This is a genomic window from Acinetobacter sp. 16 (genome assembly GCF_033439925.1).
In the GTDB taxonomy this organism is placed as follows: Bacteria; Pseudomonadota; Gammaproteobacteria; order Pseudomonadales; family Moraxellaceae; genus Acinetobacter; species Acinetobacter junii.
Genome location: NZ_CP137747.1, coordinates 57,672 through 115,342, shown reverse-complemented (window position 1 = coordinate 115,342; position 57,671 = coordinate 57,672). Strand labels below are relative to the sequence as shown.

The 57,671-nt window shown below is 36.9% G+C and carries 57 protein-coding genes, 2 pseudogenes and 1 other annotated feature (2 of these 60 cut by a window edge); of the genes and pseudogenes, 19 read left to right on the top strand and 40 right to left on the bottom strand.

The genetic code is table 11. The features are described from left to right. From R2H34_RS17225 to R2H34_RS17170, 12 genes are all read right to left on the bottom strand, one after another. A protein-coding gene (locus R2H34_RS17225; protein ID WP_318342576.1) for a DotG/IcmE/VirB10 family protein crosses the window boundary here: on the bottom strand, positions 1–524 show its 5' portion. It extends 769 nt beyond the left edge of the window; the window shows 524 of its 1,293 coding nt (coding positions 1–524); the start codon lies at positions 522–524; the stop codon falls past the left edge of the window. A 39-nt stretch (positions 525–563) separates the two neighbouring features. After that, positions 564–1,493: an IS5-like element ISAba10 family transposase gene (locus tag R2H34_RS17220; RefSeq protein ID WP_004763228.1), complete on the bottom strand. Its 930-nt coding sequence runs from the start codon at positions 1,491–1,493 to the stop codon at positions 564–566. Beyond that, the gene (locus tag R2H34_RS17215) at positions 1,494–1,889 is read right to left on the bottom strand and encodes a hypothetical protein (RefSeq protein ID WP_318342575.1); all 396 of its coding nucleotides are present in this window, start codon (positions 1,887–1,889) and stop codon (positions 1,494–1,496) included. Between the two features lie 8 nt (positions 1,890–1,897). Further along, positions 1,898–3,004 (bottom strand): DotH/IcmK family type IV secretion protein, encoded by a 1,107-nt coding sequence (locus R2H34_RS17210; protein ID WP_236761402.1) that lies wholly within the window; start codon positions 3,002–3,004, stop codon positions 1,898–1,900. A gap of 9 nt (positions 3,005–3,013) precedes the next feature. Next, on the bottom strand, positions 3,014–3,712 hold the full coding sequence (locus tag R2H34_RS17205; RefSeq protein WP_061403623.1) for a DotI/IcmL family type IV secretion protein: 699 nt from the start codon (positions 3,710–3,712) through the stop codon (positions 3,014–3,016). A 572-nt stretch (positions 3,713–4,284) separates the two neighbouring features. Then, positions 4,285–4,542 carry a hypothetical protein gene (locus R2H34_RS17200; RefSeq protein WP_129264286.1) on the bottom strand — a complete coding sequence of 86 codons (258 nt, stop codon included), beginning with the start codon at positions 4,540–4,542 and terminating at the stop codon, positions 4,285–4,287. A gap of 172 nt (positions 4,543–4,714) precedes the next feature. Beyond that, the gene (locus R2H34_RS17195) at positions 4,715–4,996 is read right to left on the bottom strand and encodes a hypothetical protein (protein ID WP_061403621.1); all 282 of its coding nucleotides are present in this window, start codon (positions 4,994–4,996) and stop codon (positions 4,715–4,717) included. A gap of 221 nt (positions 4,997–5,217) precedes the next feature. Then, positions 5,218–5,430, bottom strand: a complete 213-nt coding sequence (locus tag R2H34_RS17190; RefSeq protein ID WP_044424297.1) for a hypothetical protein — start codon at positions 5,428–5,430, stop codon at positions 5,218–5,220. After that, complete coding sequence (locus R2H34_RS17185; protein ID WP_129264281.1) at positions 5,427–5,666, bottom strand: hypothetical protein; 240 nt, start codon at positions 5,664–5,666, stop codon at positions 5,427–5,429. The genes R2H34_RS17190 and R2H34_RS17185 overlap by 4 nt, the downstream gene beginning before the upstream one ends. A gap of 38 nt (positions 5,667–5,704) precedes the next feature. Then, a complete protein-coding gene (locus tag R2H34_RS17180; protein ID WP_129264279.1) occupies positions 5,705–5,911 on the bottom strand; it encodes a hypothetical protein in 207 nt (68 codons plus the stop codon). A gap of 81 nt (positions 5,912–5,992) precedes the next feature. Continuing rightward, positions 5,993–8,071: an integrase gene (locus tag R2H34_RS17175; protein WP_240016373.1), complete on the bottom strand. Its 2,079-nt coding sequence runs from the start codon at positions 8,069–8,071 to the stop codon at positions 5,993–5,995. A gap of 440 nt (positions 8,072–8,511) precedes the next feature. Further along, a protein-coding gene (locus tag R2H34_RS17170) for an IS3 family transposase (RefSeq protein ID WP_115613877.1) occupies positions 8,512–9,656 on the bottom strand; the annotation gives its coding sequence in 2 pieces (ribosomal slippage) (positions 8,512–9,392 and positions 9,392–9,656; 1,146 coding nt in all). A gap of 516 nt (positions 9,657–10,172) precedes the next feature. Between R2H34_RS17170 and R2H34_RS17165 the strand changes: the two genes are divergently transcribed. The 14 genes from R2H34_RS17165 (at position 10,173) to R2H34_RS17100 (ending at position 22,716) form a co-directional block, all read left to right on the top strand. Then, complete coding sequence (locus R2H34_RS17165) at positions 10,173–10,643, top strand: DotD/TraH family lipoprotein (RefSeq protein ID WP_044424294.1); 471 nt, start codon at positions 10,173–10,175, stop codon at positions 10,641–10,643. Between the two features lie 14 nt (positions 10,644–10,657). Further along, positions 10,658–11,491 (top strand): type IV secretory system conjugative DNA transfer family protein, encoded by an 834-nt coding sequence (locus R2H34_RS17160; protein WP_061403616.1) that lies wholly within the window; start codon positions 10,658–10,660, stop codon positions 11,489–11,491. A 13-nt stretch (positions 11,492–11,504) separates the two neighbouring features. Further along, the gene (locus R2H34_RS17155) at positions 11,505–12,842 is read left to right on the top strand and encodes an ATPase, T2SS/T4P/T4SS family (protein ID WP_225761876.1); all 1,338 of its coding nucleotides are present in this window, start codon (positions 11,505–11,507) and stop codon (positions 12,840–12,842) included. A 302-nt stretch (positions 12,843–13,144) separates the two neighbouring features. Beyond that, positions 13,145–14,191, top strand: coding sequence for a ParM/StbA family protein (gene parM, locus R2H34_RS17150; RefSeq protein WP_227552800.1), 1,047 nt, complete (start codon positions 13,145–13,147; stop codon positions 14,189–14,191). A 14-nt stretch (positions 14,192–14,205) separates the two neighbouring features. Next, positions 14,206–14,856 (top strand): hypothetical protein, encoded by a 651-nt coding sequence (locus tag R2H34_RS17145; RefSeq protein WP_240016375.1) that lies wholly within the window; start codon positions 14,206–14,208, stop codon positions 14,854–14,856. A 14-nt stretch (positions 14,857–14,870) separates the two neighbouring features. Continuing rightward, positions 14,871–16,277, top strand: a complete 1,407-nt coding sequence (locus R2H34_RS17140) for a hypothetical protein (RefSeq protein WP_240016376.1) — start codon at positions 14,871–14,873, stop codon at positions 16,275–16,277. Positions 16,278–16,364: 87 nt separating this feature from the next. Beyond that, positions 16,365–17,345 (top strand): hypothetical protein, encoded by a 981-nt coding sequence (locus tag R2H34_RS17135; protein ID WP_153518780.1) that lies wholly within the window; start codon positions 16,365–16,367, stop codon positions 17,343–17,345. Between the two features lie 14 nt (positions 17,346–17,359). Then, positions 17,360–18,202, top strand: coding sequence for a hypothetical protein (locus tag R2H34_RS17130; protein ID WP_240016377.1), 843 nt, complete (start codon positions 17,360–17,362; stop codon positions 18,200–18,202). A gap of 51 nt (positions 18,203–18,253) precedes the next feature. Continuing rightward, positions 18,254–18,610 (top strand): hypothetical protein, encoded by a 357-nt coding sequence (locus tag R2H34_RS17125; RefSeq protein WP_240016378.1) that lies wholly within the window; start codon positions 18,254–18,256, stop codon positions 18,608–18,610. A gap of 34 nt (positions 18,611–18,644) precedes the next feature. Next, complete coding sequence (locus R2H34_RS17120; protein WP_044424288.1) at positions 18,645–19,574, top strand: hypothetical protein; 930 nt, start codon at positions 18,645–18,647, stop codon at positions 19,572–19,574. Continuing rightward, complete coding sequence (locus R2H34_RS17115) at positions 19,574–20,179, top strand: hypothetical protein (RefSeq protein WP_044424287.1); 606 nt, start codon at positions 19,574–19,576, stop codon at positions 20,177–20,179. The genes R2H34_RS17120 and R2H34_RS17115 overlap by 1 nt, the downstream gene beginning before the upstream one ends. Positions 20,180–20,188: 9 nt before the next feature. Then, positions 20,189–20,818: a hypothetical protein gene (locus tag R2H34_RS17110; RefSeq protein ID WP_240016379.1), complete on the top strand. Its 630-nt coding sequence runs from the start codon at positions 20,189–20,191 to the stop codon at positions 20,816–20,818. Positions 20,819–20,951: 133 nt separating this feature from the next. After that, positions 20,952–21,812, top strand: coding sequence for a ParA family protein (locus R2H34_RS17105; protein ID WP_044424285.1), 861 nt, complete (start codon positions 20,952–20,954; stop codon positions 21,810–21,812). A gap of 13 nt (positions 21,813–21,825) precedes the next feature. Further along, complete coding sequence (locus R2H34_RS17100) at positions 21,826–22,716, top strand: ParB/RepB/Spo0J family partition protein (protein WP_061403608.1); 891 nt, start codon at positions 21,826–21,828, stop codon at positions 22,714–22,716. A gap of 53 nt (positions 22,717–22,769) precedes the next feature. On the opposite strand, the gene R2H34_RS17095 is transcribed toward R2H34_RS17100, so the two are convergent. From R2H34_RS17095 to R2H34_RS17070, 6 genes and pseudogenes are all read right to left on the bottom strand, one after another. Further along, positions 22,770–23,075, bottom strand: a complete 306-nt coding sequence (locus R2H34_RS17095) for a hypothetical protein (RefSeq protein ID WP_318342574.1) — start codon at positions 23,073–23,075, stop codon at positions 22,770–22,772. A gap of 289 nt (positions 23,076–23,364) precedes the next feature. Next, a protein-coding gene (locus tag R2H34_RS17090) for an IS3 family transposase (protein WP_115613877.1) occupies positions 23,365–24,509 on the bottom strand; the annotation gives its coding sequence in 2 pieces (ribosomal slippage) (positions 23,365–24,245 and positions 24,245–24,509; 1,146 coding nt in all). Positions 24,510–24,546: 37 nt separating this feature from the next. Continuing rightward, on the bottom strand, positions 24,547–24,735 hold the full coding sequence (locus R2H34_RS17085) for a hypothetical protein (RefSeq protein WP_318342573.1): 189 nt from the start codon (positions 24,733–24,735) through the stop codon (positions 24,547–24,549). A 17-nt stretch (positions 24,736–24,752) separates the two neighbouring features. Next, positions 24,753–25,025, bottom strand: coding sequence for a hypothetical protein (locus R2H34_RS17080; RefSeq protein WP_318342572.1), 273 nt, complete (start codon positions 25,023–25,025; stop codon positions 24,753–24,755). Next, a pseudogene (locus R2H34_RS17075) lies at positions 24,994–26,048 on the bottom strand (IS3 family transposase); the annotation flags it as partial. The pseudogene R2H34_RS17075 and the gene R2H34_RS17080, both read right to left, overlap by 32 nt. Continuing rightward, positions 25,657–25,773, bottom strand: a sequence feature (AL1L pseudoknot). (Overlaps the previous pseudogene by 117 nt.) A 12-nt stretch (positions 26,049–26,060) precedes the next feature. Beyond that, positions 26,061–27,665 carry a hypothetical protein gene (locus R2H34_RS17070; RefSeq protein WP_318342571.1) on the bottom strand — a complete coding sequence of 535 codons (1,605 nt, stop codon included), beginning with the start codon at positions 27,663–27,665 and terminating at the stop codon, positions 26,061–26,063. 408 nt (positions 27,666–28,073) lie between these two features. Here R2H34_RS17070 and R2H34_RS17065 point away from each other — a divergent pair, with 408 nt between their 5' ends. Together R2H34_RS17065 and R2H34_RS17060 are read left to right on the top strand one after the other, a co-directional pair. Beyond that, positions 28,074–28,595 carry a hypothetical protein gene (locus R2H34_RS17065; RefSeq protein WP_225761870.1) on the top strand — a complete coding sequence of 174 codons (522 nt, stop codon included), beginning with the start codon at positions 28,074–28,076 and terminating at the stop codon, positions 28,593–28,595. Positions 28,596–28,632: 37 nt separating this feature from the next. Then, positions 28,633–29,109 carry a hypothetical protein gene (locus R2H34_RS17060; RefSeq protein ID WP_318342570.1) on the top strand — a complete coding sequence of 159 codons (477 nt, stop codon included), beginning with the start codon at positions 28,633–28,635 and terminating at the stop codon, positions 29,107–29,109. Here the strand turns inward: R2H34_RS17060 and R2H34_RS17055 are convergent. The 16 genes from R2H34_RS17055 to R2H34_RS16980 all read right to left on the bottom strand — a co-directional run bounded on the left by R2H34_RS17055 (position 29,106) and on the right by R2H34_RS16980 (position 48,722). Further along, positions 29,106–30,644, bottom strand: coding sequence for a hypothetical protein (locus R2H34_RS17055; protein ID WP_240016386.1), 1,539 nt, complete (start codon positions 30,642–30,644; stop codon positions 29,106–29,108). The two genes, R2H34_RS17060 and R2H34_RS17055, sit on opposite strands and share 4 nt — an antisense overlap. Further along, entirely contained in the window at positions 30,641–31,144 is a 504-nt protein-coding gene (locus R2H34_RS17050; RefSeq protein WP_061403675.1) for a hypothetical protein, read from the bottom strand. The genes R2H34_RS17055 and R2H34_RS17050 overlap by 4 nt, the downstream gene beginning before the upstream one ends. Continuing rightward, the gene (locus R2H34_RS17045) at positions 31,137–31,667 is read right to left on the bottom strand and encodes a hypothetical protein (protein ID WP_061403674.1); all 531 of its coding nucleotides are present in this window, start codon (positions 31,665–31,667) and stop codon (positions 31,137–31,139) included. The genes R2H34_RS17050 and R2H34_RS17045 overlap by 8 nt, the downstream gene beginning before the upstream one ends. Beyond that, positions 31,661–32,332 (bottom strand): hypothetical protein, encoded by a 672-nt coding sequence (locus R2H34_RS17040; RefSeq protein WP_318342569.1) that lies wholly within the window; start codon positions 32,330–32,332, stop codon positions 31,661–31,663. The genes R2H34_RS17045 and R2H34_RS17040 overlap by 7 nt, the downstream gene beginning before the upstream one ends. Positions 32,333–32,387: 55 nt before the next feature. Further along, entirely contained in the window at positions 32,388–32,795 is a 408-nt protein-coding gene (locus R2H34_RS17035) for a hypothetical protein (protein WP_227552798.1), read from the bottom strand. 1 nt (position 32,796) lies between these two features. Beyond that, on the bottom strand, positions 32,797–33,282 hold the full coding sequence (locus R2H34_RS17030) for an LPD1 domain-containing protein (RefSeq protein WP_318342568.1): 486 nt from the start codon (positions 33,280–33,282) through the stop codon (positions 32,797–32,799). Further along, positions 33,275–34,243, bottom strand: a complete 969-nt coding sequence (locus R2H34_RS17025) for an IS30 family transposase (protein ID WP_014538385.1) — start codon at positions 34,241–34,243, stop codon at positions 33,275–33,277. The genes R2H34_RS17030 and R2H34_RS17025 overlap by 8 nt, the downstream gene beginning before the upstream one ends. Before the next feature lie 69 nt (positions 34,244–34,312). After that, entirely contained in the window at positions 34,313–37,624 is a 3,312-nt protein-coding gene (locus R2H34_RS17020; protein WP_318342600.1) for a hypothetical protein, read from the bottom strand. Positions 37,625–37,730: 106 nt separating this feature from the next. Then, positions 37,731–38,867, bottom strand: coding sequence for a hypothetical protein (locus R2H34_RS17015; RefSeq protein WP_209798081.1), 1,137 nt, complete (start codon positions 38,865–38,867; stop codon positions 37,731–37,733). A gap of 9 nt (positions 38,868–38,876) precedes the next feature. Further along, positions 38,877–40,001 carry a hypothetical protein gene (locus tag R2H34_RS17010; RefSeq protein WP_061403670.1) on the bottom strand — a complete coding sequence of 375 codons (1,125 nt, stop codon included), beginning with the start codon at positions 39,999–40,001 and terminating at the stop codon, positions 38,877–38,879. 3 nt (positions 40,002–40,004) lie between these two features. Beyond that, positions 40,005–40,745 (bottom strand): hypothetical protein, encoded by a 741-nt coding sequence (locus R2H34_RS17005; protein WP_061403669.1) that lies wholly within the window; start codon positions 40,743–40,745, stop codon positions 40,005–40,007. Positions 40,746–40,756: 11 nt separating this feature from the next. Further along, on the bottom strand, positions 40,757–41,791 hold the full coding sequence (locus R2H34_RS17000; protein WP_209798083.1) for a hypothetical protein: 1,035 nt from the start codon (positions 41,789–41,791) through the stop codon (positions 40,757–40,759). A 15-nt stretch (positions 41,792–41,806) separates the two neighbouring features. After that, positions 41,807–42,394 carry a hypothetical protein gene (locus R2H34_RS16995; protein WP_240016424.1) on the bottom strand — a complete coding sequence of 196 codons (588 nt, stop codon included), beginning with the start codon at positions 42,392–42,394 and terminating at the stop codon, positions 41,807–41,809. A gap of 74 nt (positions 42,395–42,468) precedes the next feature. After that, positions 42,469–42,873, bottom strand: a complete 405-nt coding sequence (locus tag R2H34_RS16990; protein ID WP_209798085.1) for a hypothetical protein — start codon at positions 42,871–42,873, stop codon at positions 42,469–42,471. 25 nt (positions 42,874–42,898) lie between these two features. Beyond that, positions 42,899–44,584, bottom strand: coding sequence for a hypothetical protein (locus R2H34_RS16985; RefSeq protein ID WP_240016391.1), 1,686 nt, complete (start codon positions 44,582–44,584; stop codon positions 42,899–42,901). A 10-nt stretch (positions 44,585–44,594) separates the two neighbouring features. Further along, positions 44,595–48,722 carry a strawberry notch C-terminal domain-containing protein gene (locus R2H34_RS16980; protein WP_318342599.1) on the bottom strand — a complete coding sequence of 1,376 codons (4,128 nt, stop codon included), beginning with the start codon at positions 48,720–48,722 and terminating at the stop codon, positions 44,595–44,597. A gap of 415 nt (positions 48,723–49,137) precedes the next feature. On the opposite strand from R2H34_RS16980, the gene R2H34_RS16975 reads away from it, so the two are divergent. Continuing rightward, positions 49,138–50,282 (top strand): IS3 family transposase gene (locus tag R2H34_RS16975; RefSeq protein WP_115613877.1). Its coding sequence is split into 2 segments (ribosomal slippage): positions 49,138–49,402 and positions 49,402–50,282, totalling 1,146 coding nucleotides; the frame shifts between segments, so codons are not numbered across the junction. 31 nt (positions 50,283–50,313) lie between these two features. Here the strand turns inward: R2H34_RS16975 and R2H34_RS16970 are convergent. Then, positions 50,314–51,807 carry an N-6 DNA methylase gene (locus R2H34_RS16970; protein WP_318342598.1) on the bottom strand — a complete coding sequence of 498 codons (1,494 nt, stop codon included), beginning with the start codon at positions 51,805–51,807 and terminating at the stop codon, positions 50,314–50,316. A gap of 18 nt (positions 51,808–51,825) precedes the next feature. Further along, positions 51,826–53,220 carry a hypothetical protein gene (locus R2H34_RS16965; RefSeq protein WP_240016411.1) on the bottom strand — a complete coding sequence of 465 codons (1,395 nt, stop codon included), beginning with the start codon at positions 53,218–53,220 and terminating at the stop codon, positions 51,826–51,828. Between the two features lie 995 nt (positions 53,221–54,215). On the opposite strand from R2H34_RS16965, the pseudogene R2H34_RS16960 reads away from it, so the two are divergent. Then, positions 54,216–54,623 (top strand): annotated as a pseudogene (locus R2H34_RS16960) (Mu transposase C-terminal domain-containing protein); the annotation flags it as partial. A gap of 2 nt (positions 54,624–54,625) precedes the next feature. After that, on the top strand, positions 54,626–55,618 hold the full coding sequence (locus tag R2H34_RS16955; protein WP_001381192.1) for a TniB family NTP-binding protein: 993 nt from the start codon (positions 54,626–54,628) through the stop codon (positions 55,616–55,618). Here the strand turns inward: R2H34_RS16955 and R2H34_RS16950 are convergent. The 4 genes from R2H34_RS16950 to R2H34_RS16935 form a co-directional block, all read right to left on the bottom strand. After that, positions 55,587–56,087 (bottom strand): GNAT family N-acetyltransferase, encoded by a 501-nt coding sequence (locus R2H34_RS16950; RefSeq protein ID WP_000376623.1) that lies wholly within the window; start codon positions 56,085–56,087, stop codon positions 55,587–55,589. The two genes, R2H34_RS16955 and R2H34_RS16950, sit on opposite strands and share 32 nt — an antisense overlap. Positions 56,088–56,214: 127 nt before the next feature. Next, complete coding sequence (gene sul1 / locus R2H34_RS16945; RefSeq protein WP_000259031.1) at positions 56,215–57,054, bottom strand: sulfonamide-resistant dihydropteroate synthase Sul1; 840 nt, start codon at positions 57,052–57,054, stop codon at positions 56,215–56,217. Next, positions 57,048–57,395 (bottom strand): quaternary ammonium compound efflux SMR transporter QacE delta 1, encoded by a 348-nt coding sequence (locus tag R2H34_RS16940; RefSeq protein WP_000679427.1) that lies wholly within the window; start codon positions 57,393–57,395, stop codon positions 57,048–57,050. The genes sul1 and R2H34_RS16940 overlap by 7 nt, the downstream gene beginning before the upstream one ends. Positions 57,396–57,499: 104 nt before the next feature. After that, on the bottom strand, positions 57,500–57,671 hold the 3' portion of the coding sequence (locus tag R2H34_RS16935) for a DUF1010 domain-containing protein (protein WP_000470556.1). The gene runs 119 nt beyond the window's last position; the window shows 172 of its 291 coding nt (coding positions 120–291); its start codon lies beyond the right edge, outside the window; the stop codon is at positions 57,500–57,502.

The window sequence follows — 57,671 nt, the reverse complement described above, 5'->3', positions numbered from 1 at the left end:
ACAAATCCATACAGAGTTGTTTCTGATTTTTCATTCTCAGAAATCTGTCTTTGTGATTCTTGGTCATACCAAGATGCAAATTCATTATTGTTCTGCACGTATTGCTGAGCAGCAGGACTTGCATAATCAGGAGCTAATTGGACATATTGCGGTTGCTGCGAATATTGCGCCTGTTGAACCTGACCTTGTGCAGCCTGACCATTGGCAGGTACTTGCTGCCCTTGCGCCGTGTTACCGCTATATGACAGGTTTTGAGTTGAATTAAATAACGTACCGTTTACCTGCCCTGACGTAACGCCATTCGCTGCGTTATTGGTAGCAGGCAATACTGCCTGACCTTGACCGTTGGATTGACGAATCACCAAGTTACGAGGAGTGAAACTCTCCCCACGTTGTTGCGCTTGCTGAGCCAGAATCGCCTCTTGTTGACGAATATATTGGTACTGTTCTGGCGTAACTTCTTCTGCCTGCCCTACGTTTGTTTCAGGTGCATCGAATTTAGTCTTAGAAGGGCTTTGTTGCACAAATAGACGAAAGGTAGAGTTGTTCTAATCTTCAGATATTTATGCAACAGCCACCGTTTTAGCTGTACCAAGTTGAGTAAATTTATTCAAAATATCGACTCTTATTTGCAAGTCAACCACCTGACGATTAAAGCATCGACTAGATACACCTTGTCCAAGTCGTTTCAAGGCAAACATTTTAGCCTCTATTCGGGATCGTCGATGATAACCAATATCTCGTTTCCACTGCTTTTGACCCTTGTCCCAACAGCCTTGTACTGCATGATTCCTTGCTTTACCAATTTCATTTTCCGCCCATAAAGCAGCATTGGAACGAGGAGGGATAATTACATTTGCTTGCCGTTTCAAAATCGCATCATAACAATTCACTGTGTCATAAGCACCATCAGCCGTGACAGATGCAATGGGTTCATCAATTTGATCTAAAAGAGGTTGGAGCATTTCAGCATCACCATATTGGCAGGTCGTGACTTCAACCGCTTGTATTTCTCCACTGTTTGCATCTGTCGCAAGATGTAATTTCAGCCATTGTCGATGTTGGTTTACGCCATGTTTTTTACGCACCCATTCCCCATCACCTGTAACTTTGATCCCTGTGCTATCAACTAAAATATGCAAGTCTTCCTGTGGATTTTTTGCTGATTTATGTAGAAGTGGCTGGAGCTTATCTGCTCGCCGACTCAATGTTGAGAAGTCTGGAACATTCCAGTCGAGGTGAGCCATTTGCAAAAGGCTTTGAATGAAACCTTGTGTTTGGCGTAAAGCCAGTTGGAACAGGTTTCGTATCGTCAGGGCAAATTGAATTGCTATATCAGTGTAGGTAGGTTGCCGTCCTTTTTTTCCAGTAGGTGTTGCAGACCATTGCATTTGGGGATCAAACCAAATGGTGAAAGCACCCCGTTGACGTAAAGCCTGATTGTACTCAGACCAGTTCGTTGTTTTGTATCGGCTTTTTGATTCTGTATTCATCTAACATGTATGGGGATGAAATTTATTTATGCAACAAAGCCTCTTAGAAGCATCAATCTGGTCTGGTGTTTTTGATCCTGCAAAGAACAGTTTAAAAATACCAATCAGCAAAATAATTGCGATAAACGTACCGATAATGACCATGAAACGAAAAATTCCATTCTCGTTCCAGTTCTTCATAAACTTTTCACCAAACTTCATATTGATGCGCTCATCTGCATCATTAGGGCGAATGGCATTTGGGTTATAAGTATCGTTGATACCATCTGAATTAACGTGCGTATTCTGATTTTGTTCAGTCTGAACTAGATCAACGCCGTTATTTTGTTCAGTTTGTCCTACATCAATATTTTGATCGTTAGGTACTGACTGAGAGTTTTGATTATCTTGAGTCATAGAGCACCTTAGTTATTCAAAAATATAGTTGCAGTGCCATTGTTTCGGCTAACTGTAATTTGATTAATCGGATCAGGATAAATGAAGATTCCCATTCCAGATGTCGAACGTGCTGTTGTTTTATAGCTTGGGTATAAAACTGTATCTCTGGTACGCACGATGTACTGACCGTTGTAGTTCCATGCCTCCAGTGACGGATCTGTAGTCCGTACACGTTCTGCTTCTGGTGGCGGTGTACCATCCAAGAACATTAATGTCTGACTATCAATGTTTGCCATCACTCCACCCGAAAGCGAGTTTAGATTAGCTCTGAGTGCCGAATTTACCGCTGTCGGACTACGGCCTGATAATCGTGCGTCAATACGCATATCAACTTCATTCTGTCCTGTTGAAAGAATAAAAATGACTGGTGTAGATAAACCTTTTAACGTCACCGTTACATTGCCATACGCCGTTGCTGTGAGAGGTTCAATTGAGAGGATGTTTGTACCTTTATAATTACCCGATTCATCCTGTTTAGGCTTATCTGGTGGATTATCTGAAAATAGATCATGGTTAAAAGATACATGATCTATTTCCCACGGATTTCCTGACAAATCACTAAATACAATGCTTGAAAGCATACCTTTAGACAGTCTTACTACAGGTGGCTGCGTAGCAGGACTAAGATCTACTGGCAATGAGCGCACGATTGGTCTCGCCGTGTATGAATACGGCGTAGACGCATCACGTTCTTGCTGCAAGAACAGATCTTTCAAGTTCTTTACTTGTTGTGGACTCAACGCCATACCAAGAGCTTCAGCAACAATTTCCTCTTTAGAACGATTCACATTCATTGGAGGTGGGAAAGACGAACCAAACGATTGAGCACTTCCTAAATCGATGGTTGTTGGTGGAGCTTGTCCAACGTAGTCATTACGAGCTTGTTGCTGCTGCGGTTGACCTTGCTGTTGGGGTGGCTGCGTCTGAGTCTGAGCAGGAGCAGCCAAGTTCTGCCCCTGTTGTTGCCCTTGAGCATTTTGTTGATTGGCCACAGGATCAGCTGCGTATGCAGTTGATCCGATCATCAGACCGATACAAATTGCCAGAGTTTTAAACTTAAGTTGTTGCATCATTGCCACCACCTATTTAGTTCTAAGAATAATGCTGCTCACGCCAATACCTTTCGGGTTGAATACATCACGTTGAGTGACTTCAACACGAATCTCAGCGACATACGTTCTAGAGTCAGCAGGTGAGTTTTTGCCGTTAAAATAGTCCATACGAATAGGAACTTGAACGATCCAAAAGCGGTTTCCGAAATTGTCGATACCTTTGTCATTGGTAACTTCTGGTGTTTGTAACGCAGATGTCTGTAAGACGAGATAGTTCTGTTTGATTTGATCAATCAAACCAGACTGTCTTAATGTGGTGATAAAGCTTGAGCGACCTTTATCCGTGAAGTAACGGCGTAATACGTCAGTCGTTGAAATATCCGCATTTTTATAATCGATGGAGTAAGCATTAAGAACAGCTTCTTTAGCAAACTCTGCAATATTGGTATTGGTAAATGCAGGGTTATCGTTTGGATTGATCTTACAGATGACACTGTTGTCAATTGTCTGGAATGCTTCCGCTTTAGGCATTTTAGAAAGCATTACAATTAGCAGAACTAAAGCTACTACCAATGCAGGAATTACAACAAAGCACGCAGCCAACCAGAGCCTTTGCTTAGATACACGTTCAGAAATTTCCTTGATCGTTGCATCACGTTCAGCAAGACGGCTGTCTATGGTTTTTGGAGCTTTAGGACTTGAATGTTTTGGTTGATTTGGATCAGTCATAATCAAAGCCCTATTGGGTAAATGTTTTTGTCAGTGGGTTGTATATGCAGGGAACTGATGAACCATCATCAAAAATGAATCTTACGAAATCAGGATTGATGAAGATAAAAATCACAAGTCCAACAATGACAAGCACTAAAAGCACAATGACTACGAGAAAAACATTCAATAGAACATCAAGAATTGACGAATAGAAAACTAATGTTGCGAAGTCAACATTATTAGGATTATGGGGATTACCCCACGTACTATATCGGTCAAATGTCGGTTGCGACATTTCCGAGTCTTTTTCTTCTAACTCATTCATCTTTATCATCTCGTCATCAAGACTGAGGCTTGTTTATTACTGCACTTCAAGTGACAGTATCTAGTGAGTACATTGTCTTAGTATTTTTAAAAATTAGCAATATCTTTTTTTTAAAGTTAATAGATTTTTTTAAATTATTCAATTGACAAAATTAGCAATTCTATTCACGGCGTAATAATCCGCTAACTGGATTATTACCACTTACGGAATTGGACTGCTCTGGAGAGAGCAACATAATACGCCGTGCGTATAATTTGAGTCGAGGTCATTCAGCCTGCTCATAAAGATACTTCAACGCAGACAAATAGATATATTCATCATAAAAACTACTGTGATAATTCAATGTGGAGACAAATGAATCCTCCCCCTGCTCGTATTGCATGGTTGCGAAGTGCTGCCCTCTGATTGCATACATACCAGTTCTAGGACAGTACATAGTTTCTGTTTGATCTATAGCATCTTTAATAAATGCAGGAGCATTTTCCACAACTGCTTTTGCTTCTTTGGGTGTTAATTCATTCATTTGATTGCTCATTTAAAATTTCATTTAAGAAAGCGTTTCATTCCGTAGACGGTAAATATTCCGCTAACTGTATCCATCCCACTTACGGAATTAGGCCAGTGACCTACCTCACCAATACCGATATATTCCACTATCGGTATTGAACCGTGCGCCGTGTTTAACCAGATAGTATCTATTGTTCATCACGATCAAGCTCAAAATTAGGAATTACAGTACGAATAATGCTAATCGCATAAGCCATTACATCATCTTCATTGTTGAAAAATTTTGGATTGATATACGGCGATATGTGTGGATTTGAAATACCATCAATTTGTTCAAAGTCTACATCACCCCAATTATTCTCAACAAACCAACGTCCATCCTCACATTCTGCAACAAGAATTTCTTTTAATTCTCTGCCAATATGTTCATGGTTAATTGTATTGAAAAGTTCATGTGTATTAGTTTTCATAAAATTTACTTTGCCTTATTAGCAAATGACAATTGCCGAAACACCAACGGCGTAAACATTTATTCCGTTATCGGTCTTAAATCCATTACCTGAATTAATTCCATGATCGGTATAACTAACAGCTAACGGTATCAACTGATTTCAATGCGCCGTGACTGGCTGCGTCACTCATAATTTCCGAAGACGGTAAAAATCTATCATCGGAATGATTGATACGTGCATCATTCACTACTTATTTTTTTTAATCTTCTTATATAGAGATTATTAATCACCAATCCCCCCGTAAAGAAAGATAAGATGAGTCCGAGCAGAATCAATAAATAGTTTATATCTATATTTAATGACATAAGAATCACTAAAATAACAAATACAACTAAACCACCGATAAAAAATTGTTTATGGATTTTGGCTGCAAAATCTAGAATATTATTCATTTTGATTCTCCATGTTTAGCCCGTGCATTACGACCACACACGTAACCCTCCTCATAAATCGCTTTCAAATTACCATCGTAATGAATAGCATTTGATTCAAGGCCGTTATTCCCTGCTCTATAGCCCATGTCATAAGAACTTGATTCTTTACGGCAATCGCAACAAATATCATCTGATTCATCACACATGATGCAACCAAATGAGATTTCACCAGAAAGATTATTTCTATTAATCATAAGCTGATCCTTGAACATAAAACTTTCATTAATGAAAGTTAATTTGCGCCGTGCATCAGCTCAATTACTTCTTGCAGCCTAGCCAAATAAAGTTTAGTCACTGCCTTACCGTGCGGATCATCACCAAGATCAGAATCTTGCAAATCAGTTAGATAATTAGAGACTGCCACACGGAGTGCAACTGTTTGAGCATTTGTCAATTGAACACCATTAATACTTACTAATGGTTCGGGTTCTAAATTCACCTGAATTCCTACCTAGATAATTTACTGATTAAGAGTAATCTATCATATTTTTAAAAAATACATATATTCATTTTTTAAAAATCATAAAAGACCATCTAAGTAGTCTTCAGACACAACTTGATTAATTAACTCTTGATCCGACATAGGCGTTTTGCTTTGCTCCAATACCGCCTCACGTACTCGAACCATTTCAATACTTGAACGAGATGGCCTGTAATAAGGCAACTCCCCCCATGCTCGTCCTGCCCTACCATAATGTCTTGAAGCAGTCTCTATACTTGCATGTCCAAACCATGCAGCAATTTCATCAAGCTTCCACTTGGCTTTCTTTCGATTAGCTACGGCTTGATGGCGTGTGCTGTAAATAGTTGCGTTCGCTTTATTTGCCTCTATTTCCTCAACCAAGCCTTGCTTTTTATTTTTATAGAACTCATTACATATACGATAAAGCTTGCTTTGGAGTGAATCCATATAGGCTTGGCATAACGCATATTGGATTGCGCCGTGCTTATCCACATAACTTTCAATCACTGCTGTATTTAATGCCTTGAACAAGACGGCGTTATTTCCGTTCTCGGAATCCAAACCGTCTACTGTATTTCCACCAGATACGGTATTCACTGAATCATCGTGCGCCGTGTCTAGTTGCTTAAGTTCTGGACTGATTATTTCATTTTGACTGATAGTTTTGGATTGACTGATAGTTTTGGATTGACTGATAGTTTTGGATTGACTGATAGTTTTGGATTGACTGATAGTTTCAGATCGGCTGAAAGTTTTATCGCTTTGTTGGGAATCAACTTGCCCATTACTTCCGTCTACTGGATTTTTACCGTTGTCTGGATTTATTCCGTTGTCGGTATCTCCTAGACCGTCCTCGCCGTGCAATTTTCTTCCGCTTTCGGTATTGCTTCCGTCTACTGGATTAATTCCGTTAATGGTATCTGTACCGTTGGCGGTCACTCCTTGCAGCTCAGAACGCCGTGCGCTATTTATGGCTGCGTCACCTATTGTTCTATTTTGTGCGCCGTGATTGGCTACGTCACCTGCAATTCCGTCACCAGTATTAATTCCGTTGATGGTCTCTCCGTTATCGGAAGACCTATTCAAAATATCGCCGTGCGAACCTAGACCATGTATTCCGTCTTTGGTTTTAATTCCGTTAATGGGATCTCCGTTGATGGAATCACCACTCAAATTATCGCCGTGTGCCTCTGACCCATTTATACCGTTAGTGGTCTTTGTTCCGTTAATGGGAACTCCGTTATTGGGATCTTCGTTAATGGTGGTTCGTTGGCTATTCACACCATAATATTCATATAAAAACTCATCAGGTTCTCTACTAGATATATAGAGTTTGTATTGCTCACCTGTATCTGCACTTAGTTGGCTAAGTATCTTTCGAGCTTTGTTTTCTAGTTCTTTGTCCAGTAGCTTCTTAAACCCTAGAATTATTCTTAACTGGCTTTTTAATTTTTCACGATCATCTTCAAGCAGATCCAGTATCCGTATTTCACCATTCGCCCTACCATTTGAATGCTTGCCATTATCGACAACTAAACATAAGCACTTCTTTTCTACATCACATGCCAATCTTAAACTTAGCCACTCTACAGGTCTCAAGCCTAGTAACATATTAGCTTCAAGAAAGCACTTAAGCATCACACCCAATTTAGATCCTATAACCTCGTTTTGCGTCTTCCCAACATGCTCATAGAGGTCTCTAGGAAAATATTTCAGTTTGCTGCTACTGGATCTTTTCGGTTGCTTTTGATCTGTATTAATACGTTCTACATTTTTCAAACTTTCAAAAAAACGTGCTGCTTTGGGCAAAGATAAGATTTTATTTCCTGTTCTACCCTGATCCAACAGGATTACGCTCAATCTGTAAATGACAGCAGCTCGATACTGCCTAAAGGTTGAGTCTCTATACTCATTATTAGAATATTCAGCTATGAGGTTATTAACCACATTATTCATGGCTGCTTCTGGATTATTGACAATATTATCTTTTTCGCCGTATTTGATTAATAATTTATTCCAAACGTTAGTATATCTTAAAGCAGTTCTATTTGAATAATTTTGCGCTCGTTCAACGAGTCCTTTAATACTTTTTGGATACGCTTGTGCTTTAATATCATATTCTGAGTTTACGGTCATATTTTGTTCTACCTTAAGCCAACCAGTGATCTTAATGTTCAAAAAATTGAGCTTCTCATGCGCCCAATCATCAATCGTTTCAAAATAGTTATAGGCTCAAAAGACAGTCAATTTATCAACTGCTCGCTCGTTACCCAATTTTTAATCTACGATTGCTTGCACAATCATACCTAAGATTACTTAAAAAAAGTATTCTTTGTTCTCGAATCATCTGGTATCACGGTTACGCAAAAAAAATTATTTTCTTTTTTATTATTTGCATTGGTTTAAAAATTAAAATTCAACTTGAATAACTTATAAATTTTTATATTATTACTTTAATAAATTTATTTTTTAAAATATCAGAATAACTGATTATAAAATTGAGACTTAAGAGATCAGAGGTGGTCCCACATGTTTGAACAACTAAAAGCTTATTTATAAGTGATACTCTGCTCTAGTTAAGCTACCTTATTTTGTTGTGGTAGCTGGTCATAGTAAAACTCATCTGGAGTCATTTTGTCCAGACTCGAATGAGGTCGTTTCAAATTATAAAATTCAAAATATGCGTTTAATTGCTTCTTCGCATCCAAAACATTGCTGTAGGCTTTGAGATACACCTCTTCATATTTAACGCTCCGCCATAATCGTTCAACCATCACATTATCAACCCATCGACCTTTACCATCCATACTGATTTGAATGCCATTTGATTTCAATACATCAATAAATGCATCACTGGTAAACTGACTGCCTTGGTCTGTATTAAATATTTCAGGTCGACCATATTTTTCAATAGCTTCATTTAATGTTTCTATGCAAAATGTAACCTCCATACTAATCGATACTCTATGCGCAAGTACCTTGCGGCTATGCCAATCAATCACAGCACATAAATAAACAAAGCCTTTTGCCATAGGGATATACGTTATATCCGTAGACCACACTTGATTACTGCGCTGAATAGCCAATCCTTTGAGCAGATATGGATATTTGCGGTGAGCTTGATTAGCCTGGCTTAAATTTGGTTTGCAATATAACGCATTAATGCCCATTTTCTTCATTAAAGTACGTGTATGACGTCGTCCTATATGATGTCCTTGACGATTCAACAAATCACGCATCATACGGCTACCTGCAAAAGGATATTGCATATGTAATTCATCCATACACCGCATCAGCTTCAGATCTGATGCACTCGCAGGTTTTGGGCGATAATAATAACAACCACGGGAGACTTTCAGCAGCTTAGCTTGCTTAGATACTGAAATCTGAAGTGAGTCGTCGATTAACTTTTGTGGTTGAAGCGGCCCAGTTTCTTCAACACACCTTCTAAAAAATCAATTTCTAATGCTTGCTCACCAATTTTTGCATGTAGTTTTTTTAGATCGATGGGTGGTTCTGTTGGAGCTTTTGATTGATCGAAAGCTTGCGAGGAAGCTGAAATTAATTGATTTTTCCAGTCGATAATTTGGTTTTGATGAACATCAAATTCAGCACTCAATTCAGCAAGTGTTTTTTCTGCTTTAATCGCAGCAAGTGCTACCTTAGCTTTAAAATCATTTGAATGATTTCTTCTTGGTCTACGTGCCATAAAATACTCCATATATTGATGTTTATAACATCATTTGGGGAGCAAAATATCACTTATAAGTGTTGTTCAAATTTCCTGATCCACCTCTATCAATCAATAATTATTAGAAATATTTATATTTGTATAATTGTTTCATTCTAATTTCTTATTAAAATTAAATTTAATTTGTCCTTGATTGCCCCTTATTGTTCTCAAAATTCAGTAACGAATAAAATTTTGGTTTCTATTGAACGTTAATTGCATTGTTCTGCTATACAAAAATTATAAATGGCAGAGATTTCGCAAGTATTACGCCTAAGATTTCAATGTTGCGTACCTAATTTCGAGTTTTTTGAAATAAATTGACATGGTTTTGAGGTCATAAAGTATCGAAGAAAACACCATGAGCATTTGATATGCCATACTTTTAGGTCAAAGATTTTTATTTTTTAATACTATATATTTTTTAAAATTTAGAATTTATACTTAGCTTACCAAGATGCTCGGTTGCACTTGGCTAACAATTATAGAATCAAAAATGGTGTACACATGAAAAAAGTACCAATGTCCATGTTGAAGCTCTTTTCAACATTCTCAGTAGTATTAGCATTAACAGGCTGTCAGAGTTACTACTATGTACCCTCACCAAAATTTGATGTTGAATCACCATTAGGTGTATTAAGTAAAGCTGCTCAGGATGCTGTAGCAGAACAACAGACTTACGCCCTGACTCAACGCCAATACTTAGATAACCTTGCCATCACTAATTCAAACATCAATAAAGATGTATTGGTTGTGGACTTTGTAGGGGATTCACAAACTCTACTTCAAAGTGTGGCTTACAGATTTGGTTATCGTTTCATTGAAGCAGGCAACATTCGCCAACTACCTATTGTCAATTTCCATAAGCGCAAAATGACAGGTGCAGATCTTGTAAAAGATACAGCACTCCAATTAGGTAACGCTGCAACTGTTGAATTTGATTCGCAGTCTAAAACCATCACATTAATCCATCGTTAAAAGGGGGATTCGTAATGGCTGACTTACCGAATTATCAGTTCTACTTAGAACAAACGCCAATTATTGTTTCTCAATCAGATTCAGCAAAACAAGCTGAAAATACAGCTCGTGTTGAAGCGATTCAAACGATTGTACGAGAAGCTGCAACCCGTAACGCTCTACGTGCTCGTCTTCAAGAAATTTCAAATGTTGTTAAAGCGAACGACCGCAAATTAGATACGGTTTATAACTTTCAACCTTTAATGATCAATACAATTGTTGTACCGCCTGTCATTGTTGAGGCACACAATATTAGTGATGTAGGCAATGCACGGACTTTCTCCGTCTTGGGTACACGTTACGAAATTAAAGAGAATGCCCGTTTTTCTCATTTACCACCAAACTGGAGAGACTATCTAAACTTTAATGTTGAGTCTTATCAGGTGGGAGTGGATTCATTACCTAACGAACTTAAACCGAAGAACCAACAGGAAAAGAAAGCATTTCAAAATGCTATGGATCGTGGAATAGAGGATGGTGTCAAAGAAGCTGATGCCATCTTTTCACATCAGCTTAACCGTTTAAATCAAACTTTTATCGGGATGCTGAAGTTCCATCAATTCCGAATGAACGGAAAAATAACGATGCCTGTAATTGCGAGAACAAACATTTCTCTCGCAGGTGGTGGAAATGCCCTGATGCTTAATCAGTCAAACTTCCAGATTACCGAGTTACCTCGATTCGTTAATGATCCATCGTATTGGAAAGCCAATACTCTTTCGATTGTTTCACGGTCAGAAGTTAAACAACCTGTCCAAACTTCTACAGTAAGTGAATCTGATACCCCTGTAGCTATCGAGACTCAATAGTATGGATAATAGTATGCCTACTGAACTGCCTGAACAGGAAGTAATTGATATTCCTGATAGCTATTATCAGTCAGGGAATGTAGCTACGATTCCTGAAAAAGTGCTCAAAAAGCATGGTTATGAAATGCTTCTGCATGACACCATCCGTGTTGATAATTTTGAACTTACATCTGAAACTGATGTACGAAAAATTTTAACCATTGCCGAGCACTTTAAAGCCAGTGATATTTTTGCCTTGTCTGGTCGCCCTATTCTTATTCGTAGATATGGCAGGCTCTATGCTCTGACATATACGAATATTAAAGGGATCGAATTAGATTGTTTCCTCACAACGATTAATGGTTCTGAGGCACTTTCTTCAATTAGACGAGGCATTGGCCTTAATTTCGCTTACTCATGCTCCTTGTTCGACCCTAACTCCTCTGAGGGTATAGGAGGATTTGTGGCAGAAGATAGTGAAAATGGTAATACCAACGTTATTGCTGTTGACCGCAATAAAGTTGTATTCCGCTGCAATATTTCTGCATGTATGGATCTTACGGGAAATACCTCATTCCAGATCGTAATGCGCTTGATCCCATCAAAGCCACCGAAATATTCAGATATTGGTGTTGAACTAGAATACCTACTGAAGTGTATCCCTCGTATTGGTATTGTTTACATGGCAGGTGAAACAGGTTCGGGAAAATCTACAACTCTTTCTTCATTCATCCGCTACATACTTGAAGAAGATACTCACATTCAAGGCAACATCATCACAATCGAAGAACCTATTGAGTTCCGTTATAACGAGATTCAAAGTAGACATTCGGTTATTTCTCAAAGCCAAGTACCAGAGCATTTTTCTTCTTTTGCCCTCGCTGTAAGAGAAGCTATGAGACGTAAGCCTGCATTATTGTTGGTAGGTGAATTACGGGATCAAGAGTCATTTTCTGCTGCAATTGAACTGTCACAAACAGGCCACCCCGTACTTTCTACTGTTCACAGTAATGATGTGGCAAATATCTTACCTCGTATTTTGGCTCTTGTTCCAAAAGAGCAGCAAAACCGAAAACTCACAGAAACAATCGCTACAGCTCATGCCTTAATTGCTCAACGTCTGGTTGAAACTATTGATGGTAAACAAATGGCTGTAAGAGAAACATTGTTTATGACCAAAGATTTCAGAAGCAAGTTACTTGACATAGCAATTAGTGATGATGGTTTTTCGGGTGTGGTTAAAGAAATACGCTCAGTTATGAATCAGCCAACTGGTACGGCATTTTCATCACCTAATTTTGAAGTACAGGCTCATAAACTACTTGCTGAAAATAGAATTACGCAGGCAGGTTTTGATGCACTACTTGCATAGCATAGGAGAGTTTAATGGAAGAAAAAAATAACAGTTATATGGATTGGGGTAAGACAAGGCTCATTCCTCAACTTTATAAAATCAACGTTTTAGTACTGTTTTTCATTGTTCTTGGTGCAATGTTCTTCAATAAAGTTAGCTTTATTTTATATGGAGCGATCATTGCACTACCTATTTGCTATTGCATCGAGAATATTTGGAAGATCCCCTATTCATTCGTATTTCAATACATTCGGTGTTTCCTATTTGGGAAAGTTAAGACACCAAAAAGAAGATAAGATTTTAAGACATTGGAGAATTATATGAGTAAATCATTAGTTGTTGGCGTGGACGATGGCCATGATGGAATTAAGATCTACAATGGCGAGTTAGCTATTCAATTCAGAATGCCCTCCCGTGTGGCCATTGGTGCAACAATCATGGGCGATCCCGATGATGTCAATAGAAAGATTATCAGCGTAAATGGCAATAAATACACTGTTGATGAGTTTTGTTCAGAGCACATTGACACACGTACCGAAGATTATCCAGTCAGCGAAGCCAATATCGCACTTGTATATCAAGCTTTAGATAAAGCATTCGGTAAAGATTATCGTGATTTTAAAATTGCTACTGGCCTACCTCTAAACCGATTCTATGGAGGTCAGGATGGTACAAAAAATGTTGACTTAATCAAAAATAAAACAAACAACCTAATGATTAATCTACGTGATAAATCAGTCTTTAACTTATATGAAGCTTCTAACAATTTAGATCCAATTTCCATTTCTAAGCACATTGTCTTATCTGAAGCGCAATGCGCCTACTTTGACGCACTAATGACAGATAAGGGGAAAAAAACTGATTTGTATGATGACTTATTTGAGGGAGGATGTGCCGTAATTGATATTGGTGGACGAACCACTGATATTGCCGTAATTAATCCTCAAGGTGGAACTATGCAAACTTCACGTTGTGGAACACTTGATGTTGGCATCATTACTCTTAAATCAATACTCAATCAAAACATTAAAGCTAAATTGAAGATGTCATCAGACATATCAGACTGGCGATTAAACAAAGCTTTAGACAGTGGTACGTTATCGATTGGCAAAGAGAGTCACGATGTATCAGACTTAATCTCTCAAGCTAAAGACAAAGTTATCGAGCAGATCATCAATAAAGTTAAAGTGCATGTAAGAGACGGAAAGGATCTAGGTGCAGTTCTGCTTGTTGGTGGCGGTTCTATCACGCTAGGTGAACAACTTACCAATAAACTTGAATACAACAACATACAGATCGTAAAAGACCCTGAATTCGCTAACGCTAGAGGCATGTATAAATGTGCTGCGTTTATGGCAAGAATCTAACTTGAGGTGAAGCCATGCCTCAACCTCACAGATTAAGAGTTTCGGTTAGTTTAGACAAATTGCCAACAAGACAAAGGGAATTTCTTTTGTCCTTTTTAAAGGTCAATAATTTTGATGCAGGCAAATTATACAGTCACCTAATCTATTACTTTTTCACTCATCCCACAAAAAGTTCAGTTAGTAATATCGTGGGTTTTCTTGGCAGCAGCAAAGATAAAGTGACACTTAATTTTAATAGTGAAGTAATGGTCAAATTTTTATCAGAACGCAAGCAGACGGATAGAGAAATCTACTGTCTGTCAGCACTGTATGAAATGTCAAACTATCTGGCCTACATGATCTCGCAGTACTTTACAGCTTTGGAGATCCGCAAAGATCCAATTGCCACCGCAAAATTAGAAAATGAAGTTTTCCAATTAGGTTGTGGATCTTTTCTAAATCTATTCATTGACCTAATGAGAGATGAGGAATTCAAACGGAATACTATTGTTATGAGTGCAAGCTTTAACCACGAAAATCTACAAACCGCTTTGCTGATTAATAGTTATACAGAGCAACTTGATTCAGAAGAAATTGTTGCTGTGCAGCAGATCCACTTAGAAGAAACCAAAACAGAAAATGATGTCACTCCATCAGATGACTGGAATCACATCTCTATTGCTTAGGGTTTAGGTAAACCATGAATCAACATAATCACAGAACCTCAGATTCAAGTACAGATACATTGATCATCGTAGGTGCAATTATATTCGTCACTGTGGGCTTCTTTTGGGGAGCATGGCACTATGGCAGTGTAGCTATAGTTAAAATTACTCGAACTCTATTTGGTATCATTGAACTTCCATTTTGGTATTTGCAGCTATTAATTAAGAAGATCACCAATAGTGATGCTTCAATATTGAATTTTACAACCAATACAATCAGCAAATTGTGTTATCCAGATCCCAACCATTACTTAAACCCTTTAATGAATTGCACAGTCAATATAAAAGCAATTCCTTTTAACTTTTACTATATCAACAATCTGTTTCCATCTATGTTGATTGCAGGAGCACTGATTGGATATGTCTGGTACAAACATAGTAAAAACCTTGTTGATATTCCAGACACCCGTTACGTCAAAGACCACGACCTTGAATCGTTAATTCTCGAATTAAGCGTGCTCTACCCTCACCTTAAATACATTTCATATTTCGTTCAATCGAAAGTTCCAAACGATAAAGGCTTTTACAGATTAATGCTTTCTCCTAGAGAGTTTGTTCTGGAGTACAAGCTCGTTTCTGGTTTTAGAAAGTATGAAATTGAGTCAATTGCAGATTTCAACGATGAACAGAATTTTGGTTCTTCACCCAAAGATGATGTGTATCCGTTACTTGATGAAAAGCAATTTGAAAAGGAAATGTATATCCAGTTAGGAGATTTATTAAATTCTCCAAAGGATTTGACGGACGGGGAAATTAATTTATTTGCTATCTTCCTGCCAGTAGCATGTGCCACTGATGAAAATATGTCTGATAAAGAATTTAAGTCGATCTTGAAAAATAAGGATCAAGTTTTAGATTATTTTTGGCATGTAGCCTACAAACAGTTAACCACTGATAAAAAGTTTATCAACCCTCAAAATCTCAAACCTAGAAGTTACCAGTCATTTAACCGAAAAAAACTGGAAAAAACAGTTTCTAAATATTGGAATCATCCTGTCGCTCAAGAAATTTTCAGCCAACATGCTTATGCGAGAACAGCTCTGATCGCCACAATTTACAGAGCCAGAATGTTGGGTGTAATTGCACCCTGCGAATTACGTTGGTTGCGTATGTATGACAGAAATTTATGGGCTTTGGTGCAAAGCGTAGGTAGACCAAGTGTTTTCGTTGAACAATTAGCAGCTTTCTCTCATTACACATCAGAATGCTATTACAAAAGAAAGAAAGTATCTCCAGACTTCAGTTATGGATGGCTTGGCCTCAATGAAGCTCTTAAGCGATACAAATACAAACAGCCTGATATATATCTCAATCACCACACCCCACAAATTGAATCAGCTCAGGCTTTGGATTCAGTAAAAATCACTACAGCCTCATCATAGAAATATTTATTTTTCGGATATATGTTTTTTTTAAAATGAGTTATCATTATTTCAATCTTGTTATAAAACCAAACAAAAGGTTTCAAAATGACTAATAGAACACTTGGGAATCAAACTACTCAATCCCAATTATCAATTAAAAGTTTAATCATTGGATTATTGATAGCTGCATTCTTGTTTGCAATCGTCTATTTTTTAGTTCTAAAAAAAGCTGATACATCCTCAAATACAAGCTCACAGCAACACTCAGTTGCAGCTGAAAGCAAGGACTACAGCAAAGAATTGCATACCAACTTGGCACGTCTAGGCACGATCTCAGAAGTCAATAAAATACAAGGTAATCTTCTTGCTTGGACGATCCTAATCAATGGCACGCCTCAAGTTGTCTTTACCACACCTGATGAAAAAGTCGTGATCACAGGTAACGCATTTGATGTAAACACTATGGATAGCGTGAGTCTTCCACTTCTCCAAGCAGCGCAACAAAAATACGGAAATGGCACGCCTGAAAATCCAAGCAATTTAGGTACACCATTAGGTCAGGAACAAGTATCCGTAGATTTTGCCGAAATTGTGGGAGAATGGAACAAACCTGCTCCTGCTGCAATTGAAGTACTGGCTAAACTTAAAGGTGCAAAAGAGGGTAAAGGATCTGATACTGACACTCTATATGTGCTTTATGATCCACGCTGCCCAAACTGCCACGAAGCATACCGTGCTACACGCAAATATGTTGAAAAGGGATATTCAATCAAATGGATTCCTACAGTATTGTTAAAACAATCAGATGATGGCTATAAACTTGCAGCTGCAACATTACATGATCCAAGTTTGTTGAATAAAGCATTCTCTAAAGACACTACAGGCCTACCTGAAGCTACAGCAGCGGACAAAAAAGCTATCGATGAGAATCAGGCATTCTTGGTGCAAGCCACTCAACAAAGTACTAATAGTAATACCATTGCAGTACCAACCGCTTTCTACTTAAACAAAAAGACTGGTCAACCAAAAATGGCTACTGGCCTCTCTGATGCAAGTATCCTTGAAATGATCTTTGGTAAAATCTGAGAGGTATTATCGCCATGAAATTATTTAATAAAAAAGCTAAAGTAAAAGTGCCTGCAACTTCTCATCAACCATTATCACAATCTAATATTCATGCTGTCAGTAATCCAACTGAAGATGTTGCAAAAATTTTATCAGTAAAAATTGAATTTGAAGATAATTGCACCATTGAGAATTCATCACCCAAATTAGTATCAGTTCCTTTACCGAATGTACCCTCGTTTGATTATGGAATAGACTTCGACAACTTTGATAAGCAAAGTAATTCTGATGAACAAGGTATCCCCTTTCGGATCATTTCATTCAAACCATTTATACTCATTTCAAATGTCTTGGATAATAGTGGCGAACCCAAAAAGTTCTCGCTTGCTTCGATAAAATTAAAAGTTTATCCAAGCCAAATCATCAAAGATGATGCAGATTGGTATGATGATGCAGAGATTAAACAGTACATTCAAGATCAATGGTCTCAGGTATTCGATGAAATTTCTGACGCATACAATTTAGGATCTCAAGTTAAATATCCCGTTAATATGATCTCTGGCCAGAACTATCCTCCAGTAGGATCAGCAGTAATTCCTGCGACACCAAGAACCTTTTCTATATTCGGGTACACGTTTACCCCTATTCAGTTAGTGTTAATGGTAATTACTGCAATATTATTAATTTACGTTGCACTTGCAGTCGCCAACAAGTACAGCGCAAACAACCAATCAGCAAGTGGACAGAATCTTTATTCAAACGCATCGATTGATAAGCAGGTGCAGATTGCTGAAGACGTAGTTGCTAAAGTTCAAGATCGGATGGGTGTACCTAAATTAGCTCAAAGCGATCTAGGCTGCTTACAAGAAGTTAATTAAACACTGAGCTGCACTTTTTAGCATTAACATAGGACATTTTTGGAGAATTATATGGATTTGATACTTCAAAAAGAAATATTGAGTGCAATGGCCAAGAAGAACCCACGTTTGTCTAGTGCCATAAAACGATTAACTGATTTAAAAGATATTTCAATTGGTACTTGCGTATTTATGGGTTTACCCGTAGAAGACTATGAATCGTTTGATAGTAGATTTTCGATTTGTAATGGCTATTTATTGTGCCTTTACGAGTCTGAACTGTGTACTCAAGCTGAATACAACGTATTAATGAATACCTTAAGTGAGATCTATGAGCTGAAAACGGGTGACAAAGGCTTATTTTATAATGGTGATGATGAAACCATAAAAGATGCTCAATTCCCTGAAACGCTTTTAAAACGTCACTGAAATTCAATTTTAGTAAAATTTACATGAGTTACTTATGGAAAGAAAGGAACGCCGAAAATCAACTTTAGAGGAATATTACAAGGATATTAAAAACTTAATATCATTAAACTCTAAAACATTTAACTTTTCACAGTTAGAAGATGGTTTCTTTACAAGTAATAAAGACCAAAGCATTTATCTTTTGAAAGGTGGAAAGTCCAACCTTGCAAACCCTCTCGATTCTGATAAGAAGTATCCACTGTTTAGTGATGATCAAATTTCTGAGATCATTACTTTCTTTGATACTTCAATATGGATTGTTGAAAGACGTTTACCTATTCAGTCATATAGTCGGGCAATTACTCAAAACTTTGACCTAGAGTTCGACTTACCTGCGGAATTTATTATTGCTTTAGCAATTTTAAACAAACTTGAATTTTCAAAAATTCAAAGTCAATTCCACATCGATGGAACGTCACATCTAATTGAGGCGACTCGCCAAAAGTCACGTCTTATCTGTGATGTCTATGACCAGAAGATCTTTGATGAAATGATCTTTCAAGGTAATCGCAGCATCGATGATCCTGAGACAGCAACTTATGCCGAACGACTCATCGTAACTGGCCATGAGCATATCATCACAACTTTAAGACTTTATTCAAATCTGGATGAATACGTGAATTACGTTAAACAGGGGGCAAACGATAATTCGATCAGTAAATTACTTGATATTCGTAAATGTGATGTTAAACGTCTTCGTCAGTATGCCAATATCGAGAAATTATTACTGGATGACAATAGATCAGCCAGAAGCAGGAAACTAAAAACAGAAATTGAACGTATTCTGGATAATGTTTGTTATGAATGGGTTACTGAAGTAGCTCAATCTAAAGGGATAAGCGAACATAAAGCCTTAAAAAATATCATCACAGAACATAAAAAACTTATCCAACAAAAATCTGAACCAGAATTGGAGCAAAAATAATGAGTGCATTACCTCCTCATATTATCGATGCGCTTGAAGAACTTAAAGATGATGAAATTGAAATTGCTTCTTCCAATGCGCTTAAAGTACGTGCATGGCTTTACCTTTTAAGGTTTTTAAGCTCGTTCAATTACTTTTACGACAAAAAGAACCCCTACTCATCAATTGAATTATCGACCCAACAAGCAAGTTTATTTGCATTTGGAATAGACGATAATAATCCAGAAAATTTTCTTTTCTTTTGTCAGGATGCGGATTTCTGGTGGCTTAATGAGATCCAGATAGAGTATGCAACCTTTATTGAAAATTATCTGGTCATTAAGTTCCCACCACTTGATTATGAAAATAAAAATATCAAAAGTGATAATAAAATTTCAATCCGCAGTCTGACTGTAAGTATCCCCTTAAGCGATATGTACATAGATTATTTAAGTTCAAAAAAAGATACTTTTAAGAACATGATCTTAGGTCAAATTAAGAAATCTTCCAATGGGTTCAACAAGCTTGAAATCGAACACTTTTCGGATCGTCCAATTCCAGTAATTCATCAGAAAACTGCAATAACCAAGCAACATTTCAAAGCGAATACGACACGCTTTCTATAGGCCAGAAAAATGGATTATGTCACTCTTATTGAAGTTTTTCGGAGTAACCTAATAGATAAGGGATTACTACTAGATCGTTTAACCTATTCAAATAGCCCTTTACACCGTAGAGATATTTTGGCTTGCTCTGAAATGCTTAACAAAGCAATCATGGTTTACCATGAAATGATTGAAAATGATGCTATCGCTCCATCAGAATTTATAGATTCAGAATCTTATTTACTACGGAATCAAGTTTATAAAAAAGAAATAAATGAAAATAATTTAAAAAAAACAATAATTTATGTGTTTCACCATATTTCACCTAATTCATTAACTACTGAATTTTCACAATGTTTAGGTACTCTAAATTCACCTAACGTTTTTGGTCAAGCCTCACCCCTGAATTTACAAGGTGTACTACTTAATATTTTTGAAGTAGTTAATTCAAACTTCATATTTCCTGCTTGGTGTAATGTTTTTTACATCAATGGGCAGAAGAATCGTGCCATTCCTAATATTGCATTGAGTTCCATAGAACCTCAACTGAGCAATGCAATTGATTTCTTTCCAGATGCAATAGAAACACTAAAATCGCTATATTCTATTCAATTAAGTGACATTGAACTGAATATTGATGATGTGTTTATAAGGTCATAATCTGGAAAACTTTCATAAATGAAATTTTTTTAAGAAAAATACTTTCATTAATTTTATATCTAAGTTATTCTTTGACTATCGGTGGTGGATGAGCAATGTGCATGAGTTCACCCTATTTCAAAAGGATAAAAAGATGCAAAAAATCACTGCAAAAGATTCAGGAATCCTTGCTATCGGTAATAGTAAAGGTGGTGTAGGTAAGAGTACGTTCTCAGTTCATTGTGCTTTTTTCTTTGCTGAGAAAGGCTACAAAGTTGCCTTGATCGATTTAGATAATCAGGGTAATAGTTCTAAACATTTATTAAAATACAATAAAGAAGCCTCTTTACCTGCTTATGTAAAAAAATCGGATACGAACACAGTCTTAAAAGGCAATGCTGTGGATCTATTCCTAAGTGAATTGTCAGACTCACAGTTATCTATCAATAGTGGTGCAATTGCTGTATTCCAACCAAATCTAGCATTGGCTAATATTAACAACAGTATCGATACTGAAAAAACGGCTACTTTTAAAGAAAATATATCTAAACTACTGAAACATAAAACAATTATTATCTTTGATACTCCACCAACTTTAGGAAATCTATTGCTTATTCCTTTGTCCGTATCTCATCTGGTTGTTATGCCAACATTATTAAAAAGTTATGCCGTTGATGGTATTTCAGAATATATTGCTTTTGCACAAAAAATTAAAAAAGCTATGAACCCTGATCTGATCTTGGGAGGCGTTGTACCTAATTTAGTAAATAAAAAATCTGAAGTACAAAAAACTGCTTTGGCAGATCTTAACCGTGATGGAAAAGCTTCAAACCTTATCTATTTAGAAAATGATTCCATTCTTCATTTCACGGAAAAAAATGTAATCGAAGAAGCAGCTGAGCTTGGGATCGCTACATGGCATATCCAAAAGAATTCGACCAGACCAGTTAAAAAGACATTCTTTACCCTTTTCAAGCAAATTTCAAAACAGCTCAAACTTGCTGCTGACAAGTAATAGGAGAATCGACATGAACTTACTAGACGTTATCACTGGAAGCAATGAGCCAGAAAAGGGCGCAAAAACAATGGAGTCAATTGAGGTGGATTTGCACCTCATTGAAGAAGATCCATTAAACCCACGCAAATTTCTATCAGATAAAGATGAAGACGAAATGGTGGAAAGCATCAAGGATCGTGGAATATTGCAAGCTATCGTCATTATTCCCCATCCTGATGATGCTACACGCTATATTGTAAAAGATGGCAACAGACGCAGAAGAAACGCACTCAGAGCAGGTTTAAAAACGATTCCTGCCGTGATTAAAGCAGAGTTCTCTGAATTAGATCAGTTGACTGCAAATGTCATGCGTAAAGACATGACAATCTTTGATCTCAGTCACAGTATCAATCGCCTGATCACCAACAAAATTGCCAAGCAGAAGCAAATTGGCCTTGCTTTAGGCTTTAATGAGGCAAAAACAAGTAAAGTAGCTTCGCTAACTAAAGACGTTCACCAGAGCATTATTGATAATCTTGAATGGATGCACAATCAAGGAATGTGTAAAGATTTCTCAGCCATGTATGAAATTGCGAACCTTTCTAAAGAACATCCAGATGAAGTTATCAAATGGGTAGAAAAATTTGCTGCTTCAGGTAAATCTCTTGGTATGCCTGAAGTGAAAAAGCTCAAAAATCAATTTGTCATTGATGAAGAAAAAGACAATAAAGAAACTACCAAAGCTCCTGACTACAATGAAAAAGTGATCATTGATATTACCGTGAAAGGTAAAGACAGTCTTGATCGTATTTCATTATTGTCTCAAGGTAAAATTAAAGATGAGGAAGAAAGAGTGGAAGTTCTTAACGATCTGGCAGAGTTAATCAACGATCTTAAAATTATCCAAAAACAATATAAATAATATTATTAAAAAAAAATACCTCCGTAAAAAGGAGGTTTTTTTTAGGTAATGTATTAACAATAATATTCAACAGCCATATCAGAGTATAGGTAACTCAAGCTTACAAATGTCTCTAACAATTTAATACTACCCAAAGACATTCCCTCTCCAGTGATCGATACAAGCTTCTCATCAGGACGTATTTGAATCAACACATCGGTACATTCAGTTTCTATATGTGGTTCATTGAAAAGTATTGTTCTGTTCTGATCTATAGGACTTACAAACGTTTCATAGATTGCAATCATCGGATGCTTTGTTTCGAGTACTTCATTATCCTTTTGAACAAAGAACTCATAACCATCAGCTAGTCTCAACAAATTGTATGCCAAGAAAAAGATCTTACCATGCACTATCTCTACAATATCATCGTGCTTTGCTGTAAGTAGTGCAGATGTGGGATGGATAAGGAACTCATAACCCGATCCTGAATAAAAAGTCTCACTTTCAACAAAGACTTTAATCACAGATTTTGGTCTTTCAATTTGAATAATTACTCTTTTTTCAGGAGTTTGAGGATAGTAAATTTGAAAAGAAAGAAATTGGTCAGAGGTGGTCCCACATGTTTGAACAACTAAAAGCTTATTTATAAGTGATACTCTGCTCTAGTTAAGCTACCTTATTTTGTTGTGGTAGCTGGTCATAGTAAAACTCATCTGGAGTCATTTTGTCCAGACTCGAATGAGGTCGTTTCAAATTATAAAATTCAAAATATGCGTTTAATTGCTTCTTCGCATCCAAAACATTGCTGTAGGCTTTGAGATACACCTCTTCATATTTAACGCTCCGCCATAATCGTTCAACCATCACATTATCAACCCATCGACCTTTACCATCCATACTGATTTGAATGCCATTTGATTTCAATACATCAATAAATGCATCACTGGTAAACTGACTGCCTTGGTCTGTATTAAATATTTCAGGTCGACCATATTTTTCAATAGCTTCATTTAATGTTTCTATGCAAAATGTAACCTCCATACTAATCGATACTCTATGCGCAAGTACCTTGCGGCTATGCCAATCAATCACAGCACATAAATAAACAAAGCCTTTTGCCATAGGGATATACGTTATATCCGTAGACCACACTTGATTACTGCGCTGAATAGCCAATCCTTTGAGCAGATATGGATATTTGCGGTGAGCTTGATTAGCCTGGCTTAAATTTGGTTTGCAATATAACGCATTAATGCCCATTTTCTTCATTAAAGTACGTGTATGACGTCGTCCTATATGATGTCCTTGACGATTCAACAAATCACGCATCATACGGCTACCTGCAAAAGGATATTGCATATGTAATTCATCCATACACCGCATCAGCTTCAGATCTGATGCACTCGCAGGTTTTGGGCGATAATAATAACAACCACGGGAGACTTTCAGCAGCTTAGCTTGCTTAGATACTGAAATCTGAAGTGAGTCGTCGATTAACTTTTGTGGTTGAAGCGGCCCAGTTTCTTCAACACACCTTCTAAAAAATCAATTTCTAATGCTTGCTCACCAATTTTTGCATGTAGTTTTTTTAGATCGATGGGTGGTTCTGTTGGAGCTTTTGATTGATCGAAAGCTTGCGAGGAAGCTGAAATTAATTGATTTTTCCAGTCGATAATTTGGTTTTGATGAACATCAAATTCAGCACTCAATTCAGCAAGTGTTTTTTCTGCTTTAATCGCAGCAAGTGCTACCTTAGCTTTAAAATCATTTGAATGATTTCTTCTTGGTCTACGTGCCATAAAATACTCCATATATTGATGTTTATAACATCATTTGGGGAGCAAAATATCACTTATAAGTGTTGTTCAAATTTCCTGATCCACCTCTGTCATCATCTTCAAAAGGATCTAGTATCACTAAATCCTTTTGGATTAAACGATCAGCAACTAAACCATCTACGAAAGATTTTATAAAATCATTCTGCATACTGGAGAGATCTAATTTCTCAACTTCTGGTACGTTGCCAATCTTAAACATTTTCTTATCCTTTTTAACTATTTCTGTTCAAGTAGTTTTGCTGCCTTATATGGTTTCAAAGCGATTAGATCCACTTTACAAGCTGCACCTGCTGTAAGTGCATCAGCTCCCCCCATTGGAGAATTTATTGCATTTATCTTATTGCAGATTTGGTAGACAGAGTTCACAGCACTCATAGAATTATTCCATGCTGCATCTTTACTTTTTGCAGTATTAGAAGCCTTTATTGTCTCGGCTAAGCCATTTAGTTTTTTCTCAATACCTGCATAACATTGGATTGTATAAGCCATTCACCGTTTCAGCCAGAGCATTATCGTATGAATCACCCGTTGTACCGACTGATGCTCGTAAATTTGCTGCTTCTAAACGATTGGTATAGCGAATGGAAAGATATTGCACACCTCTGTCGGAATGATGAATCACATTCTTTGGCATGCCTCGATCATGCAATGCTTGCTCCAGTGCATCAAGTACCATATCTGTATTCATCCGTGTTGATACTTTCCATCCAACAATTGTTCGCGAGAACACATCAATAATAAATGCGGTGTAGACCCAGCCTGAATGAGTTTGAATATACGTGAAGTCAGCGACCCACAGCTGGTCAGGATGATCTGCATTAAAATTGCGTTTTACTAAGTCATCTGCTCGTTTTTGATCATCTCGGCTACGGGTGGTTTGTTTATTCTTACCACGCCAAACACCTTGTATACCTAGCTTCTGCATCAATCGAGCAACTGTACAACGTGCGATAACATAACCTTCACGTTTCAATTGTTGCCAGACCTTACGCACACCATATCGACCTAAACTTTCTTTCCAAATACGTTTGATTTGCTCTGCATGATGTAAATCATGCAGAGCACGTTTCGCTCGATGTTCTGGGTTATCAACGAGATCTAAAGCCCGATAATAGGTCGAAGCTGCAATCGGTAAAATTCTACAAATCGCTTCAACACCATATCGATCTTTATTGTTCTGGATAAAATCCACCATTATTTGTGTGGGCGGTCGAGCTCCGCCTGGGCGAAAAAAGCGGCTGCTTTGCGTAGAATTTCATTGGCACGCTTTAATTCTTTAATTTCACGTTCCATTTGCTTCATTTTTTCTTGGTCAGATTTCTGTTGTACTTTGGCAGGATTTAGTTGATCCATATGCTTTAAATACCAAACACGCAATGTTTCAGGAGTACAACCGATTTTAGGAGCAATAGCTGTGATTGCTGCCCAAGTAGAAGGATAATCTTTTTCAGATTCAATTAGTAATTGAACCGCTCTTTCTCTAATTTCGGGGGTATAGTTTGGTTTTTTCATCGGAATAGTCTCTCAGAATATTGAGTCTCCGACAAACCTGGTACGGTTCACTGTTGCACCACCTACAGTTAATCCAATTCGCAGGCCAGAAATAGCACCATCCAATTGAGTTAGTACGATATGCAAAACATTACCTGTTGTTTGCATTCGAGTAATAGCATCAACATTATTGGTCGCACTAGACCCAACAAACGTATCGATAAAGACTCGCATCGTTTTCATAACTAAAGTTGTATTAGCATCTTCTACATCAGCTGCTATACGTTTATATGAAACGTCTTCACTTGTAAGATCCTCTGGAATTAAGTTTTCCATATCAGACGTAGACAAGTTAGTTACAACTGTAGGGGTTTTCATGTAATCATTAATGGCCATATCCATTTGACGAACGAGAACGTTATACATAACTTTCTCTTTTTCACTAGATACACCCTCACGATTCATCCGTTGTAAGTCAGGATTAGTACCACGATATATGACTTTAGCTTTAGCATCATAAATATCTTTCTGGAACTCACCCATTTGTCTTTTAGCTAATGCAACCTGAGTCCAACCTTTTTGAGCATAGTAATCAAGTGTTTTTTGGATATATGAGTTTTGCTGCGAAGTTAAATAATTCGTGATTTCGGAATCCGTTCTCGCTATCTCATCTGTGATTATTTTATCAAGGACAAGCGGATCAAATCGTTGTTTAAAGATCGTTGCATAAGACTCAGGACTTTCTGCCAAATCAGGAAAATTATTGACATAAGCTGTAATCGCAGTATTCAACCGACTAATACCCTGAAATTTTAAATTCTGAATATTCAGAATCATTCTTGTCTTATAGGTTTTATAATCATCCAAATCAGGATTCTGAGTTAAATACTTAATATTAGTACCTAACGCTGAAGCATTAGTAACAATATAGTCAGAGCTACCACAAATTGCTCCAAAATATCCTTGATCTAAATATTTATTATTATCAACAAGTTCACCATGAAATATATTTTCACCGCCAACAGTTTTAATATAACTTCTTGAACCATCAGGATAGACTTTTTCGCCTATTGAAGCATCTGGACTGAAATTAGCATTCAATACCCTTGTACATTGATACTGACGTATTTTCTGCAACGCAAAGGCTCTATATCCATAGGGATCATAGTTGTCAATGGAAGCAAAACTTGGTGATGGATTCTGAATAGCAGTCTGGAGGAATTCTCGATTCGCTTTATTGGTCATTCCATTAGATGCCAGTACAATCATCAATAAGAGAATGTTAATAACACTATAGAGAGATACGGTAGGTAATAAGAAAACCACCGCAGTAATAAAGCGAATTACAACCCATCCCTTTTTACTTCCTTGTCCAAATACTTCTCCATCTTGAGCAGTGTGCATCACAGAAGAAAAGATTAGACATAGAAAAAGGAAAGCAGCAGCTACAAGTCCCATGTGCCCTAAAGCACCAAATAACACAGGGGCAAGTTCGCCACTAGGCGGTGCAGTTGCAGCAGGTGAGTTTCCTGTTACAAACGCTTGAATGAAATCGTGGCCAAAAATTTTGCCTAGTAACGCAACAGCAGCATCATTCTGACAGGTACTATCAGATGAAAACGGGCAGTATATACTCATTAATGTTATCCTTTTTTATCCTAGCAAATAAATTGTCTAGGCTTACAAGTAGCTCTACTATCTTGTTAATTGGAGTAAAGAATACGCATAAAAACGGACTTTCTTTACTATAGGCAATATTAATTTAAATTTTAGTAATACACAATTTTTAAAAATTTTGGAGCAATTATTTTTTTGTTGAGATTCTAATCATTTTTTAAAGCACTTTGAAAAATAAAGTATTACAATCAATTGATACGAGTTGTATAGTAGTGTTTAATGTAAAACTTAATGTTAAGTTTTAGCGTCTATTAATTTAAAAATTTATGTTTACAACTAATGAGTTAGGAAGAATCAATATCTTTAGAGGTTACGGGTATGTATTGTAGTACCAAATCATATACAAACTTACTTGCATCGATTGTTGATATGCAACAATCTGCACCTTTAAATACAATGCACGCTAATCAGATCCTAAGTTATGCAATGCAGGCAGGAAATGATAACAAGCTGAATAAAGTTTTAGAACACAGGATACAGCATGGTCTCAAGGATGTTGACAATAGCTCTGTTGCCTTAAAGCATCAAATCATCAATGATAAAGTTTTGGTCAACCTGAAACGAGAACGTACAGCTCTGAATGAAGCAAACAATCTCGTTTTTGAGACTGCCCTTGCCTTTATGAAAGATCCTTCACTTGAAAAAGTTAATGATGAATCTCTGACTAAAACTTTACAATGTATCAAGAATCTTAACTGCGAACGCTCAGCAAAAATTGATTTCGTGAGATCAACAAAAGAGAACGTACTGGCATTCGTACCAGAAAGCCAAAAATTCTCAGTTGAGAAGCAAATTGTTTCTAAACATAGAGAAATTGAAAGAGATAGCACAACCACCCAAAAAGTTGTATTAAAATCTACTATTGAAAACAGCTTTAATCCGCAACGATAAACTTAAGATATGACCGTAGATCGGCATGGAGGTTACAATGGATACAACAGATATTAAATGCAGTAAAGTTATTCCCTTTACTGGACTACTCTCACCAAGTCCGCTTTTAAACAATTTGCACAAGACGGCTAAACTTGAAATTCCAGAAGTTAATGACCACCGAAAATCTTTAGGAAACATCTTTAACCGATTAGGAATCAATAATATCCAATCGCTCATTTTAGACAATCCAAAGTTAAACTCAGTTGTTTTAAGTGAAGTAGCGAATAACTTCTTCACCAGTAGCTACTATAGAAAAGCAGAAGAATTGGTAAGAACAATGTCTATGCCAAATTACCAATTTGAAAATGGCTCAAATGAAATAACAAAATCCGCAACTCCCGTAATCAACCCAATGCAAAAAGAGATTATTGAGCAAATTAAGGCCAAAGAACAACTTTCGCAGCAACGCTCGAATGAAGTAACAAAAGAAAATTCCAACAATCAAGAACAAGGTTTTGGATCATTCTTCTAATTTTTAATCAAATATATTTGACGGGGAGAGTTCTCCGTCAAATAATAAAAAAAACTTAAATCAAGTTTTGAAATTCTTTCAAGCTCGTTTTTATATTTTTGTTCAATCATCAATTTATCAAAATCAATAAAAAAACCAATATTTACTTCAACAATAAACTCTGAATAAAATCTCAAATAATAATAAACTATTTGGAATGTTGAAAAGTTTTGGAATGCTTCTGGACTTACCGAATATGCACTTTCATACTTATTTTTCAAAAATATAATTACAGATTTTATTTTTGTATTAATTAAAGAAATTAATTCTTTTGAGTAGGCAACCGAATTATTGATAAGTGTCAGATAATTATCACTCAAAAATTTATATACATAATTTTTTGAAAAAATATAAGCCATAGAAAATAAGAGTTCATACTTTAAATAATTAAGCTGCACAGCCTCGATTTTACTTTTTTGCTTTAATAAGTTGGCATCGATATATTCCAAAAAGTTAATGTAAAATCCTTGCAAGGGTAAAGTTTTCTCAATTTTAAAAAATTGTTCTGCATAGTGAATACAGGTTTCTCTAAACAATTTTTTAAAATCATCAAAACTAAAATCACATAGATTCTGATTGATGAGAATAGTGGTATCAAGTTGAATCTCAGTGTTTACTGGTTCATGAATAGTTTGTTCCTGATCCTGTTTTAGAGATATGCCCTCTCCTGATATTTTGACTGTATTGACTCTACCATTTGACTCAATCCAGTTTGTTATTTCAAACGCTAGTTCAGAGAATTCAGCTTCAGTTAATTCTCCAACATCGTCAACCAGATTAACTTCAACCTTATTAATCTGTTTAGTATTAGTAAAACCTAGTTCACAGATCAAATTATCAAAACAAATTAAAAAATTAGAGAAATTTGCTATTGCAGATTCAAGTATGTTTGAAATATGGAATTTTGTATTTAAAAGATCGGTTTTAAAACAATTTGAATAGTTACCACTAGAAGATAGGATAAGAATGAAAAATAAGTTCCTAAAAAAAGGATGATCAAATTCTTCACTGGAATAGTTCTTCCAAATGTCCTTTAGATTTGAAACAATTTCATCACAAGATGTAAAAAAAGGATCTGTAGTCTCTGGATCTATCTGGCAATTTTCCAATACAAAACCAAAGTCACCCAACTGAAATTGAGAGTTGTTTTTATACCAAAATGGTAAAACGATTTCTGGATTTTTATTATCAATTTTGCATAAATATGTGCCGTATTTAGAACATTGTTCATGTAGATAAAGACATAATATTACGTGGTGAATTCCCCAAATCCTAGTATAGTCTTGATTAAAGAATGAATATTTAAAAAATATTGAAGCATAACCATTCTGTAAAATATGCTGAAACTTATTAAGGATATATTTACTATCTAAACCACTATTTAAATCTAAATGCTTAATCTCATTGTCTTTATTGCAATAAAGATTTAAGTAACCTACAAATTCATTATCATTTTCAGTCAGCAGTAAATCTTCAAAGCAATAATATTTTATCATTTATATTCCATGTCAGTAGTAGGTCTTTTAAAAATATATTCTGACAATGAGAAGTGCATATCTGAAATAAAAACTTCTTCTTCAATTGCTTTCGTTACAGCTTCTTTTAAGTTTTTCTCAATAGCATTTTTATTCTCGCCTTGTTCCAAAGAATTATTTTGTACAATTGAATGGTACATAGCTTTAATTATAAATAAGCTATCTGAAGAATATTTTATTACCTTTTCATCAGTGGAGCATTCAATAAACTTTTTTGTATGAAAAAAAGTGATTGGAAATTTTTCGATAATTTCTTTCAGTGAACCTATGCGTGAAATCAACAGTTTTGAGTTAATGAGTATACGGCTCAATTCGGTATCTACCATTGAAAGATAGATACAAGTTTTATCGAATGAAACTTGACCAATTAGCTCTGTAGAATTTATTCCACGTACAAGCACGAAATCCTCAGCTTTTATCAAAGATTCAATTGCAGAATCACTTTGAATGGCTTCAAACATTGTCAGCTCCATTTGCTAATAATTGCAGTTTAAATTTTCCTGAATCCAAAAAGTCACATAACTTAGAGAATGGTAAATTTTTCTCTATAAGTAATTGTATAACTTTTAGGATATGAATAAATCCATATTCAATAAATTGCCCTTTTACTTCAAACTCTATACTAAACTTGAAGTCTCCAACTGGACTCAATAATTTAGAAAAAAGAGTATTTTCCAATAAAAGTATCTTTGAAATTGGCATCAACTTCACTTCTTCAGTGATTGCATCCAAGTAGTCTACTTGAAGTGTTTCTTTGCGAAAATACAATTTTATCTTTGATTTTCCTGTGATCTCAATTTCTTCATCAACTTCACTTAGTAGACAAATCTTACGGTTTTCAAAAAAACCATAGTAGTCTAAATGTACTGGCCTACCTGAACTTTTATTTACAGCCTTAAATAAAGAATACTCATCTGGAGACAGACCTTGACTATAATTTTTTGCAATCAGGTCAATAATTTTTATTGACTGTTTGTTTACCATCTAAGTGCCATAAACGGAGCATTAATTAAATGTGCTTTTGTTTCCAGATCAAGAATGTGGTCTTGAGGATTATTAGCCGAAAGGTGATCTCTTAGAACATTCCTAATAGTCAGATTTATACTTTGATCTGCTTCATAATAAGACTTTGAAAAAAGAATGCCGAAATGGAGAACGTCTTTCAATGAGTACGCTTCAAACAGCGACTCAGGGAAAAGTGCAATAGTTAGTGAACCTATGAGCGTTTCAAATTTAGACGGCTCACCCTGCTCCCCCACTTTCATAAACTCATTTATAGACACTGTTTTTGTTGAAAAAGATTCAGTTCCATCACCAATCTTAAATATCTCTGAATTACTCTCCGTCATCAAAGACATGTAAACTTGATTTTCGATGAAATCAAACCCACAAACGATTTCATACCAGTCTTCTCGATCTACATGGATAAATGAAGTGATGATGACTTTATTGTCTACTTCTTCTATCGAATAACCTCTTTTTGATTTCTCTTTAGAAACATACCCCTGCCCATCAGATTTTGGATATGAGTCCAACAATTCCGTTATGAAATCTTGAGTTTTTTCTTTGGGCAAATTTGCTACCTGACGAACCTTTAAACCAAAAAGTTCAGAGCCAATGTCATAAGTATTTCGTATTGTTGTATTCATGGCCAGACTCATTGCTACGGAGATACATTAAGAGTATTTTAAAAATTTTAAAGTGTCAATTTTTAAAAATTTGTTCTTTGGGAAAATGTATATAAATGAGTTCAAGTTTGTCAAAATATCGCTCAACTAACATCTTTAGCCAAAAATAGAAAAATGGGGCTATCATACTAAATGATATGGATTTTAGTGCAGTAGTCGGTGTTACTTTAATCGGCTTAAATAATGACAAATCTTTATTTTCTTCATATTCAAAAAGTATCTCTGAATCATGATCTTTGTTACGGCTGTAGTAATACATAAACTCCGATTCTGTAAGAAAACAAACTACAGGATATAGATAAGTTGCACAGCTCTCTGGATCTACATAACCATCCATATATTTATATTTCAATTTTTCACTTTGCATTCGACAATAGCTGAGTAAAACTGTCTTCAATTGAAAATTTGTATTATTTAGTTCCATATCATACTCTCACAGAATTTTCTAACTCTGCGTTCACCTCAAGAGTGTTTTTAGCAGAATGTTTTGGTTTAAAAACATACTCACGCAAACTTTGCATGGTCTCTTTGTAACTTTGCAATATCTCTACCCTATCTTGGCCAGAGGGTGTAATACCAGATCTTTCACCATTCGTTTTGGGATCTTCCATACATTGAACGATATAACCCACACTTACACCCTTTTCTTTAAAGAGATCCGTAACCAATGCTTCTCCACATCGTGCAAACTTCTCACAGGTTCTTGACCAGTAAGCATTAGCTGTAACATCGAGTAACCGAGCTTTACTTGCGAAATTATTCTTATTAAACATCGCATCTAATGAAAGATCATTATTATTTTTTGATGAGTTAATTTTGAAAAATGCCTCTGCTCTATCAATCAAGATACGCAGTGATCTTTCTTTCATTTTATTATATTGAGGATCTGAATGCCGGGCGAATTCAAACATGAGGTGCGACAGTTTGAAAAGTCTTATGATAATCAACAAGCTGAGCAAATTTCTCTAATGGTGTAAGCCAATCTAACGCTTTTCTAGGACGAGTATTCAGTGACATGGCAACTTGATTTAAATAATGCTGATCTGCCTGATTTAAATCAATCCCTTTAGGTAAATATTGCCTAATTAAACCATTCATATTTTCGCATGTGCCTTTTTGCCAGGGTGAATGTGGGTCACAGAAATATACATCTATGCCTAAATCTTCTTCAAGTATTTTATGTTCTGCCATCTCGCGTCCACGGTCATAGGTCAACGTTTTACGCAGTTCTGCAGGTAAATATTTCAGAGCTTCAGTTAAAGCCTTGCGCACTGATTCTGCCTTTGCATCAGGTAATGTTGCCAAGATACAGAGCCGTGTATTTCGTTCAATAAGTGTTGCTATCGAACTTTTATTGTCTTTACCTTTAATTAAATCAGCTTCCCAATGACCCGGTATTTTTCTTTCTTGAACTTCGGCTGGGCGCTCATGAATAGTTTTAATATCCTGTAATATAGAATCTTTTTTAGGTTCACCGTTAGCTTTTCGCTTTTTATTTTCATGACGTAGACAGGATAATAAGTCTTTTTTCAACTCACCCTTGGGTAATGCTCGTATCGTTGAATAAATCGTTGTATGGCTTACATTCATTGTTTGATCCAAATCAGGAAATGTCTTTAAACGCTTTGCTATTTGCTGAGGAGACCATAAACAACGGATCGCTTCAACAATAAATTTCCAGAGGATTGAATCGATTTTGAGTTTTCTGTGACCACGTCTACGTCTAGCAAAAGTGTTATCAGAAGCATATCGAGCTTGATAAACGTCATTGATGCTATTTCTTTTAAGCTCACGATAGATCGTACTAGGATGTCTTTTAATAAGTTCAGCAAATTTTCTGGCTGAAAAGCCTTCTTTTCTTGACTCAAGCATTAATGCAGTACGATCTTCAAAGTTAAGATGATGGTATGACAATTTTATATACTCCATAAACCCTTTAAATTAATTAGGTGGTTTATGTCGCACTTCAAGTTTTACTCTGCCCCGTATAAGTTCACTAATTGCTAAGGGTAAAATCTGGCTTTGAATTATTTGAAAAGCAACAGCATGTATTTCATTTTCAAGTCCTTTTACATTTCTGTGTAATCTGAGATGACTGTATAATTCTCTAGTAGAGGCTATACTCTCCTGTCCAACTTCATTTTTAGCTCTCAATAACCGATTACTTTCCTCAGTTATCGGATTTGATAACGTATATCTTCCAAAAGAGATATTGTCTTTTCTCAATGCAGCTCCAATAGCACGATACATACTAGCAGTATTAGACTGATGCAAACGAAGATCAGGTATAAATAAGGGATTTTTATAATGTTGATCCAATTCTATTGTTTTAAGTCTATAAAGACTATCAACAATCTCACTCATCGTTTTATTCAGAAATTGAGCAGCATCATCTTTGCCAATTTCTCTAACAGCATTAATTAATTGGTCTTTTTTTATTATTAATCTCTGTAATGAGTTTTCAATCACTTCCTCAGAACGTACTTTAATTAGATTTATACCCTCTTTAGTGAATATTTCATCAGCTTCCATTTTGCCATTCAATTTTTTTTGCAAATTATAAAAGGACTTAAGTATTGGGTTTGAATCAATAATATATTTTGAACTTTCATAATCAACATCTGCCATGAGTTCACTCAAATAATAATTTTTCTCTACAGCATTAAAACTACCACTTTTGTAAACTAACTTTTTCGTTTGTTCCTCTAAAACCCTCGCAGCATAGTGATCTAATGAGTGAAACCATTCATGTGATACTGAACCTGCTCCACGTACTTTTGTTAAATTAAATATTTGACTATAAGGCTCATAATGCGCTGCTGCTGCACCTCTGCCTGCTCTACCTCTTGCACCGAATGCTATTGCCAATTCACCATTAAATGAAATATCAGAGTCAGTCAAGTTCAATACATTTTTTAGCTCACTTAAGCCATCATAAGTAATGTTTAGTAGTTCCTGTCTTTCATTTTGTGTAACCCAATTACCAAATTGCACAGCTCGAAATGCGAAATTCCTACCAAAGTCATCGACTGTAACATCCTCACTATTTCTATAGTCAGTTGATGTTTCGTGTGTCAAATTCTGGAGAATCTGAGGATACCTAAGATCTAGACGTTCTGGTTGATCTTGCTTGATTTGCTTTTTATACTCTAAATCAAATCTTTCAGTGATTTTTATACTGCTTTCTGAAATGACATTATCCGATTTATTTTCTAAGTCATTTAATTCTAGATCCTTATAATTTGGATCATAACTTGCTCTAAAATATGAAATCTCTTTTTCAGGTGTTATATTTTTTTGAATTTCTAGACTTAAATTAAGCTTTTCTATAACTTTCTGGATTTGATCTTTGAAACCACTCCCATTCCTTATAATTTGAAAAAACCCATCTTGGCCTGTAACTTTCTCGAATGTATAAAAAGCATTTTCCAATTTAGCATGAGGAGGTATTTCATATTTTGAAAGTTGATTTGTATGATTAATCTCTCCTCCAGTTTCAACATATCTTCTAAAGTAGATCTCATCTATTTCAGAAGTATCCTCATTTATGGTATTCACCATAACTTTTATTGAACCGACTTTTACGTCTTCAAGAAAAGACATTGTTTTTGATAAGTTTGAGGATTTTCTATTTACTCCTTTAATGAACTCTCGGATGTTAGACCGAGATGAATCATTAAATTCTGGCGACTCAGGATCTAGATCATCAAAGTAAAACTGTTGTGGATTTGAAGCTACTTTATCTATAACATTCTTATAGTTTACAAGCATGTTAGTCATAGCTGATAATGGGTAGCGGTCATGTAAATCAATACCTGCTTGAATAATTTCCTTAAAATGTCCAACAAACTTTGAATAGTCTTTTAATCTTTGAATGAAAATTTCAGGTTTATTTTTATCAATTTTAGCCATACTCAATTTATTTGGGATCATATTGTAAATTGATTGTGCAAAAAAGAATAATTCATTCGATTTATCCTCCAACTGAGGCAATGTCTCTTTTTTGAAGTTCCACAATGAGCTTTTTTTATATTTATCAACTAATATTTCAAAAGAATGATTTCTATCTTTTTCTATCTCAAGTAATGTTGAATCTCTATTTTCGTAAAAGTGCTTTCGTGCACCAAAAACATTTTCGCCATAATCTTCAATTCTATCGGCAGTCCTGTTCTTCCCTTTCTCTATTGTTTCTATGACAACATCCGTTGTCTTACTGTGTTCAATATTTTCAAAATTTTGCTGCTGTTTTTTTATTAATTCTAATTTGTTCGAGTCTAACTCGTTATAAATATCAATTTTATGAATGTATGCTATAAGAGTTTCTAACTTCTGGTTGCTATTGTTTATCCCTACATCCGCTAGTTCAGCTTTAAATTGATGAGATAACACATCCACATAGTCTTTTTCGTGAAATTTCTTAATTTCCAACAGAAGTGAATCTATGAATTCCTCATCAGGACTTTCAATAAAATTTTTTAAATTCTGCGTTATCTTCGCAATTTCAGGCAAAGCATTTTGTACCTTTATTGCTTCCTGCCATGAATCCGCTGAATACTCTAATATTTCAGGTGTTTCTTTTATATTTGATATAGCTAATAGCGTCTTATTCTCCATAACACTTACAGGCAGAACAAAAGATAAATCTGCTTTTTTAAATGCAGATTCAGGAAATCCTAAGTTCATTAGCATTGATTTATCAGATGTGATAACTCCAAAAATCTTACTATCGTATCCATATTTTTTTAATGTATCTATTGGCAACGGGTTTTCAAAAGATAAATCTATGAATCGTTCATCCTTATTTTTATTAAACTCATTAAATTGTTTTTCAATGTCTGCAAAGCTTTCAAGTTTGAACTTCTCTGCATAAACCTTTGAATCAACAAACCAGAATTCTTTTTGTGTATTTTGACTTTTTGAAAAGCTTAGCCACTGATCCTTATCAATTTTCAATCTAGCTATCGCATTACTTTCAGGCATTTCAACAATATTAGAGTTATCTATATTTAGAAATTTTCTAAATAATGATGGTTGAATTTTATTGTCTGCTTTTACAAATTTAGGATAAGAATTCTCAGAATTAACACGATTAAAACCTATGGATTCCATGTGTAATTGAAATTGGTCTAGATCAAAAAAATGATTCAATCTTTTAATATCATTTATTGAGACAATAGCAAGTTTGTCACGATTTTTTGTCGGGTGTCTAAAACCAACATTTAGACCGTAATTTTCCAAGTTTAACCATTTCATTTTACAATCCTCAATATGAAAAACTTTCATTTATGAAAGTTTTTCAAAATCTCAATCTGGTTCAACCACCCTCAAATATCTTTCATAAATGAAAGATTTCTAAAGTTTACTTTGGAGCTGTTGCTGAACCTGCTAGATTTTTATTGGTCAAAGAATTAACTTTCTTATTTTCTTGTGATACTAAAGAAGCAAGCATAGATTCGATACGTTCATTTTGCGCATGTTTATTACCCATTATTGCAAGCTCCAAAGCTCCCTCTTTAAGAATTTCAACTAAAACTCCACGTTCAGTCTGTCCCACTAAACTTCGATTCCAGTTCTTATATTCCTCACCATGACCAAGATAACGATCTACTTGCTCACGATATTGTTGTCTTAAAGGTTTTACGGGTTGACCAGACTCAGTTCCATTTGGTGTAGCCGTAAATTCTGACTGAATAGCCATAAGAGAGTTAAGCGCAGGTGAAATTACAGCATCTTTTTCAAATTTTTGACGCAAATATTCCTGACCTCTAGGAGTTTTAGCTGCTGTTGCACTTAATGGTGCATCTGGAAGACCAACCATATTATTAATAAAACTGGTTTTAGCCATAGCGTATTTATCTGTAGATGATGAATACTCAAATAGCGTAGAGGCTTGTAAATTTGCTCCTTGCATTTCACCTACACTCAAACAGAGACCTGCTGCTGCTTGTTCGGATGTGCAGAAATAATCGTGGTGAAGCTTCAAAGCTTCATCTTGTGCCTTTATGGGATTTGCAAACTTTCCTGTTCCTGCTGTAACGTTCTGGAAAACCATATCAGCTCTTATTTCTTTATCCTTTTCCTGTGTCTCAGTGATAGTTCTACGTTCATTCAATACTAGACATGGGTTGTAACCTTGACCAGCTGCTCCATAATTGAGAGCTGTATCTTTAATTCTGTCTGATTGTTTCATTGCCCCAATTGCACTCGCTGTTGTACGTGCAATTTCCATATCTGCATGTGCAATATTAGAAGCATTTACAGCTTCTTGTTGAGTTTGAACTCCAATTGCCCCAAGTATCATACTTCGTTCGAGTTGCAATGCAGAACTTACAGATGTATCTAATGTATTTAAACCTGTAGTGAATGTTGCTTTGAGCTGTGCAAAGCCTGTACTCATTTGAGTTAAAAATGTAGGTGTCATATAAGGTGGACAGTAATATGCAGCTACAGATGTACTAAATAAGCAAAGTGCCAAGAATCCAGTTTTACGATTCATATTATTCTCCTAAGATCGGCCTGCAATAGACTGATAGCTTTTCTTAGTTTTACTATTCGCTTCATCTGCGCTGATTAAAAGCAGTGATGCAAGATTACCCTCAAGTCGAAGACCACGTTCATAATCCTCATTTAAGAGCCAAATATTTGCACCTTTCTGGCGTGCCATCTCAACCAATAATCCTCGTGTACTTTGATTCATCATTGTAGCCTGCCATTTCTTTGCTTCTTCCGTGCCATAGTATCGACCTATGACATCATCGATCATCTGGTTAGGTGATCGCAGCTCACCATTTTCATTTTTTATCGTTTGAAGATTAGCAGCATCAATTGATGCTAAAGAATAGGCAGGAAAGGCTTGTAAAGCTGTTTTGCGGTTCAAAGCAAATAAGTATTGTTGACCTCTAGGTGTCATCCCGTTGACGCTATTCAATGCTACATCTGGAGCACCTAAAATATTTCCACGTAAACTTCTACGTGCCTCAGCTTCTAAACTATTCGTTTTGGCAGGTTGGAATAGTAAAGCTGCATTGGTGTCGCCACCTGCAAGCTTACTTACAGTACATAAACCTTTTGCAGCTTCTTCTGCTGTACAAAAAAGTTCACGATGACGTTGAATAGTCTCTTTATTAACTTGATTAATATCGTGTACTAATCGCCCTGTACCCGTACTGGTATTATTAACCATTTTTGCAGCGAGCTTTTGCGATTCGTTTTTACCATTACTTAGTGTTGCATTACCAACAAGAACTTTACAAGTATTATAGCCTTGACCCGTTGATCCATAACTTAGAACAGTATCAATAATCTTATCTTGTTGACCTATTGCTTGGATCGCTGTTGCCAAGCCTTGTGCTGCATTTTTTCTTGCATCAATTACTTGTGTTGCACCTGCACTTGATTGAGTAACTGCTACACTAATTGCTGAAGAAATCTGTCTAGTATTTTCCTGAATGGCATAAAGCAAGTTCGCTTGTGTAGTAGCGAAATTGGTTGTCATGGTCGCACTTAATGTTTGCACTTGAGACTGAAATTGAGGCGATACAACTTCATATTGAAGATTTGCATTTGCATTTGCTTCATAAAATGGAATGGCTAAAAGGGAAGTTGTAATTAGTAATTTGATTGATTTCATTTTTTATTGACCTCCAACATTGTAAGGAAGTCTTTGAGAGACTTGATTACTTAAGACAAAAGCCGACAAACTATTACCCGAAGTACGTGTTATATAGTCGATTTGTTTACTGATACATTGTGCATTTGAACAAATATCTTGTGCGGAATAGCGGTTATCAACAATATTCGCAATATAGTCTGTTGCAGCCTTATGTGTATCTGATTGCAATTTATTATGGTTGAATACCAGTGAATAATTAGAATCACCGCTTTGCAAACCATTAGGTAATATTGAACAAATCCCCATGTTAGCTTCTGCAATACTGCAATAATTTTTATGTCTTTCAATTCTGTTCGCTTCAGCTTCAGATGAATTACTCATCATCACTTTCATAAAGTTGGAAACCATGTCTCTTGCATAGATTGATGATTGAACTAACTTAATTTTCTCTGCTTGCTGATTGGCAAAAACCACACAAGATGTTGTCTGTGAACTTCCTAGACGACCTGCATCATCAACCATAAATTTTAACAGGCGATCAGACATATTAATTGCACCAATTGCCGTAGCAAGGGCTTGATGCGCATTCTTTGCTGATTCTGCTTGTTGTTGTGATCCAATTGCTTTTTGCTGTGTTAAAACACTGTAAGCACCTTTAACCTGCTGAGTAAGCAGGTTATAACTATTCTCAGCCTGCACAGCGAAGCTGTGCGAAGAAATGGAAAGCAAGGACAATAAAAGTAGATTACGATTTATAATCATTCATTGCCTCCTTAATTTCCGAATATGGAATCAAAGATAGAAGATTTACTACCTGAGCTAGTATTATTCTGTGTCTGATTTCCTTGAGTACTAGCAGCTAAGTTACCTGTACTTGCAGTAGCGGTAGGGTTAGTAGCATTACTCCATGTATTACCATTTGATCCACCAGTTGTATTCGTTCCAGTTGGGTTGGTCATACCGCCAATAGAGTTATTCACTGAATTTTGAACATTCTTTAAATCAGTATTAAATTGCGTTGTTTCTGTTGGGAAAACATTTACTGATTGACCAGTCGGAGCTTGAGTTTTATAGATGTCCGCTAATTCTGGATCAATCTTACCTAAACCTCCAGTTACAGCCCCTTGAACCGCACCATTTAGATCAATAGTTCCGTTTTTATTAATGATGTCAATTGCGTTGTTTAAAGGCTCAAGAGCTTTTTTAGTTGCTTCATTTACCATCGTACAAACTTTACGTGTAGCGTAAGCTCTTAGTGCTGCAATCGCAGCTGCTTTCATACCACTGAAATCTGGAATAGCAATTGAAAGGTCTATCATTTTCGTAATATCAGAGAAACAGCTAGATCCTGAAGAACCTCCTGAGCTACCATTAAATAGAGCATCAATGTCTACTGGAGCAGTATTAAGAATTTGACGATTCTTAATTACTTCTTGTTGTGTCCAAGCAATACTACCTTGCGTATTAGCATCACCACATCCAACCGCTGCTGTATTGATTGCAGACTGTGCAGCTGCGGAGTTATCGTCAGCAACGAAAGGGGAGGAGGTAATAGTTGGGATATTTGAAGTAACGGTATTTGTATAACTATTTCCCACTGTTGAGGACTGCTGATTAATTGACTCGACATTACTTTGAGTAGATCCAAGCGAGTTTAGACCAGTATTCGATGCAATTGATGAGATTGATGTAGCAGTTGCTAAACCAAAACATACACCTATAACCAGACTTCTTAATTGTAATCCGTGATTACTAGAAGAAATCTTGGTAACAAGTTCTTTACGTTTAAAAGTAGAGGCTTTTTTCATAGTAATCACCTAATTTCAAAAAGATGGAAAAATATTATTGGATTTTGCGTATGCCAAGATGCCTTTAATTTCACTGACATTAATCGAGTCATACACTGAGATTGTTTGCCAATGCCGTATAAAGAATAGAAGCCTTGCAAGAAATAACTGATCTGCTTTATTTTCAATAATCCAGACTATTAGATCAGTTAAATGCTGATTCACTTTTAAGAATTCGTTATTTGCTTTACTACTCGATATGACATTTCTGATGAAGTAGATGACATAAGAAAAAGGACTTGCTGAGAAAAAGTCATAGATAATGGGATATTCGATTTTATTAACATTTTCTTTGCGGAATAGGTCAATAAATTTACTTAGATTTTTTATACACTTATCACTTACCTCAGTACTAATCGAAGTAAAATTAATGCCAAGTAAGTCAGATTTTTCAGGGGTGAATTCAACCAACAAACCAAACGATTTAATTTGATCAGGTAAGCTTTCAAAACTGGAGGCAATAATAGTTTGTGATACATGAGTATCATTAAGTGCATAGGCGCACACAAAGCGTAAGAGCGTGTCCAAATCTAATTGAACATTATCTATATTCAAGTTGTCCATTGTTATCCCAAATCTCATCAAGAGTATTTGTATATATTTGCTATATAGTAGTGGTTTTTAAAAATTTATTCAATTCATTGAGAAATGCCAAAAACTCGCTGAAGACTATTTGCTATTGTTGTTAATGGGTATTTTCTTAATCTTAATTCTGCCGACTCCAATGTTAGGCAAAACTGCTCTTTGAGTTCATAAGCTCGAATTTGCAATTTGTATTGGTCTTCTAATCCTTTTAGTTTTTCTTCTCCGTAGGAAAACACAAGTAACCATTCAGAATCAGAAACCGTTATTATATCTACTTCCGCATAGTAGTTTTTGGCGACTCCAACCATCTTGATAGGATCTTCGTATACATCATTAAAGTCGTCCAAAACTGGTAAAACCTGTTCAGAAAACAAATCTTTTAACCAGTTGAGGTTTTCAAAACCTAGAAACGCTGTCTTGTCTCTAAATTTAGTAATTGTTTCACTAGCTGAGTTCATCAAGAATCTCCAAAAATTACATATATTAAGGGGTAGGGGAGTGTGAATTGTCGTCTTGGTTATTCGTAATTCCCACTTTACTTTTAACAAATTCAACCACAGCTTTAAGTGCTGATTTGATTTGTTCAGCATAACGTTTCATTTCTTCACCTAGATTGAACTTTTTACCATCTTTGTCAATGAAGTTTGGTACTTGGTTAGATATGGATTCTTGATTTTCTACAATTTGAGTCAAATCTTTGGAAAATTTTTCTTTTAATGATAGGTCAACTTCACCATTCTTTAAAACATCAACAGCGGAATTCGTCTTGTTGACGAAGTTCTGATGCGAATCATACATATTTGAAATGATCTGTTTTCCTTTTGGAGTACTCTCAATCAGATCGATCTGGTCTTGAAACATCTTTCGTAATGGTTCATTTTCACCTTTATTTAACTCATCCACAATTGTATTTAAATCTTTATTATTTGCTTTCCCATATTCAACCATTTGCCCACGAAAGTCGTCCATTTTATCAAATTTCCAAAAGTCATCGATGCTTTGGCTATAATTTTGATGTGCATCTAAAACATCATTATATTTTTCACATATCAATTGGTTAGCCACTACGGATTTTAAATCCATCTCATCATTTGCTATTGTTGATTTAAATGAATCAAACCGATTTGCTATCACTGCACTAGGATCTTTATTGCCATCAATTTGTGTATTCAACTCTTGCACGGCATTTTGAGAGCGATCTTTGAATAAATTACTTAAGTTTGGAAATAAGGAATAATTTTTAACAGTTCCCCCTGAATTTCCTTTTCCTCCACTTGCAACCAGATCAGAATTAACATTAGATGCAGGCACTAAACTTGTAGGTGGTGTGAAACTATCATAAATATAATTAGAGTTTTTTTCCTGCAACAACTGCATTGCTTTTAATAATAATTCTTCTTGATTGGTGTTTAATTTTCTTTTAAAGAACTCCTGACCATTTACTTTTACAAGCTCTTTACTAACATCGTCTATGATCTCGTTTTCTTGATCATTTTCACTATCAATTACTACTAACTCCTTTGAATCGCTAAATTGTAATTCATCATCTAAAACTTGATATTCAGTTCTATCCAAATCAATAATGTCAGAGTTAGGTAGATGTTGTGTACTTTCTTCATACTCTACGAATGCAACGTCTTCATACAAATAATCAGGTTCTTGTAAATTTTGATTGAACTGCTGATCATCAAAGTTTTGGCCTTGATTGAACTGCTGATCATCAAAGTTTTGGCCTTGATTGAACTGCTGATCAACAAGGTTCTGTTCTTGAGGATCCTCATTCATACCCTGATTAACATATTCATTCATTTTTTCCGTCCAGTTATCATCAAATTTAGCTTCTAGAGTATTTATCACTATATTGTCTTTATCTAACTCAGATAGAGAAATTGAATCATTATCAGCACCAATATAAAGCAGCTTACCTGCTGTATTTCTGAGTTGTATATGTAGTGTTTGGTTAGTCTCAATTTCATCCACAATATCAAGATTGACAAGTGAAACCCTGTTATCAGTTAATTGATTATCTAAAGACAATATAAATTCTGATAAATTTTTACCAAACTTAGATGTATTTTGGGCACTATTATTTTTTAAATTTGACCAAGTTGATACCAAGTCTAAGTTATCTTGGTTTAAATGTTCATTAGTTTTATTTTCAGGATTCATGTGCTACACCTCAATTTTTTAATGAATTTATTAGCTCGCTTGGTTCTACCTCACGAATTTTATTTAAAACAGTTTCATCGATATTGTTAATCTTCACTGTCGAAAACTCTGAAGACAAATGTGTTAATACTGCTCTTAACTCTTTGAACGAAAAATTGGCCTGCTGCGTAGATCGAGATCCTTGTGATAGATCACCCACTAGCACAAGATTCATACCTTTTTCGATATTTGCATTTTTCTGTCTAAACAGATTCTCATTTTCAGAAAATTGTTTTATTTGAGAACGATTTCCTTGAACCAATAAGCAATAATTATCTAACACGCTGTTAAATGGCTTTATAGAAATTTGCAGGACAGGATTACCTGCTGAATTTGATTTTGTAATCTGGAACTCAGGCAGTTTGCAGCTAATCTTATTCTCACGGGATTCTTCAATCGCTTTTAAATATGTGATTGCTTCTTGAATAGTCGATAGCCCTTGAATCTTGTCAGTTAATGTTCTGAAGTCTATATCTGAAGACATCAGTAAGGCTCTCTGTCTATTACCATTTACATCTGTATAGTTAATTGATTGAGAATGAACTTTTGACACAGATGCCACTGTTAGCGCACTAATAATATTACCTGTAAGCAATGTAGCCTCTTTCACTTTTTTAATTGGTTCAAACTCATCAAATCTATGGAATAGTGAACTTTCATTATTAAGCATCTCTAGCCTCTCAAAAACTTTCATTAATGAAAGTTTTTGAGTATCAGAGCGTAAAAATAGCGCAGTACCTACATTCCGATGATGTGATTCAGTGGTGATCGCATCTTCGATTAAATACTTCAACTTGTCACTTTTGATTGCGTCCAAACTTGGGTACGTGTATTTAACTTCATAGTTTTGAGAAGCAAGACAAACCGATGTTAGTTTAGGAAAAGTAACTCTGATAAGTGCATTCTCAAAACTATCCCTTTCTTTCAAATCAAAAAGTGATGGAGCTGTTTTAATGGCAAAGTTTAGACTAATGGAATTATGTTCATCTGCTAAATGTGATAATTTGTTGACGAAATCTACAACAATCATCGCTTTTTCTAGCTGATAAGCAACGTGTGAAAAAACCTTTGAATTAAGTGAAATTATCGATTTCAAACCATCTAAATCGATGTTTTGTTTTAATCTATTTGTTATGTCTGCAAAAACATCATTATCCAGATCATTCTTTAAAAAACCTTGAGTAGCAGAATGTTTAACTGACTCGTATAGTTCTTTTGTCAGAATTACTTTTTGCACCTCATGATAGAGTTTAAGAAGTCTGGACAAAGGCAAATCTTTCGGCTCAATTTCGATACCATCAAACATTTTTGGATCATAGTTATCTAAATGTTTTGCAAGTTGAGTTGTCATTAATTTAGTACCTTTATCTACCAAAATATTGACATCATTAGAAGTTAGGGGAGTGATAGCTGACTCATACTCAACACGTTGATAAAAAGCAGGTTCAAAGAAAGCACTTTTATTTTTAACATTTGATATGCCTAAGCCAGTTTTTATTTCTTGGCTATCAAGTGTTTTGGCTTTCCAATCGCAAACTTTAACAACGAATGGATTGATACCAAGCTCATTGAGTTTTTGGATTTTTTCACTATATGCAAATGTAAGATCATCTATAATCTTTTCCTGCATACTGATTGTTACGAAATTAAGTCTGTTGAATATTTTCTTAATGAGGCCATCTGTATTTGCTTTATCTTCCCTTTCAGGCACATCTATGATTAGCATGTTTGCTAATGCACGATTGTTTTTGAGATATTCATAAGCAACGTCATCACCATATTTATTTAGAAGATCTACATCTGTTACTTGCTTATTAACATTCTCACGATTACTCGTTATGTTTGCACTCAATTCTGAAAGTTTGGCATTGTGCATCATAAGAAACTTACGCTGAATAGGTAGTCCTGTATCAAATTGAGAAATGATTGGATGACTTACTTGCCCTTTTCTATCTACTCGGCCAATTAATTGTAAAAACTCATCAATAGCTTGAGGAGCTTGAGCAGTCAAAAATTCACGTTGACGTAAATGATCAGAGTTTGCAAGATTTCCACCATTCACAGGAATTGCATGAAGCGATAATCCTGTTGATCCAGATCTAGACAAAATCATTACATCTAATTTTCCAGATTGAAATTCACTACAGGCCTTAGTCTTTTCAACTGGTGTGTTTTCAGTTCTTTTTTCTACTTTGTAAACAACACCATCGATATTATTAATTTTGCGTAAACAAAATTCACGGCCAGAAATTTCACCAACCTTATAACCTTTTTCCTCTAAAGCAATAGTCATTTGATCTAAAGGACATAAAGGAATATCAGGAAGTTTTTTTATTTCATCTCTAATTATTTCTTTAAATTCTAAATATTTTTCATCAATGATCGTTTCAGATCTAACTGAGCCATATCGATCTCTAATTTGGATTGTATCTAAACGATCCAACATACTTTCTAAAAGATCTGCGATATTGGGTGGCTTAGCTAGAATCTTCTCGGTGTGATTATACTCTGAGAGCTTTTCTTCAAGATTATTGAGGTTAAGTATTAAAGGGTTTTTATTGTATTCAACTTGCGAGATTTCTCCTGAAGACAATTGGTTTAAAATTTGGATAAATTCTGGTTTTCCCTTTAGCTCATTAATATCATCAATAATAGAAATGGCTTTTTCATCTTTAACTAAAAGCATTTTTAGTAAAGATTCACCCGTATTTTCTAGACCAATTACAGGTTTTCGGTTTTCTTTTAAGGCTTCTAAAGCTTGATCAATAACTAATGGTGTAGTTACTGCTAATATAATTTGTCTACTAATGTTGTGCATTCTAGATGCAAAATTCATGGAGTTGACCTGTAATCGATTCTCCTGCCACCCTGACTCTTTAGAACGTTCAATATTCGCTTTAATTTCAGCATTGATCTTTGCTACTTTCTCATCAACATCACCAGAAAGGTATGCCATTCTTGATAAAACAGAAGCTAATTGGTCAGACAATTCTCGTGTTGCAGTCTGGTAATGACTTGGTGAGTCATACGTTCTAAACTCAAGTTTAGAAAAGTCATGTTCTCTCCTCATAAAAACACCATCCTTAGCGAGTGCCATAGAAATAGCTTCAAGGATCTCATTTGATGGTTGGTTTTCAAGAATACTTTTTAACTGACCTTGAAATTGTGTAGGAAAAATATCTGAGTAAAAATTATAATTTTTTGCCTTTTTCAAACTCGTTGCTGATGAATAATAAGTTTCGCCAGTGTTCGCCTTTAACACATTTAAAAAGTAGCTGATGTTAGACTCACCGCTTGCAGCGACATGAGATTCATCTAACAATAATCGAGTTGAACGGTCACAGCTGCGGAGTAAAAGATTTTCTTTAGTCTGATTTCGTCCAGAGAATTGAGTATATGTAGTAAAAATTACATCGTATGATTTATCAATTTCAGATAGGCTAACCAATTCACTGGTTTTAATCGGATTATAAAGAATTTCATTGTTGTAACTTATTGCACCATCTACATTAAATATAAATGGATTTTTAATCAGCCGAGCAGTATCGGTATCAACAATATCTCTCCAGAGATCACTAAATAATTGTGCATTTCTAGTGAAGAATACAGGACGTTCATTGTTCAATAGAGAGTATCTTAATATTCCTGCTAAAGTTCTGCCTTTTCCAATTCCAGTTTGATCACCAAGTATGTATGATCTACCATGTTCAAATGTAAGAATTGCACTTGTAAGTGCATCAATCTGTTCAGAGCTGTAAGCTTTAGCAAGAGAAGCAACATCGTTATATTGAAGTGTATGTAAAATAAAACCATCAAACGGATTGCCACTTGCATTCTCAATAGCTAGAGCTAATTCTCTATTATTTTCAGCTTTCAATAAAATTGTTTTGATCTGTTCATCCTGTGACTCTTTGATTAACAAAGCTTGATCACTTGGAATCATAGAATTAGAAATTGAAACTTGTGAAACAGGAACATACATTACCTGCAATGATTTAGCTTCAAAAGTTTCTTGTTCTTGTTCAGTTTCAATCTCGTTGCCATCTTTAAAAGTAGAGTCTGAGAGGGGAGGTGATGATTCTAATTCTGGCAAGTTCATATCTAAACTATGTTGTTTAACTTCAGTAGGATCAACATCGATGTTTTCATCTTTCGCAGCCGTTTCAGCATAAAGCTCAAAAGGATTATCTTCTTCAGTTTGAGTACTGACCTCATCGAAGAAACCTAACTCAGATGTACTTTCAACAGAATTTAGATCGGGTATTGAGAGGGAAGTCTCCTTATCAATTGAACCAATTTGATTTGACTGATTGATCTGATTAGAAGCATGTCTATTAAATAAGATTTCCTCTGAAACTTTCCATAGATCCGTTTCAGTTTTAATGATCTCTAGATGATCAGGAACATCATACTTTCTAGATTGTGGGAGTTGTTCGCCAGAGGTGGATCAGGAAATTTGAACAACACTTATAAGTGATATTTTGCTCCCCAAATGATGTTATAAACATCAATATATGGAGTATTTTATGGCACGTAGACCAAGAAGAAATCATTCAAATGATTTTAAAGCTAAGGTAGCACTTGCTGCGATTAAAGCAGAAAAAACACTTGCTGAATTGAGTGCTGAATTTGATGTTCATCAAAACCAAATTATCGACTGGAAAAATCAATTAATTTCAGCTTCCTCGCAAGCTTTCGATCAATCAAAAGCTCCAACAGAACCACCCATCGATCTAAAAAAACTACATGCAAAAATTGGTGAGCAAGCATTAGAAATTGATTTTTTAGAAGGTGTGTTGAAGAAACTGGGCCGCTTCAACCACAAAAGTTAATCGACGACTCACTTCAGATTTCAGTATCTAAGCAAGCTAAGCTGCTGAAAGTCTCCCGTGGTTGTTATTATTATCGCCCAAAACCTGCGAGTGCATCAGATCTGAAGCTGATGCGGTGTATGGATGAATTACATATGCAATATCCTTTTGCAGGTAGCCGTATGATGCGTGATTTGTTGAATCGTCAAGGACATCATATAGGACGACGTCATACACGTACTTTAATGAAGAAAATGGGCATTAATGCGTTATATTGCAAACCAAATTTAAGCCAGGCTAATCAAGCTCACCGCAAATATCCATATCTGCTCAAAGGATTGGCTATTCAGCGCAGTAATCAAGTGTGGTCTACGGATATAACGTATATCCCTATGGCAAAAGGCTTTGTTTATTTATGTGCTGTGATTGATTGGCATAGCCGCAAGGTACTTGCGCATAGAGTATCGATTAGTATGGAGGTTACATTTTGCATAGAAACATTAAATGAAGCTATTGAAAAATATGGTCGACCTGAAATATTTAATACAGACCAAGGCAGTCAGTTTACCAGTGATGCATTTATTGATGTATTGAAATCAAATGGCATTCAAATCAGTATGGATGGTAAAGGTCGATGGGTTGATAATGTGATGGTTGAACGATTATGGCGGAGCGTTAAATATGAAGAGGTGTATCTCAAAGCCTACAGCAATGTTTTGGATGCGAAGAAGCAATTAAACGCATATTTTGAATTTTATAATTTGAAACGACCTCATTCGAGTCTGGACAAAATGACTCCAGATGAGTTTTACTATGACCAGCTACCACAACAAAATAAGGTAGCTTAACTAGAGCAGAGTATCACTTATAAATAAGCTTTTAGTTGTTCAAACATGTGGGACCACCTCTGCCAATAACTAGAAGTCTTACATTGACTTTAGTACCTTGTCTTTTATACAAAGAACCATCTAGTTCTAGGGCACATTCTACGTGGTAGTTGTCATAAAGATAATTTAAGAGAGTTTTGCTGCCCCCTTTAACTAAACCTTTATCATAGATACTATCAGATCCAATGATATAAACACTGCGTCCATTATCAGATCGTAAATTTAAAGTTTCTAAAAGTATTTTATGATCTAACCTTTGTGTAGGAAATTGAATAGGCTGACCGTCAGCTGAGATCAGTGCAATTTGTTCTCGATCAATACTTCCAAAAGGTGGGTTGGCTATAACATAATCAAACTTGCGATGATTGTTCAAATTCAATAATGGAATTTTGGTGAAATCACCCTCAAAAACTTTTATATTTGATTCAATTGAGTTCGCATTAAAAAATGTTTGAAGATTCTTAACTCGATTGGAATCAATTTCAGTAGCAACAACATTCAGAAAAGGGGAGTCAATAAATTGAGTAATGAGAGATCCATTACCAATGGTGGGTTCTAAAATACTCTTTTGATTAGATCCCTTTATATCATCTAGTAGCAATTTCTGGCATATAGCCGAAATAGTGATTGGGGTAGAAAACTGCTGTAACTGGAGTTCACTTGCACCGATAATTTTTTTTATTGGTTGATTGTTATGTAAATTCACAATCTCAAAAAAATCTTTTTCAGCCGTTGCCTCAAACTTTGAAGCCATAACGTTAAAAGCTGTTTCCAATTGTTCATAAAAAAATTGCTTTTGCGTAGGGTTAATCTCAAGATCATAATTTTGATCTTGATTATTGTTTAAAATAAACTTCAAAGCTTGATCAATGTCATGTTCGTGTACGGTAGTGTTACTTTGTAAAATATATTTTGCATAACCTAAAGCACACTTAGAGATATTCCCACGTTTTAAGATGTGTTCTTGACCTGCTTTAAAAACTTTCCATAGTTCATTATTTGGAATTTGACCTTCAAAACTGGAATTATTTAAGTCCGAAAATTTCTTTGGATCACTTGTGAAAAATCGAGCGTAAGGCGTAGCGAAAACATGAAGACCATCGGCGTTGAGTCCGATTTTAGTCGCATTACGAATAGCTTCATGATAGCGATATGTGCTTACATCGTTCACTGCTCGGACATAGGAATCATTTAATTGACCAACTGTAGTTTTATAAAACATAAGTTGTTGATTATTAAGCCCTAGCAAATTTACAAAAGAATTAATATTTGTATTTAAAAAATAGATATTTAAAACATTAGTCTTGTTAATTTTATGGATTTCAATATTGGATTTCTGAACAGCTGACTTATCCAGTTTATTGAAAAGATCTACTACTTCAATGCCGAAAAATTCTTTGCCATTATGATGTCTTTTCGCAGGACGAGTATAAAAACCCTCGTTATTTAGGTTTACCCAAGTGAAATTATTTACAGTTTGATTCATAGCGAGATTCCACCAAAATTAACGATTAAATCCAAAATCAATAGATTGTGAATTACTAGATTGTTGATTCCGTTTGGATTCTTCTATGAGATGACGTGAATGATCTTGGCCAGTTTTTACATACTGTGGTAAAGCATGTTTGGTGAAATCTTCATTTAAGATAAGTTTTTTAGAAAGCTTTCCATCATCTAGATCCAATTTTTCAAGCTTATTTGCTAAAGCCATCGGATCTGTAGTTGCTGTGAAAGTTACATAAGGTGACAACGTATCACTATGTCGTTCAATGCCGATCATAGTGTCTAAATAGCCTTTATGCTGTATTGGTTGATTTGTGGCTGCGTCCATTTCTGAAATATTGTAAATTTTAAGTGGACTCTGAGATCTACTTGCTTTATTTCTATAGCTGTTGACCGTTTCTTTTCCTAAGAAAATATTCCTACTTGTGTAAGCATCTAAATATATTTCTCCCTTTTCAATTTTGGTTGAGATAGATCGTAAATAATTTTGAAGTTGAGGATCTGATGTCTCTAGCTTATGTATAAAATTTTGATTTAAAAGCTTATTGACTAAAATCCTGTTTAAATCATGATTGAACAATACATTGTTTTGAGGTGTGTTATTTGCAGTTATAAGTGGGTTAGACATCAAATTAGTAAGAGTAGTATTTATATTTGCAGGCACTTTAATGTTTCGAGTACCTGCTTGTATTTGTTGCAAATAGGTACTTAAAATACCATTGTATATAGCTTGTCCATCGTTTTGTGATCGTAGGATATAATTCAAATTTCCTGATCGTTCAGCACTATATTCATCTTCATGATTAAGAGCACTCATAAACATTTGTTTAATTTTGTCAGTATCAGAATTTCGATCAATGGTGAAATGATTTTCTATAATTTCTACTCTGCCAAATGATGTATTTGGAGTAGAAACAAATTGAACATGCGCAGGAGCTATAATTAACTCTGAAGATGGTTTTGTTGAAATTGATTCAAACCAATGTGCTCTAAAAGATCGATAGTTATCAGTAGAGGGAATTTCAAAACTTTGGTCAAAACTTAAAGCAACGGAATTATTTTTACTTCTGTCAGACAATGTTTTTCTTGGATTGGAAGATAGTTCGTATTGGTTTTGAACTATTTGACGAGCTTGGTTTTCAGATTTCAAGCGACCAGTCTGAATCATATCCTGTACACGTTCATCAACAGTATTCAATCGAACTTTTATTTTTTCATTAGTGGCAATGTTAGTACCAAAAGCATACTCATTTCCATCTGGTGCATAACCTATACCGTCTAAATGTAAAAAAATTCTATTTGGTACAGCCTTGTTATTCACAGGATTATTAATGCTTCGACTCATGGCCTGTAGATGACTTAGATCAAGATCATCTGTTTGTTTATTATTCATCATTTGTTCCCCTGTTGTATGGGTATAAGTAGTGATAGCAATGTTTCTTGCAAATAAGATTCTATAACAAAAAAAAGGAAAATGAAAAGATTTTAAAAAAAAGATATACCGAATTTTTAAAAATTTAGTTTTCTAAAGACAGATCATTTGACTGCTCACTTACTTATATTTAGATAAATTTAAAGAATAAATTTAAATTTATAGGAGCAAAAAAAAAATTATAAAATTCAGAACCTTAATCTTATGATGTGAGGTATTAAATAATCTTTGTGAGGTTTTAGATAAGAACTGTGAGGTTTTAAATATTTTTATGTAATACAATGCCTTATGGAATTTTTTATTTTTTATGTGAGGTTTTAAATAGAAGTTGTGAGGTTTAATATTTATATTGTGAGGTTTTAAATAGAACTATTCAAAATTTATAAGTATTTGTAAAATATAAATTAAATTTATATTGTGAGGTTTTAAATAGAAGTGTGTGAGGTTTTGAATAAGTGCTGTGGATAACTCTTAATGGTGATCTCTTTCAATACTTTTCCACAGACTTTGATGCTCTATTGTCTTTGCACATTAAAGACTTAAACTGATGAATCATAAAATCAATAACTTACATTAGGTATGATTCAGTAAATTTACATTATAGTTCTAAACTCAATGAACTTTGAGTTTAGATAACCAATCCATTTATGACATAATAGTTGTAAATTTACTTATGTTTGAGTTTACCTATTCCAAATATCCAATAAGTAAATAAAACGGTGATTGCAAGTGATATAAAAATGACTATTGGGGATGGTACTTGCATTGGACTCAACCAAAATCCAAATAAAATACATGCAACAAATGCACTGCTACAAAGAAACAACTTAAAAAATACCACAAGTATTGAATCTGATTTTTTCGTAATATTCATTCAAACTTCCTCTTTGAGTTTACAACTATATTGTTAAAGTTTAGAACATTAATGTCATTTTTGAGACTTTAATGGTCAGTCACAGCGGCGTGAACGCTGGCCGTCCTTTCTGATCCGGCGCGATCCGCGCGACATCAGCCGTATCTGGGTCCTGGAACCGGAGGGACAGCATTACCTGGAAATTCCCTACCGTACCTTGTCGCATCCGGCTGTCACCCTCTGGGAACAACGGCAGGCGCTGGCGAAACTGCGGCAGCAAGGGCGCGAACAGGTGGATGAGTCGGCGCTGTTCCGCATGATCGGCCAGATGCGTGAGATTGTGACCAGCGCGCAGAAGGCCACACGCAAGGCGCGGCGTGACGCGGATCGCCGCCAGCACCTCAAGACATCAGCTCGGCCGGACAAGCCCGTTCCGCCGGATACGGATATTGCCGACCCGCAGGCAGACAACTTGCCACCCGCCAAACCGTTCGACCAGATTGAGGAGTGGTAGCCGTGGACGAATATCCCATCATCGACCTGTCCCACCTGCTGCCGGCGGCCCAGGGCTTGGCCCGTCTTCCGGCGGACGAGCGCATCCAGCGCCTTCGCGCCGACCGCTGGATCGGCTATCCGCGCGCAGTCGAGGCGCTGAACCGGCTGGAAGCCCTTTATGCGTGGCCAAACAAGCAACGCATGCCCAACCTGCTGCTGGTTGGCCCGACCAACAATGGCAAGTCGATGATCGTCGAGAAGTTCCGCCGCACCCACCCGGCCAGCTCCGACGCCGACCAGGAGCACATCCCGGTGTTGGTCGTGCAGATGCCGTCCGAGCCGTCCGTGATCCGCTTCTACGTCGCGCTGCTCGCCGCGATGGGCGCGCCGCTGCGCCCACGCCCACGGTTGCCGGAAATGGAGCAACTGGCTCTGGCACTGCTGCGCAAGGTCGGCGTGCGCATGCTGGTGATCGACGAGCTGCACAACGTGCTGGCCGGCAACAGCGTCAACCGCCGGGAATTCCTCAACCTGCTGCGCTTCCTCGGCAACGAACTGCGCATCCCGTTGGTTGGGGTAGGCACGCGCGACGCCTACCTAGCCATCCGCTCCGATGACCAGTTGGAAAATCGCTTCGAGCCGATGATGCTGCCGGTATGGGAGGCCAACGACGATTGCTGCTCACTGCTGGCCAGCTTCGCCGCTTCGCTCCCGCTGCGCCGGCCTTCCCCAATTGCCACGCTGGACATGGCTCGCTACCTGCTCACACGCAGCGAGGGCACCATAGGGGAACTGGCGCACTTGCTGATGGCGGCGGCCATCGTCGCCGTGGAGAGCGGCGAGGAAGCGATCAACCATCGCACACTCAGCATGGCCTGTCGACAACCTCTCGCGCAACCAAGACATCGCGGTCGGACTGCAAGTGATCTTGAAGCCACGGGCCCGTCCCACCCCGACATGGACCTCGATGCCCGAACGGACGTTAGATTTCGAGTTCTAGGCGTTCTGCGATGAAGGTTGGATCCCAGCCGGGATTGAAAGTGTCGACGTGGGTGAATCCGAGCCGCTCGTATAGGCCACGCAGGTTCGGGTGGCAGTCGAGCCGCAGCTTGGCGCACCCCTGCGTTCGCGCGGCATGGCGGCAAGCCTCGATCAGCGCGGAGCTGACACCCCGGCCCGCATGTGTCCGTCGCACCGCGAGCTTGTGCAGATATGCGGCCTCCCCCTTGAGGGCGTCGGGCCAGAACTCGGGATCCTCGGCCGACAAGGTGCAACAGCCGACGATGCCGTCGCTGCAACTCGCGACTAGGAGCTCGGATCTCAGGACGAAGGTCTCCGCGAATGTCCGGTCGATCCGCGCGACGTCCCAGGCGGGCGTTCCCTTGGCGGACATCCACGCCGCAGCGTCGTGCATCAGCCGCACAACCTCGTCGATATCACCCGAGCAGGCGACCCGAACGTTCGGAGGCTCCTCGCTGTCCATTCGCTCCCCTGGCGCGGTATGAACCGCCGCCTCATAGTGCAGTTTGATCCTGACGAGCCCAGCATGTCTGCGCCCACCTTCGCGGAACCTGACCAGGGTCCGCTAGCGGGCGGCCGGAAGGTGAATGCTAGGCATGATCTAACCCTCGGTCTCTGGCGTCGCGACTGCGAAATTTCGCGAGGGTTTCCGAGAAGGTGATTGCGCTTCGCAGATCTCCAGGCGCGTGGGTGCGGACGTAGTCAGCGCCATTGCCGATCGCGTGAAGTTCCGCCGCAAGGCTCGCTGGACCCAGATCCTTTACAGGAAGGCCAACGGTGGCGCCCAAGAAGGATTTCCGCGACACCGAGACCAATAGCGGAAGCCCCAACGCCGACTTCAGCTTTTGAAGGTTCGACAGCACGTGCAGCGATGTTTCCGGTGCGGGGCTCAAGAAAAATCCCATCCCCGGATCGAGGATGAGCCGGTCGGCAGCGACCCCGCTCCGTCGCAAGGCGGAAACCCGCGCCTCGAAGAACCGCACAATCTCGTCGAGCGCGTCTTCGGGTCGAAGGTGACCGGTGCGGGTGGCGATGCCATCCCGCTGCGCTGAGTGCATAACCACCAGCCTGCAGTCCGCCTCAGCAATATCGGGATAGAGCGCAGGGTCAGGAAATCCTTGGATATCGTTCAGGTAGCCCACGCCGCGCTTGAGCGCATAGCGCTGGGTTTCCGGTTGGAAGCTGTCGATTGAAACACGGTGCATCTGATCGGACAGGGCGTCTAAGAGCGGCGCAATACGTCTGATCTCATCGGCCGGCGATACAGGCCTCGCGTCCGGATGGCTGGCGGCCGGTCCGACATCCACGACGTCTGATCCGACTCGCAGCATTTCGATCGCCGCGGTGACAGCGCCGGCGGGGTCTAGCCGCCGGCTCTCATCGAAGAAGGAGTCCTCGGTGAGATTCAGAATGCCGAACACCGTCACCATGGCGTCGGCCTCCGCAGCGACTTCCACGATGGGGATCGGGCGAGCAAAAAGGCAGCAATTATGAGCCCCATACCTACAAAGCCCCACGCATCAAGCTTTTGCCCATGAAGCAACCAGGCAATGGCTGTAATTATGACGACGCCGAGTCCCGACCAGACTGCATAAGCAACACCGACAGGGATGGATTTCAGAACCAGAGAAAGAAAATAAAATGCGATGCCATAACCGATTATGACAACGGCGGAAGGGGCAAGCTTAGTAAAGCCCTCGCTAGATTTTAATGCGGATGTTGCGATTACTTCGCCAACTATTGCGATAACAAGAAAAAGCCAGCCTTTCATGATATATCTCCCAATTTGTGTAGGGCTTATTATGCACGCTTAAAAATAATAAAAGCAGACTTGACCTGATAGTTTGGCTGTGAGCAATTATGTGCTTAGTGCATCTAACGGGCGAGGTAAGCCGACCGCAGAATGCGGGTCGGCTTGACCGAAATGTTAGAGCCAGAAGCCAAAACGGATAACCGTAACTTGGCGACGGGCGCTAGCTGCGAAAAGGCACGGTGCCACCGAGGCGGCACAGCACTACGAAAAAAATAGCTGCTCGCGCTTGCTACA

Bases quoted from the DNA above. Each gene is read 5' to 3' on its own strand.
- R2H34_RS17215 (WP_318342575.1), bottom strand. From the start codon at position 1,889: ATGACTCAAGATAATCAAAACTCTCAGTCAGTACCTAACGATCAAAAT.
- R2H34_RS17155 (WP_225761876.1), top strand. From the start codon at position 11,505: ATGCCTACTGAACTGCCTGAACAGGAAGTAATTGATATTCCTGATAGC.
- R2H34_RS17000 (WP_209798083.1), bottom strand. From the start codon at position 41,791: ATGAAAAAAGCCTCTACTTTTAAACGTAAAGAACTTGTTACCAAGATT.
- R2H34_RS16970 (WP_318342598.1), bottom strand. From the start codon at position 51,807: ATGAATCAAACTGTAAATAATTTCACTTGGGTAAACCTAAATAACGAG.
- R2H34_RS17220 (WP_004763228.1), bottom strand. From the start codon at position 1,493: ATGAATACAGAATCAAAAAGCCGATACAAAACAACGAACTGGTCTGAG.
- R2H34_RS17050 (WP_061403675.1), bottom strand. From the start codon at position 31,144: ATGTTTGAAGCCATTCAAAGTGATTCTGCAATTGAATCTTTGATAAAA.
- R2H34_RS17160 (WP_061403616.1), top strand. From the start codon at position 10,658: ATGGCTGACTTACCGAATTATCAGTTCTACTTAGAACAAACGCCAATT.
- parM (WP_227552800.1), top strand. From the start codon at position 13,145: ATGAGTAAATCATTAGTTGTTGGCGTGGACGATGGCCATGATGGAATT.
- R2H34_RS17080 (WP_318342572.1), bottom strand. From the start codon at position 25,025: ATGGCTTATACAATCCAATGTTATGCAGGTATTGAGAAAAAACTAAAT.
- R2H34_RS16995 (WP_240016424.1), bottom strand. From the start codon at position 42,394: ATGGACAACTTGAATATAGATAATGTTCAATTAGATTTGGACACGCTC.
- R2H34_RS17165 (WP_044424294.1), top strand. From the start codon at position 10,173: ATGAAAAAAGTACCAATGTCCATGTTGAAGCTCTTTTCAACATTCTCA.
- R2H34_RS17145 (WP_240016375.1), top strand. From the start codon at position 14,206: ATGCCTCAACCTCACAGATTAAGAGTTTCGGTTAGTTTAGACAAATTG.
- R2H34_RS17100 (WP_061403608.1), top strand. From the start codon at position 21,826: ATGAACTTACTAGACGTTATCACTGGAAGCAATGAGCCAGAAAAGGGC.
- R2H34_RS17190 (WP_044424297.1), bottom strand. From the start codon at position 5,430: ATGAATAATATTCTAGATTTTGCAGCCAAAATCCATAAACAATTTTTT.
- R2H34_RS16990 (WP_209798085.1), bottom strand. From the start codon at position 42,873: ATGAACTCAGCTAGTGAAACAATTACTAAATTTAGAGACAAGACAGCG.
- R2H34_RS17025 (WP_014538385.1), bottom strand. From the start codon at position 34,243: ATGCTTGAGTCAAGAAAAGAAGGCTTTTCAGCCAGAAAATTTGCTGAA.
- R2H34_RS17035 (WP_227552798.1), bottom strand. From the start codon at position 32,795: ATGGAACTAAATAATACAAATTTTCAATTGAAGACAGTTTTACTCAGC.
- R2H34_RS17010 (WP_061403670.1), bottom strand. From the start codon at position 40,001: ATGAAATCAATCAAATTACTAATTACAACTTCCCTTTTAGCCATTCCA.
- R2H34_RS17040 (WP_318342569.1), bottom strand. From the start codon at position 32,332: ATGAATACAACAATACGAAATACTTATGACATTGGCTCTGAACTTTTT.
- R2H34_RS17065 (WP_225761870.1), top strand. From the start codon at position 28,074: ATGCAACAATCTGCACCTTTAAATACAATGCACGCTAATCAGATCCTA.
- R2H34_RS17200 (WP_129264286.1), bottom strand. From the start codon at position 4,542: ATGAATGAATTAACACCCAAAGAAGCAAAAGCAGTTGTGGAAAATGCT.
- R2H34_RS17105 (WP_044424285.1), top strand. From the start codon at position 20,952: ATGCAAAAAATCACTGCAAAAGATTCAGGAATCCTTGCTATCGGTAAT.
- R2H34_RS17195 (WP_061403621.1), bottom strand. From the start codon at position 4,996: ATGAAAACTAATACACATGAACTTTTCAATACAATTAACCATGAACAT.
- R2H34_RS17030 (WP_318342568.1), bottom strand. From the start codon at position 33,282: ATGTTTGAATTCGCCCGGCATTCAGATCCTCAATATAATAAAATGAAA.
- R2H34_RS17070 (WP_318342571.1), bottom strand. From the start codon at position 27,665: ATGAGTATATACTGCCCGTTTTCATCTGATAGTACCTGTCAGAATGAT.
- R2H34_RS17185 (WP_129264281.1), bottom strand. From the start codon at position 5,666: ATGATTAATAGAAATAATCTTTCTGGTGAAATCTCATTTGGTTGCATC.
- R2H34_RS17045 (WP_061403674.1), bottom strand. From the start codon at position 31,667: ATGGTAAACAAACAGTCAATAAAAATTATTGACCTGATTGCAAAAAAT.
- R2H34_RS16940 (WP_000679427.1), bottom strand. From the start codon at position 57,395: ATGAAAGGCTGGCTTTTTCTTGTTATCGCAATAGTTGGCGAAGTAATC.
- R2H34_RS16980 (WP_318342599.1), bottom strand. From the start codon at position 48,722: ATGAACTTGCCAGAATTAGAATCATCACCTCCCCTCTCAGACTCTACT.
- R2H34_RS16985 (WP_240016391.1), bottom strand. From the start codon at position 44,584: ATGAATCCTGAAAATAAAACTAATGAACATTTAAACCAAGATAACTTA.
- R2H34_RS17110 (WP_240016379.1), top strand. From the start codon at position 20,189: ATGGATTATGTCACTCTTATTGAAGTTTTTCGGAGTAACCTAATAGAT.
- R2H34_RS17210 (WP_236761402.1), bottom strand. From the start codon at position 3,004: ATGATGCAACAACTTAAGTTTAAAACTCTGGCAATTTGTATCGGTCTG.
- R2H34_RS17130 (WP_240016377.1), top strand. From the start codon at position 17,360: ATGAAATTATTTAATAAAAAAGCTAAAGTAAAAGTGCCTGCAACTTCT.
- R2H34_RS17135 (WP_153518780.1), top strand. From the start codon at position 16,365: ATGACTAATAGAACACTTGGGAATCAAACTACTCAATCCCAATTATCA.
- R2H34_RS16950 (WP_000376623.1), bottom strand. From the start codon at position 56,087: ATGGACAGCGAGGAGCCTCCGAACGTTCGGGTCGCCTGCTCGGGTGAT.
- R2H34_RS17115 (WP_044424287.1), top strand. From the start codon at position 19,574: ATGAGTGCATTACCTCCTCATATTATCGATGCGCTTGAAGAACTTAAA.
- R2H34_RS17005 (WP_061403669.1), bottom strand. From the start codon at position 40,745: ATGATTATAAATCGTAATCTACTTTTATTGTCCTTGCTTTCCATTTCT.
- R2H34_RS17125 (WP_240016378.1), top strand. From the start codon at position 18,254: ATGGATTTGATACTTCAAAAAGAAATATTGAGTGCAATGGCCAAGAAG.
- R2H34_RS17055 (WP_240016386.1), bottom strand. From the start codon at position 30,644: ATGATAAAATATTATTGCTTTGAAGATTTACTGCTGACTGAAAATGAT.
- R2H34_RS16965 (WP_240016411.1), bottom strand. From the start codon at position 53,220: ATGATGAATAATAAACAAACAGATGATCTTGATCTAAGTCATCTACAG.
- sul1 (WP_000259031.1), bottom strand. From the start codon at position 57,054: ATGGTGACGGTGTTCGGCATTCTGAATCTCACCGAGGACTCCTTCTTC.
- R2H34_RS17060 (WP_318342570.1), top strand. From the start codon at position 28,633: ATGGATACAACAGATATTAAATGCAGTAAAGTTATTCCCTTTACTGGA.
- R2H34_RS17020 (WP_318342600.1), bottom strand. From the start codon at position 37,624: ATGAAATGGTTAAACTTGGAAAATTACGGTCTAAATGTTGGTTTTAGA.
- R2H34_RS17015 (WP_209798081.1), bottom strand. From the start codon at position 38,867: ATGAATCGTAAAACTGGATTCTTGGCACTTTGCTTATTTAGTACATCT.
- R2H34_RS17085 (WP_318342573.1), bottom strand. From the start codon at position 24,735: ATGTTTAAGATTGGCAACGTACCAGAAGTTGAGAAATTAGATCTCTCC.
- R2H34_RS17140 (WP_240016376.1), top strand. From the start codon at position 14,871: ATGAATCAACATAATCACAGAACCTCAGATTCAAGTACAGATACATTG.
- R2H34_RS17175 (WP_240016373.1), bottom strand. From the start codon at position 8,071: ATGACCGTAAACTCAGAATATGATATTAAAGCACAAGCGTATCCAAAA.
- R2H34_RS17205 (WP_061403623.1), bottom strand. From the start codon at position 3,712: ATGACTGATCCAAATCAACCAAAACATTCAAGTCCTAAAGCTCCAAAA.
- R2H34_RS17120 (WP_044424288.1), top strand. From the start codon at position 18,645: ATGGAAAGAAAGGAACGCCGAAAATCAACTTTAGAGGAATATTACAAG.